The 56663-nt window shown below is 49.9% G+C and carries 61 protein-coding genes (2 of these 61 running past the window's edge); 36 read left to right on the forward strand and 25 right to left on the reverse strand.

Going from position 1 to position 56663, the window contains the following annotated elements:
* The 3 genes from AC566Q_RS03340 to AC566Q_RS03350 form a co-directional block, all read left to right on the forward strand.
* On the forward strand, positions 1–572 hold the final stretch of the coding sequence (locus AC566Q_RS03340; protein ID WP_499613667.1) for an Hsp70 family protein. Its footprint begins 949 nt before the window's first position; the window shows 572 of its 1521 coding nt (coding positions 950–1521); its start codon lies off the left edge, out of view; it ends in the stop codon at positions 570–572.
* Positions 573–734: 162 nt separating this feature from the next.
* Positions 735–2774 carry a TonB-dependent receptor gene (locus AC566Q_RS03345; protein WP_499613670.1) on the forward strand — a complete coding sequence of 680 codons (2040 nt, stop codon included), beginning with the start codon at positions 735–737 and terminating at the stop codon, positions 2772–2774.
* Positions 2775–2801: 27 nt separating this feature from the next.
* Positions 2802–3923: a PepSY-associated TM helix domain-containing protein gene (locus AC566Q_RS03350; RefSeq protein WP_499613673.1), complete on the forward strand. Its 1122-nt coding sequence runs from the start codon at positions 2802–2804 to the stop codon at positions 3921–3923.
* Here AC566Q_RS03350 and AC566Q_RS03355 read toward each other — a convergent pair.
* From AC566Q_RS03355 to AC566Q_RS03370, 4 genes are all read right to left on the reverse strand, one after another.
* Complete coding sequence (locus tag AC566Q_RS03355; protein WP_499613676.1) at positions 3920–5299, reverse strand: sensor histidine kinase; 1380 nt, start codon at positions 5297–5299, stop codon at positions 3920–3922. The two genes, AC566Q_RS03350 and AC566Q_RS03355, sit on opposite strands and share 4 nt — an antisense overlap.
* Entirely contained in the window at positions 5296–5985 is a 690-nt protein-coding gene (locus AC566Q_RS03360) for a response regulator transcription factor (protein WP_499613679.1), read from the reverse strand. The genes AC566Q_RS03355 and AC566Q_RS03360 overlap by 4 nt, the downstream gene beginning before the upstream one ends.
* A 486-nt stretch (positions 5986–6471) precedes the next feature.
* On the reverse strand, positions 6472–6663 hold the full coding sequence (locus AC566Q_RS03365; RefSeq protein WP_499613684.1) for a hypothetical protein: 192 nt from the start codon (positions 6661–6663) through the stop codon (positions 6472–6474).
* Positions 6664–6751: 88 nt separating this feature from the next.
* Complete coding sequence (locus AC566Q_RS03370) at positions 6752–7465, reverse strand: HNH endonuclease family protein (RefSeq protein ID WP_499613689.1); 714 nt, start codon at positions 7463–7465, stop codon at positions 6752–6754.
* Positions 7466–8044: 579 nt separating this feature from the next.
* On the opposite strand from AC566Q_RS03370, the gene AC566Q_RS03375 reads away from it, so the two are divergent.
* The 3 genes from AC566Q_RS03375 to AC566Q_RS03385 all read left to right on the forward strand — a co-directional run bounded on the left by AC566Q_RS03375 (position 8045) and on the right by AC566Q_RS03385 (position 11065).
* Entirely contained in the window at positions 8045–8866 is an 822-nt protein-coding gene (locus tag AC566Q_RS03375) for an MCP four helix bundle domain-containing protein (RefSeq protein WP_499613692.1), read from the forward strand.
* A 54-nt stretch (positions 8867–8920) separates the two neighbouring features.
* Entirely contained in the window at positions 8921–9688 is a 768-nt protein-coding gene (locus tag AC566Q_RS03380) for a methyl-accepting chemotaxis protein (protein WP_499613694.1), read from the forward strand.
* Between the two features lie 69 nt (positions 9689–9757).
* Positions 9758–11065, forward strand: a complete 1308-nt coding sequence (locus tag AC566Q_RS03385; protein WP_499613697.1) for an alginate export family protein — start codon at positions 9758–9760, stop codon at positions 11063–11065.
* Here AC566Q_RS03385 and nhaC read toward each other — a convergent pair.
* The 5 genes from nhaC to AC566Q_RS03410 all read right to left on the reverse strand — a co-directional run bounded on the left by nhaC (position 11062) and on the right by AC566Q_RS03410 (position 15860).
* Entirely contained in the window at positions 11062–12507 is a 1446-nt protein-coding gene (gene nhaC / locus AC566Q_RS03390; protein ID WP_499613699.1) for a Na+/H+ antiporter NhaC, read from the reverse strand. The genes AC566Q_RS03385 and nhaC overlap by 4 nt on opposite strands.
* Positions 12500–13669 (reverse strand): trans-sulfuration enzyme family protein, encoded by a 1170-nt coding sequence (locus AC566Q_RS03395; protein WP_499613701.1) that lies wholly within the window; start codon positions 13667–13669, stop codon positions 12500–12502. The genes nhaC and AC566Q_RS03395 overlap by 8 nt, the downstream gene beginning before the upstream one ends.
* A gap of 255 nt (positions 13670–13924) precedes the next feature.
* On the reverse strand, positions 13925–14113 hold the full coding sequence (locus AC566Q_RS03400) for a DUF885 family protein (protein WP_499617349.1): 189 nt from the start codon (positions 14111–14113) through the stop codon (positions 13925–13927).
* Between the two features lie 123 nt (positions 14114–14236).
* Positions 14237–15412 (reverse strand): pyridoxal phosphate-dependent aminotransferase, encoded by a 1176-nt coding sequence (locus AC566Q_RS03405; RefSeq protein ID WP_499613703.1) that lies wholly within the window; start codon positions 15410–15412, stop codon positions 14237–14239.
* A gap of 16 nt (positions 15413–15428) precedes the next feature.
* Positions 15429–15860 (reverse strand): hypothetical protein, encoded by a 432-nt coding sequence (locus AC566Q_RS03410; protein WP_499613708.1) that lies wholly within the window; start codon positions 15858–15860, stop codon positions 15429–15431.
* A gap of 373 nt (positions 15861–16233) precedes the next feature.
* Here AC566Q_RS03410 and AC566Q_RS03415 point away from each other — a divergent pair, with 373 nt between their 5' ends.
* Positions 16234–18576, forward strand: coding sequence for a TonB-dependent receptor (locus AC566Q_RS03415; RefSeq protein ID WP_499613710.1), 2343 nt, complete (start codon positions 16234–16236; stop codon positions 18574–18576).
* Positions 18576–19799, forward strand: coding sequence for a dipeptidase (locus AC566Q_RS03420; RefSeq protein WP_499613713.1), 1224 nt, complete (start codon positions 18576–18578; stop codon positions 19797–19799). The genes AC566Q_RS03415 and AC566Q_RS03420 overlap by 1 nt, the downstream gene beginning before the upstream one ends.
* Before the next feature lie 88 nt (positions 19800–19887).
* On the opposite strand, the gene AC566Q_RS03425 is transcribed toward AC566Q_RS03420, so the two are convergent.
* On the reverse strand, positions 19888–20061 hold the full coding sequence (locus AC566Q_RS03425) for a DUF6435 family protein (RefSeq protein WP_499613715.1): 174 nt from the start codon (positions 20059–20061) through the stop codon (positions 19888–19890).
* A gap of 209 nt (positions 20062–20270) precedes the next feature.
* Between AC566Q_RS03425 and AC566Q_RS03430 the strand changes: the two genes are divergently transcribed.
* From AC566Q_RS03430 to AC566Q_RS03470, 9 genes are all read left to right on the forward strand, one after another.
* On the forward strand, positions 20271–20747 hold the full coding sequence (locus tag AC566Q_RS03430; RefSeq protein WP_123323889.1) for a YHS domain-containing (seleno)protein: 477 nt from the start codon (positions 20271–20273) through the stop codon (positions 20745–20747).
* A gap of 5 nt (positions 20748–20752) precedes the next feature.
* The gene (locus AC566Q_RS03435; protein ID WP_499613718.1) at positions 20753–21079 is read left to right on the forward strand and encodes a thioredoxin family protein; all 327 of its coding nucleotides are present in this window, start codon (positions 20753–20755) and stop codon (positions 21077–21079) included.
* 13 nt (positions 21080–21092) lie between these two features.
* Positions 21093–21383, forward strand: a complete 291-nt coding sequence (locus AC566Q_RS03440; RefSeq protein WP_123323891.1) for a BufA1 family periplasmic bufferin-type metallophore — start codon at positions 21093–21095, stop codon at positions 21381–21383.
* 17 nt (positions 21384–21400) lie between these two features.
* The gene (locus AC566Q_RS03445) at positions 21401–22300 is read left to right on the forward strand and encodes an MbnB/TglH/ChrH family RiPP precursor modification enzyme (RefSeq protein WP_499613721.1); all 900 of its coding nucleotides are present in this window, start codon (positions 21401–21403) and stop codon (positions 22298–22300) included.
* Positions 22297–23049: an HvfC/BufC family peptide modification chaperone gene (locus AC566Q_RS03450; protein ID WP_499613724.1), complete on the forward strand. Its 753-nt coding sequence runs from the start codon at positions 22297–22299 to the stop codon at positions 23047–23049. Before AC566Q_RS03445 ends, AC566Q_RS03450 begins: the two co-directional genes overlap by 4 nt.
* Positions 23050–23251: 202 nt before the next feature.
* The gene (locus AC566Q_RS03455; protein WP_499613727.1) at positions 23252–23803 is read left to right on the forward strand and encodes an acyloxyacyl hydrolase; all 552 of its coding nucleotides are present in this window, start codon (positions 23252–23254) and stop codon (positions 23801–23803) included.
* Positions 23804–23883: 80 nt separating this feature from the next.
* Positions 23884–24375, forward strand: coding sequence for a TlpA family protein disulfide reductase (locus AC566Q_RS03460; protein ID WP_499613730.1), 492 nt, complete (start codon positions 23884–23886; stop codon positions 24373–24375).
* Complete coding sequence (gene nrtS / locus AC566Q_RS03465; RefSeq protein WP_499613733.1) at positions 24375–24584, forward strand: nitrate/nitrite transporter NrtS; 210 nt, start codon at positions 24375–24377, stop codon at positions 24582–24584. The genes AC566Q_RS03460 and nrtS overlap by 1 nt, the downstream gene beginning before the upstream one ends.
* A gap of 63 nt (positions 24585–24647) precedes the next feature.
* Positions 24648–25244 carry a TetR/AcrR family transcriptional regulator gene (locus AC566Q_RS03470; protein ID WP_123323896.1) on the forward strand — a complete coding sequence of 199 codons (597 nt, stop codon included), beginning with the start codon at positions 24648–24650 and terminating at the stop codon, positions 25242–25244.
* Positions 25245–25511: 267 nt separating this feature from the next.
* Here AC566Q_RS03470 and AC566Q_RS03475 read toward each other — a convergent pair whose 3' ends face one another.
* The 7 genes from AC566Q_RS03475 to AC566Q_RS03505 form a co-directional block, all read right to left on the reverse strand.
* Positions 25512–26186 carry a hypothetical protein gene (locus AC566Q_RS03475; RefSeq protein ID WP_499613736.1) on the reverse strand — a complete coding sequence of 225 codons (675 nt, stop codon included), beginning with the start codon at positions 26184–26186 and terminating at the stop codon, positions 25512–25514.
* A 10-nt stretch (positions 26187–26196) separates the two neighbouring features.
* Positions 26197–26676 (reverse strand): DoxX family protein, encoded by a 480-nt coding sequence (locus tag AC566Q_RS03480; RefSeq protein ID WP_499613739.1) that lies wholly within the window; start codon positions 26674–26676, stop codon positions 26197–26199.
* A gap of 111 nt (positions 26677–26787) precedes the next feature.
* Positions 26788–27663, reverse strand: coding sequence for an AraC family transcriptional regulator (locus tag AC566Q_RS03485; RefSeq protein ID WP_499613743.1), 876 nt, complete (start codon positions 27661–27663; stop codon positions 26788–26790).
* A 25-nt stretch (positions 27664–27688) separates the two neighbouring features.
* Positions 27689–28534 carry a helix-turn-helix domain-containing protein gene (locus tag AC566Q_RS03490; RefSeq protein WP_499613746.1) on the reverse strand — a complete coding sequence of 282 codons (846 nt, stop codon included), beginning with the start codon at positions 28532–28534 and terminating at the stop codon, positions 27689–27691.
* 222 nt (positions 28535–28756) lie between these two features.
* Positions 28757–29236 carry a nuclear transport factor 2 family protein gene (locus tag AC566Q_RS03495; RefSeq protein WP_499613748.1) on the reverse strand — a complete coding sequence of 160 codons (480 nt, stop codon included), beginning with the start codon at positions 29234–29236 and terminating at the stop codon, positions 28757–28759.
* A gap of 14 nt (positions 29237–29250) precedes the next feature.
* On the reverse strand, positions 29251–29799 hold the full coding sequence (locus tag AC566Q_RS03500; RefSeq protein ID WP_499613750.1) for a carboxymuconolactone decarboxylase family protein: 549 nt from the start codon (positions 29797–29799) through the stop codon (positions 29251–29253).
* A gap of 271 nt (positions 29800–30070) precedes the next feature.
* On the reverse strand, positions 30071–31033 hold the full coding sequence (locus AC566Q_RS03505) for an AraC family transcriptional regulator (protein WP_499613753.1): 963 nt from the start codon (positions 31031–31033) through the stop codon (positions 30071–30073).
* A 186-nt stretch (positions 31034–31219) separates the two neighbouring features.
* On the opposite strand from AC566Q_RS03505, the gene AC566Q_RS03510 reads away from it, so the two are divergent.
* Together AC566Q_RS03510 and AC566Q_RS03515 are read left to right on the forward strand one after the other, a co-directional pair.
* Entirely contained in the window at positions 31220–32104 is an 885-nt protein-coding gene (locus AC566Q_RS03510) for an SDR family oxidoreductase (protein ID WP_499613756.1), read from the forward strand.
* On the forward strand, positions 32101–32538 hold the full coding sequence (locus AC566Q_RS03515) for an anthrone oxygenase family protein (protein WP_499613759.1): 438 nt from the start codon (positions 32101–32103) through the stop codon (positions 32536–32538). Before AC566Q_RS03510 ends, AC566Q_RS03515 begins: the two co-directional genes overlap by 4 nt.
* Before the next feature lie 180 nt (positions 32539–32718).
* Here AC566Q_RS03515 and AC566Q_RS03520 read toward each other — a convergent pair whose 3' ends face one another.
* On the reverse strand, positions 32719–33831 hold the full coding sequence (locus AC566Q_RS03520) for an MBL fold metallo-hydrolase (protein ID WP_499613762.1): 1113 nt from the start codon (positions 33829–33831) through the stop codon (positions 32719–32721).
* 267 nt (positions 33832–34098) lie between these two features.
* Here AC566Q_RS03520 and AC566Q_RS03525 point away from each other — a divergent pair, with 267 nt between their 5' ends.
* The 6 genes from AC566Q_RS03525 to AC566Q_RS03550 all read left to right on the forward strand — a co-directional run bounded on the left by AC566Q_RS03525 (position 34099) and on the right by AC566Q_RS03550 (position 38605).
* Positions 34099–35658, forward strand: coding sequence for a methyl-accepting chemotaxis protein (locus tag AC566Q_RS03525; RefSeq protein WP_499613765.1), 1560 nt, complete (start codon positions 34099–34101; stop codon positions 35656–35658).
* 94 nt (positions 35659–35752) lie between these two features.
* The gene (locus tag AC566Q_RS03530; RefSeq protein ID WP_499613768.1) at positions 35753–36904 is read left to right on the forward strand and encodes an EAL domain-containing protein; all 1152 of its coding nucleotides are present in this window, start codon (positions 35753–35755) and stop codon (positions 36902–36904) included.
* Between the two features lie 115 nt (positions 36905–37019).
* Positions 37020–37436 (forward strand): hypothetical protein, encoded by a 417-nt coding sequence (locus tag AC566Q_RS03535; protein ID WP_499613770.1) that lies wholly within the window; start codon positions 37020–37022, stop codon positions 37434–37436.
* The gene (locus tag AC566Q_RS03540) at positions 37433–37624 is read left to right on the forward strand and encodes a helix-turn-helix transcriptional regulator (RefSeq protein WP_499613773.1); all 192 of its coding nucleotides are present in this window, start codon (positions 37433–37435) and stop codon (positions 37622–37624) included. The genes AC566Q_RS03535 and AC566Q_RS03540 overlap by 4 nt, the downstream gene beginning before the upstream one ends.
* 22 nt (positions 37625–37646) lie before the next feature.
* Entirely contained in the window at positions 37647–37832 is a 186-nt protein-coding gene (locus AC566Q_RS03545; protein ID WP_499613775.1) for a hypothetical protein, read from the forward strand.
* A 368-nt stretch (positions 37833–38200) separates the two neighbouring features.
* Positions 38201–38605, forward strand: coding sequence for an STAS domain-containing protein (locus AC566Q_RS03550; protein ID WP_499613778.1), 405 nt, complete (start codon positions 38201–38203; stop codon positions 38603–38605).
* Between the two features lie 12 nt (positions 38606–38617).
* Here the strand turns inward: AC566Q_RS03550 and AC566Q_RS03555 are convergent, their stop codons facing one another.
* Entirely contained in the window at positions 38618–39076 is a 459-nt protein-coding gene (locus tag AC566Q_RS03555) for a cupin domain-containing protein (RefSeq protein WP_499613781.1), read from the reverse strand.
* A gap of 340 nt (positions 39077–39416) precedes the next feature.
* Between AC566Q_RS03555 and acnA the strand changes: the two genes are divergently transcribed.
* Complete coding sequence (acnA, locus tag AC566Q_RS03560; RefSeq protein WP_499613783.1) at positions 39417–42128, forward strand: aconitate hydratase AcnA; 2712 nt, start codon at positions 39417–39419, stop codon at positions 42126–42128.
* Positions 42129–42182: 54 nt separating this feature from the next.
* Here the strand turns inward: acnA and AC566Q_RS03565 are convergent, their stop codons facing one another.
* Complete coding sequence (locus AC566Q_RS03565) at positions 42183–43094, reverse strand: sugar phosphate isomerase/epimerase family protein (protein ID WP_499613786.1); 912 nt, start codon at positions 43092–43094, stop codon at positions 42183–42185.
* A gap of 54 nt (positions 43095–43148) precedes the next feature.
* On the opposite strand from AC566Q_RS03565, the gene AC566Q_RS03570 reads away from it, so the two are divergent.
* The 4 genes from AC566Q_RS03570 (at position 43149) to AC566Q_RS03585 (ending at position 49959) form a co-directional block, all read left to right on the forward strand.
* Entirely contained in the window at positions 43149–43862 is a 714-nt protein-coding gene (locus tag AC566Q_RS03570) for a 3-keto-disaccharide hydrolase (RefSeq protein WP_499613788.1), read from the forward strand.
* A gap of 73 nt (positions 43863–43935) precedes the next feature.
* On the forward strand, positions 43936–44811 hold the full coding sequence (locus AC566Q_RS03575; RefSeq protein ID WP_338065258.1) for a solute carrier family 35 transporter: 876 nt from the start codon (positions 43936–43938) through the stop codon (positions 44809–44811).
* Positions 44812–44844: 33 nt separating this feature from the next.
* Positions 44845–45486, forward strand: a complete 642-nt coding sequence (locus AC566Q_RS03580; RefSeq protein ID WP_105934612.1) for a LysE family translocator — start codon at positions 44845–44847, stop codon at positions 45484–45486.
* Positions 45487–45642: 156 nt separating this feature from the next.
* On the forward strand, positions 45643–49959 hold the full coding sequence (locus AC566Q_RS03585; RefSeq protein WP_499613790.1) for a hypothetical protein: 4317 nt from the start codon (positions 45643–45645) through the stop codon (positions 49957–49959).
* A 2-nt stretch (positions 49960–49961) separates the two neighbouring features.
* Here AC566Q_RS03585 and AC566Q_RS03590 read toward each other — a convergent pair whose 3' ends face one another.
* Positions 49962–50621 (reverse strand): SDR family oxidoreductase, encoded by a 660-nt coding sequence (locus AC566Q_RS03590; protein WP_499613791.1) that lies wholly within the window; start codon positions 50619–50621, stop codon positions 49962–49964.
* A 261-nt stretch (positions 50622–50882) separates the two neighbouring features.
* Between AC566Q_RS03590 and rpsF the strand changes: the two genes are divergently transcribed.
* Genes rpsF through rplI form a run of 3 tightly spaced genes read left to right on the forward strand, consistent with a single transcriptional unit; the run spans position 50883 to position 51995 of the window.
* Positions 50883–51275: a 30S ribosomal protein S6 gene (gene rpsF / locus AC566Q_RS03595; RefSeq protein ID WP_123323922.1), complete on the forward strand. Its 393-nt coding sequence runs from the start codon at positions 50883–50885 to the stop codon at positions 51273–51275.
* A 12-nt stretch (positions 51276–51287) separates the two neighbouring features.
* On the forward strand, positions 51288–51515 hold the full coding sequence (gene rpsR, locus AC566Q_RS03600; protein ID WP_070178620.1) for a 30S ribosomal protein S18: 228 nt from the start codon (positions 51288–51290) through the stop codon (positions 51513–51515).
* A 27-nt stretch (positions 51516–51542) separates the two neighbouring features.
* A complete protein-coding gene (gene rplI / locus AC566Q_RS03605) occupies positions 51543–51995 on the forward strand; it encodes a 50S ribosomal protein L9 (RefSeq protein ID WP_499613794.1) in 453 nt (150 codons plus the stop codon).
* 64 nt (positions 51996–52059) lie between these two features.
* Here rplI and AC566Q_RS03610 read toward each other — a convergent pair whose 3' ends face one another.
* The 4 genes from AC566Q_RS03610 to AC566Q_RS03625 form a co-directional block, all read right to left on the reverse strand.
* Positions 52060–52785 carry a 3TM-type holin gene (locus AC566Q_RS03610; protein ID WP_499613795.1) on the reverse strand — a complete coding sequence of 242 codons (726 nt, stop codon included), beginning with the start codon at positions 52783–52785 and terminating at the stop codon, positions 52060–52062.
* 11 nt (positions 52786–52796) lie between these two features.
* Positions 52797–53336, reverse strand: coding sequence for a glycoside hydrolase family 108 protein (locus AC566Q_RS03615; protein ID WP_499613799.1), 540 nt, complete (start codon positions 53334–53336; stop codon positions 52797–52799).
* A 98-nt stretch (positions 53337–53434) separates the two neighbouring features.
* Complete coding sequence (locus AC566Q_RS03620) at positions 53435–53848, reverse strand: gamma-glutamylcyclotransferase family protein (protein WP_499613802.1); 414 nt, start codon at positions 53846–53848, stop codon at positions 53435–53437.
* 4 nt (positions 53849–53852) lie between these two features.
* A complete protein-coding gene (locus AC566Q_RS03625) occupies positions 53853–54494 on the reverse strand; it encodes an MOSC domain-containing protein (RefSeq protein WP_499613805.1) in 642 nt (213 codons plus the stop codon).
* 196 nt (positions 54495–54690) lie between these two features.
* On the opposite strand from AC566Q_RS03625, the gene AC566Q_RS03630 reads away from it, so the two are divergent.
* The 3 genes in view from AC566Q_RS03630 to AC566Q_RS03640 are tightly spaced (at most 37 nt apart) and all read left to right on the forward strand, a layout consistent with a single transcriptional unit that may run on beyond the window.
* On the forward strand, positions 54691–55266 hold the full coding sequence (locus AC566Q_RS03630) for an RNA polymerase sigma factor (protein WP_499613808.1): 576 nt from the start codon (positions 54691–54693) through the stop codon (positions 55264–55266).
* On the forward strand, positions 55259–55744 hold the full coding sequence (locus AC566Q_RS03635; protein ID WP_499613811.1) for a hypothetical protein: 486 nt from the start codon (positions 55259–55261) through the stop codon (positions 55742–55744). Before AC566Q_RS03630 ends, AC566Q_RS03635 begins: the two co-directional genes overlap by 8 nt.
* Positions 55745–55781: 37 nt before the next feature.
* Positions 55782–56663, forward strand: the 5' portion of a protein-coding gene (locus AC566Q_RS03640) for a DUF4097 family beta strand repeat-containing protein (RefSeq protein ID WP_499613814.1). The gene runs 87 nt beyond the window's last position; only the first 882 of its 969 coding nucleotides appear in the window; its start codon is at positions 55782–55784; its stop codon lies beyond the right edge, outside the window.

The raw sequence follows: 56663 nt of genomic DNA on the forward strand, positions 1-56663 counted from the left end.
ATCTGGGGCAGGGGCTGTCGATGCAAAACGGGCTGCCTGTGCCGCCCACCTATTTTTCTGATATGTGCGCCGTTGATGATATTCCCAAGCTCACTCGTTTCTTTTCAGATGAATACGGGCTGGAAATCATGCAAACCATGTCGATTGTTAAAGAGCCTAAACTGCTTGAGCGACTGCTGATTACTCAGGAAGAGAAGCTTTCGGCCAGAGTAGTTAACTCAGCGCGGATGGCGAAGGAGCTGCTGTCGTCGAAAGCACAAATTACTTTGCCGTTGCCCTATGTAGAGGCTGATTTTAGCATTAGTATCGACTATCAGATGTTAGCTCAGTCAATGAAATCCTGGCTGAGTAAGGTGATTCGTCTAATAGAAGAGTGTTTGGCTCAAACCGATATAAAGCCAGAGGTGGTTATGATCACAGGTGGTATGAGTTTGTCACCTGTTCTGCGCGACACACTGTCCAATGGGCTCCTGGCAGGGTTACCGCTGCTCGAAAATGACGCTTTTAACTCTGTGTGTGAAGGTCTGGCGATTCAGGCATACAGATTAAGTGGTACTCAAACGCCACGTTAAAAGCTTATGGGGGCGGATAAGTTACGCTACAGGTTTACGATTTCCTTTTCACTTAATGGTTTGGTGCACAGAATGTAACAGTTGTAAAAGTACTGTCCTTTGTTGGACATGAAGATGAGAATGCTTCTTATTTCTAAGTCGTAGAGTCAGAAGGACATTCCCTTGAAAAATTTAGTATTAGCTGGTGCTGTGTGTTCACTGGCGTCAGGTGTTGTTGCCGCAGAGTTGGATGCAAACGAGGAGCAAAAAGCCATTGAGCATATTGCTGTTGTGGGGGCATCTACCAATTTGAGTATTACTGCTCAGGATATCGAACAGTTTCAGGCCAATGATTTAGCCGATGTATTCCGAGAGTCTCCGTCTGTTAGCGTGGGTGGCTCTGTGGGCGTAGCCCAGAAAATCTATGTACGCGGTCTTGAAGATGCCTATCTGAATGTCACTGTTGATGGCGCACAGCAAACCTCCACACTGTTCCATCACATTGGTCGTGTAACCCTGGACCCAGACTTACTCAAGCAAATTGACGTGCAGGCCGGTGCTGGAGAAGCGACTAGCGGGCCAGGCGCAATAGGCGGCTCTATTCGGTTTAAAACCAAAGACGCGCAAGACTTACTGGCACAAGGCGAGCAGTTCGGCGGCAAAGTAAAAGCCAGCTACTTTTCCAATGACGGCACTCGTTACAGCGGCAGCCTTTACGGCAGCCTTTCAGACACCTGGGGACTATTGGGGTACTACAGCACTGTCGATCGCGATGACATGGAAGACGGCAATGGCGATAAAGTTTACGGCACCGCCGCTGATCAGGACCTGTTGTTTGTAAAGGCAAGCGGTGAACTAGCAAAGCGTCACTATTTGTCTCTCAGCGTTGAGCAACGTGAAGAAGAAGGCGCGTTTTCGGCCCGCCCTAACTGGGTTGTATTGGAAGGTGCACCGCTATACCCGAGCAAAGCATCACGTGACACCTATGTTGCGAATTACCGTTGGGATCACAGTGCTTTAGGGTACCTGGAAGCAACAGCTTACTCTACCAGTTCAGCATTTCGAGGCGGTCGGTTTGACTGGCTGGCTGATATCGACACTGTGGGTTTTGATATCCGAAATACCACAGAAACGACAGATCATACCTTTGTGTACGGGACCGACTATCGCAAAGATGAAGTTCAGAGTGGCCCGGCAGACGGCGCAGTAGAGAATACCGAAGAGAGCAGTGTGATTGGGATATATGCACAGGCACACAGCCAGATTACGCCAGCGCTATTGCTTAGCTACGGGCTGCGCTATGACAGCTATGACTTCCAACAGCGGATTTTATTAGACGAATACTACGGTGATCCTGTGACAGACACAGCCGCAGATCTGGATGACAACGAAATTAGCCTGAATGCCGGCTTATCCTATCAGTTATCTGATGCCTGGACACTTGGCCTTGGGTTTGCTCAGGCCGCCAGGGGCAAAGAAATTGGCGATGGCTTTACTATCGATGAGTACCTTTACGATGGCGAAGATATTCCGGTGGTGGCGGACGATCTTAAACCTGAAAAAGTGACCAATATTGAAGCTTCTGCCGCATACAGTGCGAACAACCTGGAAGCCCGGTTTAGTGTTTATCAGTCTGTTATCGACGATGTCATCTTCAGCGGTTATCCAGGCAATGCGGTTTACAATAATATTGGCGAACTGGAATCGTCGGGCGTTGAGGTTAACCTGGCATACCGTTGGGATTCGATTGATATTTATGCCGGTTTTTCCAGCGTCGATGTGGAACTTTCACCACGCAGCGACTTGTATAGCGTTCCCTACAAATCCATCGATATAAACGGGTATGAATTTGTTGGTCTTGGGAACAGTCGTGGCAACACCTGGGTGTTGGGGGCTGATTATCAAGCAACAGCAGCAATCAGCGTGGGTGTTAATTTAACTTACGTAGATGATATCAACATTGATACCCTGCATCAGGCATTGGAAAACGGTTGGACAGACGCCTTATACAAATTGAATAAAGCGGGTTATACCTTGTTTGATATCTACGGCAGTTGGGAAGTAAGCCAGTCGCTTCAGGTGAACCTGGCGGTAACGAACCTGTTTGACAAGCTCTATCTCGACCACTCCAGTGTGGGTGATTACAGTGAGGTCTTCACCAGCGTCAGAGGGCCTTACGAAGCCGGCAGAGATATTCGCCTGTCTGTTAGCTATGCGTTCTAATTCACAGCTACTTGCACAGTGAAAACCATGTCATTTAAAAAATGGGTCTTCTGGACCCACCTGACGGTAGGGGTGCTAAGTGCGATCTTTATTTTCATGATGTCGGCAACCGGCGTGTTATTAACTTATGAGCGTCAGTTTAAAGAACTCAGCGAAATGTCGTATCGCGTCGACCCTGATTCTAACGCAGTTCGCCTGAGTACGGATGAGGTGGTTGCTACGCTGCAACGTCTGCACCCTGATGAGCCTCATATATTTGTACGCTGGGTTAACCGTGAAGGGGCTGCGATTCCGGCCTGGGCGGGCATGCACAGTTATTTACTGCACCCTTACACCGGTGAGGTATTAAGAGAGGGGGAAGGGGTAGTCGGTGAATTCTTTCATTTCGTCACTGATTTACACCGGTATTTATTGCTCGAGGGCGAATATAAAGTCATTGGTAAAACATTGAATGGTTATGCCAATCTTGTGTTTCTGTTTTTACTGATTTCGGGCATTTATTTGTGGTTGCCCAAGCGCCTATCTTTTGTACACTTAAAAAAAGTAGCCTGGTTACCTAAGCAGTATCTGAGTCGCCCTCACAAACACCGCCAATGGCACCTGGTATTTGGCATTTGGAGCTTACCGGCACTGTTGGTGATTGCCTCTACCGCCACATTGTTTCATTTTAAGTGGGCAAATGTGGCGCTATACGGCGCGTTTGGTGAACAGGTACCAGCGAGAGAGCGGCATCCTGAGCCTGAGAGTCTGGCTGGTGATCTTGTGTCATACGAGCAATTATTCGCTCTGGCTAAAACACACGCAGACGAGCATGGCTATCAGGACTGGTACTCCATGTGGATGGAAATTGGTAAGCAATCCCATGTCGCGCGCTTCTATATCGACAAGAGTATTGGACACCGACAAGAGCTGGCTTATTCGCTGTACCTCGATACCCGCGATGCCAGCATTACCGGGGTACTGCGAAAATCAGACTGGTCTGCGGGCGGACAAGCATGGGGAACTGCGCGCTTTTTGCATACCGGTGAATACTTTGGTTTTGTTGGTCAGACAGTGGCGGGGTTGGTTTCACTACTGGCTTGTTTACTGGTGTACACCGGCAGCGTACTTGCCTACCGGCGCCTTATACCTTTAGCAAAAAAGCGCTAAGCGGGTAGCATAATTTGCATTTTCAGGCCTTGCTTGTTGTTGTTTGAATCTGTGATATTTGAGGCGTGAATTGTACCGCCAACCGCGGTGATTTGACGTTGTGCCAACGCCAGACCGAGCCCGAACCCCGTTCTTTTTTCGCCATGAGTCGATGGTGCGTTAGACGAGGAACGGGCTTTATCTACCCGGAAAAACGGTTTAAAAATATCCGTTAGCATGTCGTCAGGCACGCCTTTTCCTTCATCACTAACAACTATCGAATAATGATCCAAAGTGCGCTTTAGCAGCACGCGTACCTCGCCCTCTGCAGGCGTATACCTGAGCGCATTGCGAATAATGTTTTCAATTGCCTGACCCAAAGCCAATTGACTGCTATTCGTTATCGGTGCGGTGTCGGGTAACTGACAATTGAGGGTTTGATGGGGGTATTCAAAGCGGGCGTCATCGCAGATCACGTTTAATAGTTCTGTTAAATCGAAACTGTCTGTACGCAAGCTCGGCAATTCGGTGTCTAACCAGGCGTAGGTCAGCGTATCTTCTGCCAGCTCCCGCATAGTCGCAGCTTCGTAACGCAAACGCTCTAATGCTTGTTCAGGGCTGATCCCTTGCTCAACAAAGTCCAGAGCCATGTCGATTCGCGTCAGCGGTGTACGTAATTCATGGGATAAATCAGCCAGTAAGCTTCGTTGATTTACTATCAGGCTGCTGGTTCGCTCTGCCATTTGGTCGAAGGTATTCGCCAGCCTGGTGAGCTCATCATTTCGCCCGGATAGTGCCGGCGTCACCCTGACATCGAGTAAGCCTTTACTAAAATCATTGGTGGCTTTTTCAAGCTGCTTTAAGGGCCCCATTACATGCTGGTACAGTAAGTAGCTGAGTGCACTGAGCAGTATTAGGGGGAGCGCGATTTGCAGTAACAGGCGAACAGTTATAAGCATATCTCCTGGTCGCATTCGCTGCGGAAGCTGAATAAGGAAGTGAGTGGATTTGTCGACAAAAGGCACTTCCATTACCGGATTTTCGGCAAAATACAAATGAATTTTCCACTCCGGGCTACGGCCATATTGAAACCGCTCTATGAAAGCCGGTAGCATACTTGTACCGGCAAATGGCGTGATATCAGAGCGGACAACCGCGACCCAGGTCTGTTCGGTTGCTTGAAGTGTTGCTATATACTTCGCTAGCGCCTCTTCGCCTTCGTTTACGAGGATTTCTTCTGCTTTCTTTCCATAATCGAACAGCTGTTGCTGATAGTGCTGATCGATAAAACTCATGCTGGTTTCGGTGTGGTTGGTAAGCCAGTCGATTGCCCAGAACAGCAACACCGTGCCCAGGCAAATAAACGTGCATAAACGCCAGAACAGTTTATTTTTCATTGAAATCGATAGCCCTTGCCGTGCACAGTTGCTAATCGATCAGCCAGCATACCAGCGTCTACAAGCTTCTTGCGTACCCGACTCAAATGCATATCCAGACTGCGGTCGTAACGGCTAAACGGGCGGTCAAGGACGCTTTGATACAAGAACGCCTTGCTGAGTACTTCTTGCTGGTTCTCGACCAATACCCAGAGCAATTTAAATTGAATCGGTGTTAATTCCACTTGTTGTTCATTAAAGCTCACACTTTGTTGCACACGGTTCAGCAGTAATTGATCGACGTGCAATACCGCGTTTGATTGTGGTGGCGAAAGACTGGCTTTACTGCGTCGAAGCAACGCCTCAATGCGCAGCATCATTTCGGTAAAATTGAAGGGTTTCGGCAAGTAGTCATCAGCCCCTTTTCTGTACCCTTCTATACGTTCCTGCTCGGCGCCGGATGCAGTAATCATCATTACCGGTGTTTGCTTGATTTGTCGTAGCTGATTGAGCAAAGACAGGCCATTTAACGAGGGCAGCAGGATATCCAGGAGGATTAAGTCAAATCGTTCGCGAAGGGCAGTCAGCAAGCCTTTCTCACCGTCAAAACACTGTGCAGTGTGAAAACCTTTTTGGATGAGTAACCGGCAAACCTGATCACTAAGTGTCACGTCATCTTCGATTATCAGTATGCGAACTCCTGACATTTGAAAATCCTCTTCAATAATTGATTGTCCCGACAAATGCTTTAACACTATATGAGCGCTATGCGATACGGTCATATAGTAAAAGTCCAATGCCACAATAGGCTCTTATCAAAGCATAAAGGCTTCGTGTTTTTTTTCGGGTTTACAATGCACATGTAAATGATAATTATTATTGTTTGCTTTGGCTAGTCTATCACTCTCTACTTTTTATGTCGTCGGGCAATCTGCTGATTCAGATGTTGCCTGATGTTTTCTGATTTGCCGGTCAGTGTTTTTCTACGTGCGGTGGCAGCCGACGTACCGCGAATACCAGAGTATGGCCAGTTGATTGAGCATGCCTTCTGTGTGGATCAATTCGGGTGTATTGGTGGCTCATTATCCAGAGGGATTTAGTCACCGACAAAAGAGTAAGTATCCCTTAAAAGTCAGCGAAGTAGCACTTCGCGTGCGTCGGTCTCAGAGCATGAGCTTTCTTCAATGGGAGTTTTACTTATGTTGTGGGCCGCCAAATCGCCAGCCCAGACTGGACCGGTTATGATCTTGTTTCTGCCGGTTTTTTGCCTGATAGAGGGCGTTGTCGGTTTCAATTAATAATTGCTCCTGAGCACTGATTACCGCAGTTGTTACCGCCTCTTCTATAATACGCCATTGCATAATGATGATGAAAATTGCCTGCACCCCACATCACTTAAGATACTACCTGTGAGTTGAGGTTTCGTGACCTTTTGTGTTGTGGTCTGAGTGTTTATATGCCCTGTGCCCGGGTTCACCCCGGGCGTGAGCAGCTTGAAAACTGTCTCGACAGTACACGGCTCTCGCGGGCAGTAAATGCCAGCTGGTATTTTTGCGTCACTACCTGAAAACGCTGCAGGTACTGACAACGAAAGCTCTGATTGGCGGGCATCCATTCGGTGGGGCCTTTGGCGCCTTTTGAACGGTTGGCCGACAGGCTTACGGCAATAACGTTCAGAGTGTCGTTGGCGAAGGCGGCTCTGATGCGCTCAGGCCATTTATCGGCGCCATGTTCGTAGGCCCATTTGAGCGGCACGATGTGGTCGATATCAAGTTCGTCATCATCGGTAAAGGTACTGTTAGTGTACGGATCGTACCAACGTCCACTGGTAACCTGACATCCTGCGCCGCCGGCGAAGGCTACAGGTACTTGAGATTGGCGGATAAGTGTCTCGGCGCGGGTGTCACGGCAATTCCCATCCTCATCTAACCAGTGAGGAAACAGGTCTCTCTTGTAGCCTTCGGTAATGGTGGCTTGTGTGTGAGTAATATATCCCGAATAGGCTTTGCCACCGGCCGCCAGGCAATTTTGCATACTAGCGTACGCGGTAAATTTTCGGGGGCGTTCGTACCACTGACTGTTTTTGTCGTGACACAACCCCGACTCTGAACGTTTAATTACCTCAGCAGCAAAAGGCGCACTAAAAGGCAGGCTGATAAGCCAAAGAAAAACAACAAACTTAGCCATGAAAAAGAGATACTTCACTCAATACTACTTCATTGCGGCTAATGTAAATTCACGAGGGGTTGGATTCAAGTTTAAAATGTAGGTTTGGCAAGGGGTCAGTTAGAGCGGTCACATAACACTGATATCAGGCTCACTTAGCTGGATGACCTGAGGAAGTAATTAACCCTATGTTTAGCAGGGTTTTTTAATTGAAAGGTAGCAAGCTGTTTAGGTATGAAAAACTAACTGATACCTAATTTATCGCGTCATACATGTTGACTCAATCTCAATATGTATATATTTCCGAAAGTTTTCCTTTCCCTACCGTAATCCACATATTCCCATATAAATAAGTGCTTTAAAGCATTTTTTCGACTTCTTAGCACGCTATCTTTTCTTATACTAAAGGCTGAATTGTCCGAGTTGTGTGCAGTTTTTCGTTGACAATTCGCCAATAAATCCGATAATTCGTGCAGATGTGTATATTGTGACAAATGTGACATTAGGTACTTGGGTGTGAAAGTATGCTGTTTTTTTGCAAAAAAAAATAATGTGCCACGCTTTGAGCAAGTATAGCGTTTGTGTAGTTTGAGGCGGCCCATGATTGATTTCAGCCAGTTCTCCATAAGAAGTAAGTTTGCTTTTCCTCTCGTCGTCGTAACAGCATTATTGTGTGTTGTAGCGGTTATTTCTGTGTTTTCTCTTAGTAAGCTGAGTGATGATTCTGAGCAAATTGCGAAGCGTTATCTGAATGCTGTCAGCCTCACGCTTAATGCCGACAGGGATTTGTATCAGGCACAAACGGCCTTGCAGGACGCTATTATCCGGGCCGGCATGCGCGGTCAGGCCATTGATGCGGAAATTTCAGACTTCAGAGATAATGCCCAACAAGCCCTCGACCGTATGAACCAGGCACGTAATATGGTGCAGGAGGAAGCGGCGAATGTGGGCAGCAGTACTCAATTCAAGAGCGATTATGACAACTGGTTAAGAGATGCCAACGAAGTTGTGTCGCTGGTATCGGCAGGCGATATTGAAGCCGCCAATGCACTGCGTTCAGCCAGTTTGATTGATAATTTTGAGCAGGTCAGAAGTCATTACGATACCTTTGGCGAGGCAATGAAAAACGCTGCTGATGAGCTTGCGGCGGATATGCAGTCATCCTCACAAAGCAATCAGTTTATGTTGCTGGTAGTGCTGGTCATTGTGTTAATTGTAAGCGCGTTATCCATTATGTATGGCCCTCGTCTGGTGACTGATCGTTTGAATACGCTGATTGATGTAATGCGCGATATCAGTCAGGGCGATGGCGATTTACGTAGTCGTTTAGACAGCAGTGGCAAAGACGAGCTGGCAACCCTGGCGAAAACGTTTAACCGCTTTATGGAAAATCTCCAGGAACTGATTGTGGTGATCCAGTAGGATACCGAAAACCTGAAAAGCGCCGCAGCTAATCTAAATGATGCCTCTAATACTGTGAAGTCTGCATCTCATCAGCAAAATGATAACCTCGACCAGATCGCGACTGCGGTTAACGAACTAAGCCATGTGGTGGCAGATACGGCCAGTAACAGTCAGGGCGCCATGGAGAAAGTAAAGGTCGCCTCAGAAATCAGTACGTCATCCAGGCAAGTGGTTAGTGACTCAGTGAAAAATGTGTCTAACCTCTCAGACTCTATCAGTAACGCTAACGACGTTATCTCCAGTCTGGCCAAAGAGTCCCAGAACATTATTGCGGTACTGGATGTTATCCGCGGTATCGCAGAGCAAACCAACCTGCTGGCACTGAATGCAGCCATTGAGGCTGCGCGCGCCGGTGAGCAGGGAAGAGGGTTTGCCGTGGTGGCCGATGAGGTCAGAACCCTGGCGAGTCGCACCCAGCAATCAACAGAAAATATCAACGAAATGCTTGGTCGCCTGGAGCACAGCGTAAATGATGCAGTGAATGCAATTGAGCGCGGTGCCAGTGAGGTCGACTCTGTGGTAGCTGTTTCTGAGCAACTGGCACGGGCTTTTGATCAGGTCAATGAAGCCGTGAATGATGCCAACGAAACTATTTACCAGATAGCAGCAGCCACCGAAGAACAAAGCCAGGTGGTAACCGATATCAATACCAATGTCACCAACCTTAATACCCTGGGTCAGCAAAACCTCAAAACCATTGAGGATACCGGGGATATTGCAGGCAGTGTTAACGGCACCGTCCAACAACTGGGACAAAAAGTCAGTCGTTTTAAAACGTGATGTAACTGACGCCAATTCACATCAAAACCAACGTTATAAATTCCCAGGTGAGAGAAACTGGAGACACCTATGAAACAACTGTATGTAAAATTCGCCAGTATGCTCAGCGTGGCATGTGCTGCTTCACTCATGTCACCACTGGTGTTAGCCGAATCGCCCACTTTTGATGTGTCAGGGCAGTGGGCCTTACGCTATGAAAATATCACTAACCCGCTGTTTCCGACTACCGACGATCGTTTTCATCAGCACAATCAGCGCCTGTCCTCAAAGCTGCCGGTAAAAACCGTGATGAAATGGTCGCAGTTCGAACTACTCGGCGAATTAGCTGACTCCCGGGTTTACCTTGATAATGACGACCCCACTCTTGGTCGTTCCCAGGTTAATACGCTGGAGCCTGTACAGTTTAACTTCTCATGGCTGGGTGACAGCCAGAATGATGGGGGCCTGAACATGCAGAAGCTAAGCGTTGGCCGGTTTATTCTCGACTTTGGCAGCCGCCGGGTTATTTCCAGCGGGTATTTTAGAAATGCCATGAACACCTTCGATGGGGTAGTCAGTGAATGGCAATGGAACGACTGGAATGTTAACGCTGTTTATTTACTGCCGGTGACCCGTTTACCCGGCGATGCGGCAAGTATCGATGCTAATGAGCGAGGCTTTGATAAGTCGTATTCAGAACGGGCTATGTATGGTGTGTATGCCAGCTCTGCCGATAAAACCTGGCAACTGCAAACTTACTGGTTTGACGAAGAAGATGGTCCGGACCTGAATACTGCCAACCGTGAATTCCTAACGGTGAGTGCGCACTATACCTTACCTAAAGACACCAAATGGCGTGCGGATGCAGAGGTTATCGTGCAGTCTGGTACCCGTCATCAGTCTACCTCGCCCAGTGATGTTACCGAAATCGACCACCAGGCGTGGTTATTCCATGGTGCGTTTGGTCAGATGGTTACCGATACCACTTCGCTGCAGGCTATTGTCGACCTGATAAGTGGTGATAACGACAGCAATGACGGAAAAAATACCAACTTTGACGCACTTTACGCTGTACGCCGCTTTGACTTTGGGCCTACCGAAGTGTACCGCACCATGCCACGGCGCAACCTGGTATCACTGGGTCTTAAAATGGTGAGTAAATTTACCAAGAAAGATAACCTGCTGATCCGCTATTTAAATTTTAGTTACCAGAAAACCCCGGTGGGTGGTGAAAGTGAAATAGGTAATCAGATTGAGTTTCGCTGGCGTCACCAGTTGCTGCCTAAGTTCCGCCTTGAGTTTGGTGGTGCCTACATGGCTAAAGGCGATGCGTTTGCCCAGGGCGATTACCCGGACGATACCGTTTACGGCTATACCGCCTTTTTACTGAAATTCTAAGGCAGGTGTTTTATCGCCGCTGAGCGTGGTAATAGCCCGGCCCACAGTAATGAGAACACCGGGCCGCCCAGGCAAAACAATGCCCAGGGTAAATAATCCACGGTCGCCACACCCAGCGTGGCGGCCATAAATAAGCCGGAAACCGTCCAGGGCAATACCGGATCCATCAGGGTCACGGAATCTTCAATACTGCGGGATAAATTAACCGGTGCCAGCTTTCTGGCCCGATACCCGGGCTGATACAGATTACCGATAATTAAGCTGGTCACGCCGCCGTGACTGGTCAGTGACAGTAAAGTAATGCCGCTTACCATAGTGCTTAACACCAAACTAAAAATTCCTTTCACCCGCCGGAGCATCGCCTGGATTAACACATTTAGCGCGCCGCTGGCCTGAATGGCACCGGCCAGTAAAAATGCGGCAATAATGACTACCAGCGTGCCTACCATGGAATACAATCCGCCACGCTCAACCAGTTGCAGAAAGGCTTCATTAGCCATTGCCTCACTGCGCAGTGGCGCAGGTAACATTTCAAGACTAAAGCCATTCAGGTAAGCATTCACCGCATCCTCTAACCCAAAGGGTTGCACCAGTACTGCAAGCACTAAAGCCAGCAGGGTGGAGTAAGTAATGCCGATGACGGGTGGCCATTTTTTAACAATCGCATAGATCACCAGGGCCGGGGGCAACAATTGCCACCACGCCGGGGTGAAAGCGGCTTCGATGAGTTGTTGCATTGCTGCCGTTGCTAACAACGATTTGCTCTGATCGGCCGTGCTTGCGGCCGGGACCAGCATAAACACTATCAGAGCAATCAAAAAAGAAGGCAAGGCTGTGTATACCATGTGGCCGATGTGCTGATATAAGTCGGCTTTGGCCGCAATCGCAGAAATATTGGTTGAATCCGATAGGGGCGACATTTTGTCACCGAAGCAGGCGCCGGAAATCACTGCACCGGCAGTAACCGGCAAAGAGGCCCCCATCACGGTGGCCAGGCCCATTAAAGCAACGCCGATTGTGCCGGCCGACGCCCACGACGAGCCGGTAAATATGCTCATGACAGCAGCGGCCAGAAAAGCCGAAATATACAGATAATCCGGGTCAATAAGGTGGATGCCGGTCCATACAAAAAACGGGATGGTGCCGCACAGCATCCAGCTACCAATTAAGCCGCCAATGGACAGCAGGATAAGCACTACCGGAAAGACATCGCCAAACTTGGCTACGGCGGCTTGTTCCATTAACTGCCAGCTAATGCCCCGGCAAAAACCTATCAGCCCGGCAACCACCGCCGCCAGCAATATTGCTACCACCACCAGCGTGACACCGAGTTCGGTAAACAACGCGCCACCAGCGAAAACCGTTAACAGGACCACCAGCGGCAGCGCTGCTAACCAAAGCGGCAATGGCTCATTAGGTGATGCTGACACGGGTTCAGACATGCTGAAAAGCTTGTTCCAGATCGGCTATCAGCGTTTGCGCGGCTTCAAGCCCAACAGACAAACGAATAAGCCCTTGTGGTAGATTCATAGCGGCCAGCTGTTCTGCATTTTCCGGGCGCTGTAATGAGATAGCCAGACTTTCAAACCCGCCCCAGCTAACACCAAGGCGAAAGTGACTCAGGGCATTTAAAAAGCGGGTTACGTTATCGTAAGCCGGGTTCTTCAGAGTAAAGCTGATCAGGCCATTGTAGCCGGCCAGCGGGTTGGTCTCGACTGGCGGCGAATCTTCTTGCCAGGCCGGGTGATAGATCCGCGCTACTTTAGGGTGGTCCTGCAGAAACTCACCAATGGCCAGGGCGATGGCCTCCTGTTGCTGTAGCCGCACACTCAGGGTGCGCAGCCCCCTTTCTATTAACCAGGCATCCATGGGGCCTATTGCAGCGCCATTGAGCAAAAAGGTTCGGTAAAAAATCTGTTTAAGCAATGCGTGGCGGGTGATTATTGCCCCGGCAATCACATCACTGTGGCCGCCAATGTATTTGGTTAAGGAGTGGGCCACAATGTCGACGCCCATGGTAATGGGTTTCTGGAGCAGTGGCGTTGCCCAGGTGTTGTCGATACCAGTCAGAATGCCGTGTTCGTGGGCAATGGCCACCACCCGGGTAATATCAATGCGCTTAAAAGTCATGGTCGCCGGACTTTCAAACCAGATAAGCCGGGTTTCCGGACGTATTGCCGCCTGAAGCTGCTCCAGATCACCCGAGGTCAGGTAAGTAAATGTTACGCCAAACCGTGCCAGTTGCTCCGCCAGCTGAATGGTAGGACTGTACACCTGATTAATAAATATGATGTGGTCGCCCTGATTTACCAGCCCGGTAATCGCCGCACTAATAGCGCCCATGCCGGAAGCAAACAGTTTGCATGCTTCGCCCCGCTCAAGGGCAGCAAGTTTCTTTTCCACACTGGTCATTGTTGGATTTCGCCCACGCGTATAAACCGGTGTGCTGTATTCATTGGCCAGCGCGGCGCAGAGGTTTTCAAACTTGCTGTAGGAGAACAGCGAAGTCTGGTGAATGGGTTGTGTTACGGGTTGGATATCCGTTTGCGAGACAAAGGCTTCGGGCCCACAACAAATATCGAGGTCCTGCTGTGAAATTTTCATGTCGTTGTATTTTGAATATTTTATACCACCTTACCTGCAATTGTTGGTGGCGTACAAGCTCATGGTCTTAATATTTTGCTAATTTAGCGACGCCATCAAAAAAGGCGGCGAAGATGCCGATTTCGTCAGGTGATGATGAATTAAGCGGCTTTTCCGCAGCAATTCAGTTATCTAGCATGGGTTCTAAATTGGTCAAAGGGGCCGTGCCGCTGCCGAGGAGCACATCGTGGAAGGCCCGGATATCAAACTTATTGCTCAGCTCGGTGTTGGCTTCATTACGCCATCAGAAATGGGCGAGTTATCTCTAAAGAGCTGATGAGTCTGTTCTTCTGTCCAGCCATTGGCATGGATGCCGGGGTCTACCACCAGACGGATAGTGCGCCACATGTCGGAGGCTAAGCGGCCAAGCTCAGACTGTGAACTATGGTAGCCGATAGTCTCAATAACCGTTCGTTCTCACGCATGGTAGTTATATCTATCAGGTAAGCATAGAGCACACCACGTGCGCTGCTTTCTGACGAACCGGCGAAACAATGCTGCGGGGCTTATTTCAATTACTTGTGTGGGTCAGCGTTGTTGCAATTTGTCGGTAAATGCTTTGATCCTTGCCAGACCTTCATGCAACTGAGTTTCCGACGTGGCATAAGACAGCCTGACAAACTGATCGCCACCAACAACACCAAAGTCATTGCCGGGTGTCATGGCCACATGGGCTTCGCTGAGTAAGCGGTCACAAAAATCCATGGCAGACATGCCGGTTGGGCTAACATCGATATAGACATAAAACGCGCCGTCAGGCTCAACAGGAACTTCGAGGCCTGCGTCAGCCAGGCCTTGCAGAACAATTTTACGTCGTGACAACAAGGACTCACGCCGTTGTTCACAAAGCGCCAGGGTGGGTGGTGTAAAGCAGGCTAAAGCCGCAAGCTGGGCCGGTGTTGAGGGGCAAATATATAAGTTTTGCGCCAGGCGCTCGATAACAGCCACCATGTCGTCCGGCACGATCATCCAGCCTAACCGCCAGCCGGTCATACCAAAGTACTTTGAAAAACTGTTGATAATAATCGCGTCGTTATCAAACGACAGCGCCGACTGCGGCGGGCCGTTGATATCGTCACTCAGGTTTAAATAGATTTCATCGATTATCCGCCACGCGCCGCGGGCTTTGGCAAACTCGCACATTTTTTTCAGGTCGTCGGCAGAGACCGCTGTACCGGTGGGGTTTGACGGTGTGGCAACCATCAGTGCCCGGGTTGTTTCCTGCCAGTGTTGTTCTACCAGTGCAGGCGTTACCTGAAAACTGTCGGCAGCCGTGGTGGGGACCAGATTAACCTTACCGCCGAATGTGGTAACAAACTGGCGATTACAGGGATAGGAGGGATCGCCTACCATCACTTCATCACCCGGATTAACCAGTGCGGCGCACACCAGTAACAGTGCCGCAGACGCACCGGCAGTAACTACTACCCGTTGCGGATCGATCTCCAGCCCGTGCATAGTCTGGTAAAAGCCTGCAATGGCTACACGCAGACGGTAGTCACCCAGTGCCCCCGTGTAGGGTAACTGATTTTCTGCAACGGCCTGTTGCATGGCTTGCTGAACCGCTGGCGGCGCGCCAAAGTCGGGCTCACCAATGTTTAAACGAATAACGCTGTGTCCGGCGTTCTCTAGCGCCGTGGCTTTTTCGCCGAAGGCCATTGCATAGAATGGAGTAATGGCCCTGGCCCGGTCAGAATACTGCATGAAACTCTCTATTGTTTTAGTGTAACCAGCCTGAACGAACACCGCGCTGGCTGATTAACACCAGTAATAACGCGATGGTGGTGACGATAACAGGCATTACCACAATGCCCCAACCCATAATACCTATGGCATCAATCACCACAAAATTATAATACTGCTGCACAATCACGCCGGCGAGAGAGATCACCAACACCGGAAAAGCGAGCTTTTTGCCCAGAGCCAGTAAGATACTGCCTATTAAGCCGCCAAAAACGGCCAGAGCGTAAGCGCTGTAAGACCATACCGGAATGTCCCGATAGACCGCCTGTTGCGCCTCTGGAAGCTGGGCAATCATTTCCGGCGTCATCATTATCTGACTGAAAAATGCCGCCACGCCTATGCCATTCCAAAGCACCATTAGCCAGGCAAACACTTTAAGGCCGGTGGACATCCGTTTTGTGCTGTTCATTCTTATCCCCAATCAATACGCTAGCAAATCCCGATATCACTATACGTGAATTTTTTGCGATAGATAACGGATTATACCTTCTTATACTTTTGTCTAAAGTGGTGCAATTGGTCAGCTTTTCATCACAAAAAATGTGCAGCGCTGATTATTACTCAGGAATAGATTGTTAAGTAATTGTATTAAAGATACTGTATACGATATCTTTTATGCAGACTGTCGGTTGCTGCTGGTTATTTATCCCAAAACAGCCGTCGAATCAGTGAATTGGTACAGGGTTTGAAACGCTTGTGTGAATACCGTCTACGGAAGGGCGCAGAACAACAACACGGTCTCGAATTCAAACTCCCTGAAACAAGACTGAGAAAATAACGATATGGCACATAAATACACAAGCAAAACCTTTTCACTTTCCCTACTGGCTGGTGTTATTGGCCAGCTACTGATTGGTTCCCAGGCAGCTGCCCAAACCAGTGACGAAACCGAAGCTCAAAAAGAAGAGAAAATCGTTGTCGTCGGCCGTCGTATTTCACAAACCGACATCGCCATAGGCACTGATGAAGCAACTAATACACTGGCCGTTACCCGCGACGAACTACTTTCGGCACCGTCGGGGATCTCCGGATTAAAGATGCTCGAAAATCTCCCCGGCTTTAACGTACAGACTGATGGCGCGTTAGGGCTTTATGAGTTTGGTAACTCGGTGCAGGTTCGGGCTTTCCAGTTAAGCCAGATGGGCTTTGTACTGGATGGTATTCCTATGGGGCGATCCGACGCTTTTGGCGGCAGCCCTATTTTCCGTTATGTAGACAATGAAAACCTTGGTGCTGTTGTCGCCTCACCGGGCGCTGGTGATGTATCCGCGCCTACCTATGCTTCTTTGGGCCCGATTGCGTCTTACAGCACCATTCGTCCATCTGAGGATATGGGCGGTATGGTGGCCGTCACCGTGGGTGATTTCGACTTACAACGGACTTTCGTAAAACTGGAAACCGGCGATATCGACGGTTTCAGAGCCTACGTGAGCCGCTCTAAAACCGACAGTGACCTGTGGCGTGGCCCGGGTACCATCGATCGCGAACACATTGAAGCCAAAGCATTATACGAGTTTGGTGACAGCTATATCCAGGCCACCTATGTAGCGAACGATTTCTTCGATTATGATTCACCTTCTGCACCGGCCTCTACCTTCGCCAACGATTATTACTACAGCTATGCCGACAGTATCCCGGAAGGTTGTATCAGCTCAGCAGGCAACGTATACGACTATAATGGCGACGGCAGTATTAATGACGATGACTTTACGCCGGTATTCACCGGTTCAAACTGTACCAGCTATTACGAAGATCGCATCAATATCCGCGATGATAAGCTCTACTCATTAGGTTTCGGTACCTATTTCAGCGAAGATATTAAACTTGATGTCACCGCTTATTACGAAGATAAAGACGGTTACGGCGTCTCGCCAGACAGTTATTCGAATACCCTGGGGATTTATACCCGTCAGGCCGCAGCAGGTCTTGATGTAGTGCATCCACGCGGTGTCCAGTACGGTCTTTCTACCGTCGGAGGCGAGCGCGAGGGCATCGTTGCCGGTTTAACCTGGTTTATGGGTGACCATAAAATCGAATTTGGTGGCTGGATTGAAGACGATACCTATAACCGTACCCAAGCGCGCCTGAATAAAACTGGTGGCAGTGCAGATGGTGATGTGATTATGGATGAAGTGGCTTATTACCGACGTGATTACACCGCAGTACGTGATACCACCCAGCTGTATTTAAAAGACAACTTTAGCATGATGGATGACAATCTGATGCTGGAGGTGGGCTTTAAGTCGCTGTCCATCGACTATTCACTGGACGGCTACCGTGATTACGCGGATTACGAAATTGACAGTCAGCCAGGTTACGGTCCTCAGTCGGTTGAAGCTGAATACAGCGACAACTTCTTACCTATGGTTGGTGCGGTGTACCGCTTGAATGAAACCGATCAGATCTTCGCCTCATTCGCGCAAAACTATGCATTACCAGCCGGTACCGACGATATCTTCGATAACGCCGTAGGCTTTGATGCGCCGGATCCTAAGGGAGAAGAAGCCGATAACTATGAGTTTGGTTTCAGAACCAACCGCGAAACCTACAACGGTGCGATTGCCTTATTCTATACCCGCTTCGACAATCGCTTAATTGCCAGTAGTGTTATGAACCCGGCCACGGGGCAGCCAGAAGCATTTTATGTGAATGCAGGGGCTTCCAAGGCCTACGGGGTTGAATTGAGCGGTGTGTTCCAGCCAGAGGTCTTTGATCGTGAGCTCTATTTCAATGCCAACTTATCTTATAAAAAAGCAGAGTTGGTGGATGGATTTGGCAGTAACCCGGCGGGTAGCCAGTTGCCGGACAGCCCGGAATGGCTGATGACTGGTGGGGTAACCTACGAGCCAACCGAATGGCTGGTAGCCAATTTCTCGGCTAAATATACCGGCAAGCGCTACACCGACTTCTCCGAGTCTATTGAGCTGGACAGCTACCTGGTGGCACAGGCCTATGTAGATATCGGTGGTCCTAATAACTTTGGCATGCCCGAAAATATGCGCCTGCGCTTTAACATCGATAACGTGTTCGACAAAGAAGTGATGTCTTTTGCCTTTACCGGCTCAACATTTGGTCGTCCACTTAGCCCGCGTACCTTCCAGGCAACCCTGACGGTAGACTTTTAATGAAGATAAAAATTAAACAAACATTGTGCGCGTTAGCTGTGGCTGCTTCATGCAGCCCGGCTTTCGCCGCGGCCGATGCGGCTAAACTGCATGATTCGCTGGTGGTTATGGACACGCATCTCGATACGCCTGCGCTACTCGTGCAACCGGGCTTCGACATAATGCATTCGCACACTTTTGCCGACGATTTCTCCCAGGTGGATGTGCCGCGGATGAATAGTGGTGGTCTGGATGGTGGCTTTTGGGTGATTTACACGCCGCAGGGGCCGGTAACCGAAGCCGGATTTAAGTCGTCCCGCGATACCGCGTTACTGCGGGTGATGGCCATTCATAAAATGGTCGCGGCTAACCCCGACACGTTTGCGCTGGCAACTGAACCGGAAGACGCCAAAATGATTGCTGAGCAAGGCAAAAAGATTGTCTATGTCAGCATGGAAAATGCTTACCCGCTGGGTGAAGATCTCAGTCTGCTGGAGACTTTTTATAAAATGGGGCTGCGCATGGTGGGGCCAGTCCATTTTAAAAATAACCAGTTTGGTGACAGTTCTACGGACCCCGATGGCCAGCAATACGGTGGTCTCTCGCCGCTGGGGAAAGAGCTGGTGAAAAAGGCCAATGAGCTGGGGATTATTCTGGATGGCTCCCATGCCCACGATGACCTGTTGAAGGATATGATCGAGTTATCCAAAACGCCGGTGATCCTGTCGCATTCCGGCACCAAAACGATTTATGACCACCCGCGTAATGTGGATGACAGCCTGCTCAAGAAGCTGGTGGAGAGCGGTGGCGTGATTCATGTAAATGCCTATAGCTCTTATCTGAAAGAACTGCCTCAGGATCCGGAGCGTGGCAAAGCCTACGGCGAGTTGTTCCGGCAAATGGGGAATATAACCCAGATGAGCGAAGCCGAAATTGCAGCCCTTAAAGCTAAGCGCAAGCAAATTGATATGGAGCACCCTGCGGTCAGAGCGACCTTTGAGGATTATATGGAGCATTTCCTTCATATTCTTGAAGTCGCCGGGCCAAAGCATACCGGAGTCGGCGCCGACTGGGATGGCGGTGGTGGTGTAGAAACCATGATGGATGTGGCCGCACTGCCAAAAATCACCGAGCGCTTACTGGCTGAGGGTTATACCGAAGCAGACTTAGCTGATATCTGGGGGAATAACGTGCTGCGCCTGTTACAACAGGCGAAAGACTACGCACAATCCCTCAAGGAATAGTTTTTATTGCTTGTTCTCCGTAAAAACAGCAATGCGGGCACACTTCGGTGTGCCCTTTTTATTTTATCGCCCTGCCGCAAAAAGCACTTTAATTCGATTTCTCAGTTTCCTCTATCTTTTGCCACAGTGCTTCTGCATCAGCAGTGAGCATTGAATAGGTCTTTATATCGCCATTGCGCTGCGCATGCATAGCCTTCTCGAGCAGGGCCGAGTGCTGCTTTCGAAGTTTTGCAGTCGGGTCTTTTTTGAATAATCCAAACATTGTATTTGCCTGTTGGGTTTTCCCTGTTAACGAGTCTCAGGCCTTTTGGGATCAACTAAAAAATACCGGCTTGGACGAATAGCGCCAATTTGTGGCGCATCTGTTTCCTTCTGCCTGGTGAATTTTCTTACCTTATATCCACAGACAGCAAGCAACACATAAACGGCTTTGCTCTCTGCCTGTTTAACTTTTGGTTTAAGGAAATGTCTATGAAAATTTCACGATTTGTAAAAATGGCCGGCTTAGCTGGCTCTATTCTGTTTAGCAGCCTGAGCTTTGCGTCAGCGGTAAACATTGCTGAAAACGATGTGGCCATTCACGGCTACGACCCGGTGGCCTACTTTACCCAGCATAAGGCGGTTGAAGGTGCAGCTAAGTATACCGCGACTTACGAAGGGGCTATTTACCGCTTCAGCAGTGCTAAAAACCGCGACATGTTCAAAGCCAATGCGGCCAAATATGCTCCGCAGTTTGGTGGCTACTGCGCAATGGGTGTGGCTCTCAATAAGAAGCTGGATGTCGATCCTGATGCTTTCTACATCGAAGACGACAAGCTGTATCTCAACCTCAACAAGGCTGTTCAGAAAAAGTGGCTGGAAGATGTCCCGGCTAACCTGAAAACCGCTTACCGGGTTTGGGATGGCATTGAAACCTTATCGGTGGCCGATGCCAACGCGGAGGAGTAAGCGCAATGGATGTTGGTACTCAGGCCATTACGGCTAATGGCCATCAATACCCTGAACCATTAGTAATGCTGTGGTTCAGCGCCGAATGGTGTGGCCCGTGCAAACAGATTGCGCCGGTCATTAACATGATTGAGCAAGGCTACGCCGGCACCATCAGAGTGGTAAAGGTTGATGCTGAAGAGGATTTTGAGCTGGCCCACCGCCTCGGCGTGCGGGCGGTTCCTACCCTCATTCTGCTTGATCACGAAAAGCGCCTCGATACCAAAGTGGGGTCGGGAAGCTACGCTGAGCTTACTCAGTGGATTGATTCACATATTAACTTAGTTGCTTAACGAGGTAATGACTATGACTAACAAACGTACGATTGCAGCGGCAGCCCTGGCGATGGCTTTAACCTCCGTGGTTGCGGCACCGGCCCAGGCCGCTGGCAAAGAGAAGTGTTATGGCATCGCGGCCGCCGGTCAGAACGACTGCGGTAACCTGGCTGGCACCCATAGCTGTGCCGGACAGTCGACTATGGACAAAGACCCTGGTGAATGGAAACTGGTAGCTAAAGGCAGCTGTGAAGACCTCGGCGGTATGCTGAAAGCTGAAGCGAAAAAGCGTTACGAAGCTGAAAAGCGTCGTAACGGTTAACCTACCGCGGAGGAACAATGATGGCGGCTTTAAAACCACTTAGTCAGGCTCCAATCAGCTCTGCTCCGGTGGGGGTTGGTTTACGTCACGAGCATTATTCGGCGGCTTTATCGCAGCCATCACCTGCGCTTGATTTTGTTGAAATCCATGCCGAAAATTTCTTTGCCGAAGGCGGTGCGGCAAGTCGGTTACTGGATCAAATTACCGAACATTACGCGGTAAGCATTCATGGTACCGCGATGGGGTTAGGCTCTGCCAGCGGTATAAATCGTCAATACCTTAACAAGTTTGTCCAACTGGTAAACCGGGTGGCCCCGGTATTGGTTTCCGATCACGCCTGTTTTACCTGGGGCGAAGTAGCGCAGGAGCCGGTACATAGCGGCGATCTTCTGCCACTTACATTTGATAAAGCCACACTGGATATCCTGTGTACTAATATAGATACCGTACAGCAGGCGCTGGGCAGACAACTGCTGGTAGAGAACATCGTCACTTACCTGCCGTTTGACGCTGGCGATTTCAGTGAGGCGGAATTTCTGGCCCGGGTCGCCGAGAGAACCCAATGCGGCTTGCTGGTGGATTTAAATAATATTCTGGTGAATTACCGGAATTTTTCCCGCGGCAACCCGCTGTCACTAGCGTGCGACTGGCTGGCACAGCTGCCGGCCAGCGCGGTCAGAGAACTGCACCTAGCCGGTAGTTCTGCTGTCGGGCCTGGAATGCTGATAGTGGACGATCACGGTCAGCCGGTATCGGATGACTGCTGGGCATTGTTTCACGAAGCCCATGAGCGATTTCCCCATGCCGCTACCCTGATTGAATGGGATAACAATTTACCCTCCTGGCAAGAGTTGCTCGAAGAAGCGCATCAGGCGCGGTGGCGAATGGATATGGTGACATTAGAGGTTGCCAAATGAGCAGTCGCTTACAAGCTGTGGCAGATTATCAGGCAGAAATATTAGCCAACATCATGTCTTTTACTGACAGCGCTTATGGCTCGGGGCTTTGGGTGTATCAGCAAAACCTGCAGATGACCGCGGTGCGCAGTTTGAGTGTAACTTTTCCGGTGTTGGCGACCATGCTGGGTGAGGAGGCCCTATATGTGTTGGGCCATCGTTTGTTGAGGCACGAGAAGCCTTGCAGCGGTGACTGGGCCGACTGGGGTAAAACTCTGGCAGCATTGCTACGAGAAAGTGAACTGCACGCTGATCATCCTTATCTGGCTGATGTGGCGAGTTTTGAATGGGCTTTTCATCGAGCTTCGCGAAGCCGCTGTGCGGTGCTGAAAGCCGAAACATTGACTCGTCTTACACAGTGCGAACCGGATGATATCAGGATCCGCTTGCAACCTTCATTAAGGCTGGTCAGCAGTCGGTTTCCTGTGTTTGGCCTATGGCAATTACATCGTTCTCAACCGCCGGGGCGTGCCCCGGGTAAAGCCGAACTGGAGGCTGTTATGCATACTGAGGAAAGTGGTTTTTACGTCATTTCACAGACTAGCCGGACAACCCAGGTGAATGTGATTCATGCCGAAGAGTATCAGTGGCTCGAGGGGGTGCAGCAAGGTATGACGCTGGGGGCACTGATTGATGTTTATCCTGCGCTGGATTTTGCTCAATGGCTATCCTCAGCACTGAGTAATGAGTGGGTGACAGGCCTGAACTGACGCCTGTAAGACTCCTGTCGGGGGCAATCATTGTCTCCTGCTTTTGGCGGTGTGCTACTACACCGCCTTTTTTATGCCTGTCACAGGCACATTATTCTTCGCCTGATAAATGGATAACTTTTCCATACGGACGGGCAATTTTCACCGTTACCCTCGCTCTACACTTGCGGGCACTTATTAAACCGGATTAACGGAGTCTGACGTGACCCAATTAGAGCTAATATTTCGACGATATGGCCGCTATTTCGCAGCCTTTTTACTCACACTATGCATGTCTTATTATGCCCACGCGGCTTCACTGGCGGTGGATTATCTTCGTGGGGAAGGTGATGTGGAGGGCATTAAAGTGGCTTATCAGTATTACCACCAGGCGCTGACGGACTATAGCGATGACTTGTACTGGTATGTGGAAACCAGTGTCAATTTCTGGGAATACGGTGTGGAACGTCAGCATGACACTAACTTTATCGTGGCCTTGTCGCCTGTGCTACATAAAACCTTCTTTCATCGGCCTCAGGGACGCTTCTATGGTGAGTTCGGTATCGGTTTATCGCTGCTCGATGACACCACTTTTGCCGGGAAAAATGTCAGTACCCATTATCAGTTTGAAGACCGCTTAGGGCTCGGCTACGAGTTTGGTGAGGATCATAAGTACCGGCTCGCGCTGCGCTACTTTCATTATTCCAATGGCGGCGTAAAAAAGCCTAACCCCGGGCTGGATTTCATTAGCTTGTCATTTGCTATGCGGCTTTAACAACAAGGCCTGACAGAAAGAAAGTCGGGTTAACTACGGTCATATAAACCATCATCATGAGTAAAAGAAGTAGAGTTATCATGCAAAACATAACAAGCCGTGTAATTGGCATTATCCTATTACTGCTTGCTGTTAACTGGCCAGCAGTAGCACAGGAACAGAGGCCGGCAGTGCAGCAGGCGCCGTCTTTTCATTTTAGCGGACTGAACGGTGAATCTTTTGATTTTCCTGCGCAGCGCGCAGACAAGCCTACCTTACTGTACTTTTGGGCAACCTGGTGTCCGTATTGTAAAAAGGCGACGCCCAGAGTCGTTGAACTGCATGAGCAGTTTTCTGAGCAGATCAACGTACTGGCAGTGAATGTGGGGATTAATGATTCAGTTGCTAAAGCGCAGCAGTACCTGCGCGATTACGATATCCACTTCCCGGTGGCTTTTGATCACGAAAGCCAGATCAGTCAGGCTTACCATGTGTTTGGTACACCGGTGTTCGTAATTGTGTCGCAGAGCGGGCAAATACTCTATCGTGGCCACCGTTATCCGGATGGCATTGAACAGGCGCTGACAAACTAATGGCCACGCCGCGTAAAATGCCATCACGAAGTGAGTTAACCGGGGCGCTAAAAACGGCTGCCGTAGTGGGTAGCGTGCTGCTGCTGATTAATCAGTACGAAGCGGTGATAGGGCAGATGGAGTTTAATTTAACCAAAGCGATCCTGAGTTATTTTGTGCCTTTTTCGGTGTATTTGTATGGCCGCCTAAGCCTTGCTGGCAATCGCTAGAAAGGCCCTTTTGTTTGTCCGGGATTGATGTATACTGATCGGTGTACTTACTGAGGTGACAATATGACGCAGGGTCGTAAAAGCAAGCGCGAGCATCTGGTTGAAACCGCGCAGCAGCTGTTTTATCGAGAAGGCATTAAAGGCACGGGTATTGATACGGTGCTCGAGCATGCCGGTGTAGCGAAACGCACGCTGTATAATCATTTTAAATCCAAGGATGAGCTGGTTATTGCTACCTTGCAGCGACGCGATCAGGAATTTATGGCCATGCTGAAAGCCGGGGTTAAGAAGTTTGAGTCCAGGCAAACCGGCGAACCGGCATTTGCCCGGGTGCTGGCTTATTTTGATGCCATCGAAGAATGGACCACCTCAAAACAGTTTTCCGGCTGTATGTTTATTAATGCGTCGGCCGAATATCCGCGCCAGGATCATCCTGTGCATGTCATTTGTGCCATGCATAAGCGTCTGGTGATCCAGTACATTGAAGAGCTGATGTCAGGCTTAACCCTGGCCGACCCCCATGACCTGGCCGTACAGTTAGCCGTGCTAACCGATGGCGCAATTGTTAATGCCCATACCACAAGTAACCGCAATGCGGCTCAGGTAGCCAAGCAAATTGCCGTGTCATTACTCACCCTGCATACTCAGCCGGCGCATTAATATCAGGCGCCGCTTATGGCGAAGTAATTGATCAATTCCGGGTAAGTGGCCGGCAAGAGACTTTAGGTGGTGCTGCCGAACAATGGATGTTGCCCAATCTGCCCGGTAATGTAAGCGCGATAAGTAACGACTAAGTATCGTTGGCTGATGCCGGCATAAATCCCTCTATATCGCAGTGTCTGCTCAGGCGGGTCTCAACGTCGGCGTGAAGTTTACGACCAACAACCAGCGGTGCACGGTTGCGATCGATACATTCATTATGGGCAGCTAACCGGTGATAGAATTCAATGTGTTTGGCTTCTGTGTTTCCGCAAGTTCGGCAAGCGCTGTCGGGCGTAGCGCTATATCCACCAGTAACTGGCCGTTATAGCGTTGTTCGATATTAAGTATGGATAGCGCGGCATGGTCAAAACGCAATTGCCTGCACAGGGCGACGGCTTCCCTACGAAACTGACTCAGCGCCTGGCCGTTTTGCTGGTGGCGTAAAGCATCTGCCTGACGGACAAATAAAGGTAAATCCTGGTGGGTACTGAATGGCGCACTCAGCTGCCCGTTGATAGTGAGTTTAAATCGCTCCCTGACTTCATGTTCGCGGGCTTTTTTGACGGCCAGAAATATGGTTTGTATAAGTTCAGAAGTCGGAAAGTGGGGTTCGATTCGCCACCGTCGGCCATAGACCAGTTTACGTTTTGTTTGTTTGTGGCGCGGCCGGTAAGTATCGAACCCGATAACACCAATCTGAATGAATAGTCCCTGCTGATCCTCGCCGGCCATGATCAGGTAATCATCGTCAAAGTGGCAATCGCGGATAACCTGTTCGACGGTCTGGCGAGTATGGGCATAGGCCAGGTAGTGCTGTGGAATGCAGCGCTCTCCGCTGTCTAAAGTGACAGACGGAGCGCCGGGTAGGGGTGTTTCACCGGATAAATGCAGCTTGGTCACGGCATATGTCTCACGCTGTGGTAGGGGTAACTGCCAGTGGTCCGACTTTATGGCGGGTAATCACGTGATCCAGCGACAGTTTGCCAGCTCCCCAAACAGTGATATGCAGTAAAATGAGTCCCCAGATAACATGGCCATATAAGGCGGCAGGAGCAATCTCTTCCAGGCTTATCACGGCTACCCCATTCACAATACCCAGTCCCAGGGCACTTAACCGACTGACAATGCCAAGGCTGATTAAAACCGGTAGCAGCAGCTCGGCAATGGTTGCCAGACAAGCTGCCAGCGCGAAGGGGAGTAACGGCACGTGGTACTCGTATTCAAACAAAAAGAGGGTGGTTTCCCAGTCATTGGTTTTGGTCAGTCCTGAAGCAAAAAACACCCAGGAGACATAGAGTCGTCCGGCTACGGAGAGGACTGACTGTAAGGGCGTAAACAGGTTGGCAGCGATGGCACTTAAGCGGCCAAACATTAAGGCTAATGGTTTCACAATGGTCTTCCTACGTTAATAAACTAATCAATAAGTTCTGGCCTGTTGCCATTGAGATAACTGTAAGGGATCCAGGGTGGGCAAAAGCGACCAATCGTCTGCGCTTTGTATCTATTCGTTTTTATCCGTGGCGAACTGATGTGCCGTTTTAAGCGGCTCATTGTGACCGGATGCAGGCTGTTTGAGCCATTGCTTGGGCGAGATGCCGAGTTTCTTGCGAAATAGCCTGGCCAGCGCTGAGCCGTGCTCGTAACCTACCAGGTTGGCCACCAGATTTACCGGTTTGTTGTCCTGTAACATTTCCTGAGCCAGAGCAATGCGAATATCGGTTAAGTAATCGTTGGGGGTCAGACCCACCACACTTTTAAACGTGGCAGCAAAGCGGGAGCGCGACATCGCCGCAATGTCAGCCAGTGAATCTACTGTCCAGTTGACCTCGGGCTGGTTGTGCATCGTACTGATCACCTTTGCCATCATGGGATGACTCAAGGCTGCCAGTACCCCGCCCTTTGCCAGGTCGTTTTCCAGAATATAGCGCAGGACCTGAAGCAGAAAGATTTCGCTAAGCTTGTCGATCATCACGCCACGGGTCACCGAGCGACTAAAGGCTTCATCAAACAGCCATTGCGCGGTTTGTCCGATGTATTGCTCGGTATCCAGTGCCAGGGTAATTAGCGGCGGAAACGCCTCAAGCAGCAGCTTTTGATGCACTGATTCCATGCTGATAGTGGCACAAACCATTTCGGCACCGGCCGACTGTTCTGCCAGAATTCGATGTTCAACCGGGCCCGGAATAAAGATCACAGAGGGCTTGTCGATGACCCGTTTACTGCCATCTTTCATAACGATGGTTAAGCAACCGGACTTAAGCAGGTGCAGGTGGCCTTTTTCGTCGTGGCTGAACGACTGGATCCCGCACAGTTTTCCACTGAAAAATACTTCGGCTTTTAACGAAATCCGTCTAACGATATTTGCTATGTTGTCCATCTGTATCCTCTGATTCGACAGGCGGCTATACCATGGCCCCCACTACTGACGCCTGATTACCGCGACTTTGTTGTAACCACTGGCGTGGCGATACCCCCAGCTTTTTCTTAAAAATCCTGACCAGCGCCGAGCCGTGCTCGTAGCCCACTTCTCCGGCGACAAAATTTACCGGCTTGTTGTGCTTTAACAGCTGTTGGGCAACGGCCAGACGCAGATCGGTGATGTAGTCGTTGGGTGTTTGCCCCACCAGGGTTTTAAAACTCTCAGCAAACTTAGACCGGGACATCGCGGCAATACTTGCAAGCTCATTGAGCGTCCAGTGATGACCCGGTTGGTTATGGATAACTTCGATGACTTTGCGCATTTGCGGATGATTAAGAGCGGCAATAGCACCCTGGTGCAAACTGCCTTGTTCGGTGGCATGACGCAGTACCTGCAACATAAAAATTTCACCGAGCTTATTGATCATGATGTCTTTACCAAACCGCTGCTCAAAGACTTCGTTAAATAACCACTGCACTGTGCAGGACAAAGAACACTCAGGTGAAACCTGCAGATATACAATATCCGGTAACGCGTTGATCAGCAGTGACGAGCTGGCGATGGAGAAGGTAACGCTGGCACTGATCAGTCTGGCGGGTTTATCACCAATCGATTCCAGATAATGTGAGGCGCCTTTGGGCAGCAAAACGACTGAAGGGCGATCCATCAGGATTTCGCGCTGTCCCGGTCGGTTTAGCCGCACGGTGCCCGACTCAAGCAGATGTAACTGGCCATGCTGGCCAAAGTGCTTAATGCCGCTAAGCTGGCCGCTGTGATTAATGGTAGTCGCAAATGAATGTTGATTAAGAATGCCGCTTAAATTGTCCATGTGATATCTCTCTTTACCGGTTTACAGGTGTGTTGAGATAACCTCAGCGCTGGGAGACAGTAACGAATCACAGCGTGACAGCCGTTATCTTAAAAAGTAAACAGTTCTGTATAGAAAACGTTGTTTTTTGAGCGCCAAACTATGTTGAATGCCATACTTACAACGCTTGCTATAACGATTAAAATTAAAAAAAGCGGGGCAGTGGTGCCCCGCAACAGGGGGCTAGAGGCCCAGTTGAGACAAACCCGGATGGTCATCGGGACGTCGTCCCAGTGGCCATTTAAATAAACGCTCTTGCGACGTGATCGGCAGATCATTCAATGAGGCGTGGCGGTTAACCATCAAGCCCTGGTTGTTGAACTCCCAGTTTTCATTGCCGTAAGAGCGGAACCAGTTAGACGAATCATCACGCCATTCATAGGCATAACGCACTGCAATGCGGTTTTCAGTAAATGCCCATAGTTCTTTGATCAATCTGTACTCAAGTTCTTTGTCCCATTTGCGTGCCAGAAACTGAGCAGCCTGATCGCGACCGTGAATAAACTCAGCACGGTTACGCCATTGGGTGTCGATACTATAGGCCTGGGCAACTTTTACCGGATCACGGCTGTTCCAGCCATCTTCGGCGAGTCGCACTTTTTCTGTTGCTGTTGCCAGCGTAAATGGCGGCAGTGGCGGGCGAGGTTGTTCGGTGCTGTTCATGTGCTGGTCCTCGCTTACACAGGGTGAACCAGAGGAAAATCAACCTCTGCACGGCCGGCATTATTGAGATAATTAGTAAAGATATTCAGCGCAACATGTTGCACTACCTCTACAATTTCGGCGTCATTCAAACCGGCTTCACGAATTCTGGCCAGGCTGTCATGGCTGACCTTTCCCCGCTGTGAAACCACTTCGCCGGTAAACTGCAATATCGCCTGAGTTTGCCGATCCCGGGACAGTCCTTTGCGGTTGGCAGTAATTTCACTGTCTTCCACCTTCACCAGATTCGCGGCCAGAAAAGCGTGCGCGGATAGGCAATAATCACACTCGTTGAGCTGTGCAACCAGTAGCGCAATAGCTTCGCGGACGGAGGCCGGCAATACGCCTTTGCCCAGTGACTGAGACATTTCAAGGTAGCCGTTAAGAGCGGCCGGACTGTTGGCAATCATACGAAATAAATTAGGTACACTGCCGAGTTGCTTAAGTACACCCTGTAACGGGGTTTGCGAAGCAGCCGGAGCATCATTGATAGAAGCGGGTACATGTAAACCTGACACTGACATAACATTTCTCCAAATAGGAACTGTGAATAAACCTGAGGCGATTTTGAGCGACCGTTCAATTCGTGTTATTTAAAATACACAGATCTGTCTACTTTATGCAATGGCCAGGAGTAAGAAAAATCGCTTAAATTTGAGAAGCGATTGTTTTTTCGATAAATATACTTTTCTGTCTACTATTGAATTTGTAGGTATGTCCTTAAATGAATGGCTTTAAGGTGGAGGGGTGTACTATTTGGTCTAATATTGATTGTGATGCTGGAGAGGCTCGGATTTATATGGCTGTGCTTCGCTCTACCTGGCTGGGAGAGATGCCTATGACCCGTTTGAACGCTCTGGAAAAGGCGGCTTCAGACTCGTAGCCACAATTCAGGGCGAGTTCAATAAGCGGGACTTTAACGCTTTTAAGCTGGTAATAGGCCAGGGTTAAGCGCCATTCGGTGAGATAGTTTTTGGCACTGGTACCCACCAGTTCGGTAAATCGTGCCGCAAAGGCAGAGCGGGACATGCAGGCAATGGCGGCAAGACTATCTACCGTCCATTTTTCTTCTTGCTGCTGATGTATGGCTTTTAGCGCGGCGCCGATTCGGCTATCACGCATGGCCGCAAACCAGCCTTCATTTGCCAGTGGATCGTTGTTTAGCCAGTACCTGACCAACTGAATTAACATGATTTCGGCCAGCCGCGTAATGATGGTCTCACTGCCAGCGGCGAGGTCTGTGGCCTCGCGTTTGATTAACTCAAGGGTGGATGTCAGCCAGGCCAGATCCTGATAATCATCAGCCGCCAGGCAAATCACTTCGGGTAACTGATCAAGCAGGTAATGGCCAATCAGCGGATCAAAAGACACCACACCGCATATAAGCTTTGTGGTTTCACCCGAACCCGGAATATCCAGTACCTCAAGGTTAGGCGAAAGCTGCTTTACTCCGGAATCAAAAAACGGCACATCCCTGACGTTATCGGCAGATTTGAGACTGTGACCTTTGCCATGAGGGATTAACACCAGTGCACCGGCAGATAGGACTAATTGTGATGTTTCGGTGGTGATCAGACAGTTGCCGCTCATTACCACATGTAGCATCAGACGTCCCGGCATGGCGGGTAAGGCTAACCCCCAGGGGGCGGCAAGGGTTGAAAAACAGTAAAGGCTATTTTGCGGTTTCAATTGCTCAATGAACGGACCAAAAGGGTCGTTATTGGCCGGGAAGTCCGGTGAGCTTATCGGGTCAGTCATGGGTGCGCGTCTCTGCTGGGTCCTTGCAATCTGCCGGTTAACTATACGATTGATTGGTAGCTTAAGTCTAATCTGGCCATCGCTGGACGAACGGTAAGGTATTGTGGACCCCTGGCTATGTCCGCTTAAGGGCTCTGTTCATACTATAAGCGCTGCATAAATGGTAAAGCCGTAGCAGGAGCTCAGATGACAAAGTTAGTGAATTCCCCCAAACGTTTTCTGGTCCTTGGAGGCTCGGGTAAAACCGGCCGCCGGGTGGTTAAACAGTTGCGCCAAAAAGGTGAACAAGTCTGCGGGGCATCGAGAACTACCACGCCGTCTTTTAACTGGCACGACAGCACACAAAACTGGCAACGCCTACTCAGTGGCTTTGACGGTGTATATATTACTTACCAGCCAGATCTGGCGATTGAGCGTGCTGCCGATGACATTGCTCGCCTAGTGGTAGCTGCCCGACAAGCCGGTGTAAGCCATATGGTATTACTCTCCGGGCGGGGCGAAAAAGGTGCCGAAGATGCTGAGCAGGTAGTTGCTGGCAGTGGCCTGCATTATCACATTCTTCGCGCCAGCTGGTTTTATCAGAATTTCAGTGAAGGATTTATCCGCAGCATGATAGAGGCTGGCGAGGTGGCTTTGCCACGCAGCGACATGCCTGAGCCTTTTATCGATGTCGACGATATCGCTGCCGCGGCGGTACGCTGTTTTACCGACCCGGACATTCCCGCCGGGCTGTATGAGTTAACCGGGCCGCAGTTACTGACATTTAAACATTGTATAGAGCAGATAAGCACAATAACCGGCCTGCCACTGACATTCGTTGATCTAAGCGTCGACGCCATGGTGGACTCATTAACGTCGGCAGGCTTTGACCACGAGATGGTGTGGCTCATGGGGCACCTGTTCAGTGAGGTGCTCGATGGCCGTAACAGTCACACAACCGATACGCTGGAAAAATTGCTGGGCAGGGCTCCGGTCTCTTTTAGTGACTATGCAAAGCGCGCTTTTGCAGCAAGTTCGGCTGATGTGACCGCCAGCCAGCTATCACCTATTGAAGAAGGAACCGGCCAGTGATCTTTTATCTGACCATGCTCGCCGCCATAGTCTGTGCGCTGATGGCGGGGATTTACTTTGCTTTTTCTGTGGTGGTAATGCCCTCTCTGCAACGCCTTGGTGATGAACAGGGCGCCAGGGTTATGCAGCAAATTAATCGGGATATTTTGCGGTCGCTGTTCATGCCGCTGTTCTGGGCATCCAGTTTGTTATGTCTGGTTTTGCTGGTGAGTGGTCTGTCCGCTTTGATTATGTTCGCCGGCGCTATTTATCTTGTCGGCATGTTCGGCGTGACGGCATTGTTCAATGTGCCGTTAAACAAGCAGTTGGAACAGGCCAAAGATATCGAAATACCCACAACCTGGCGGCATTATCTTAGTCGCTGGCAATTGTTTAATCATATTCGAACGGTAAGTGCCACGCTGAGCGCCTCATTATTCGTCATAGTGGCCTAAACCGAACGGGAGGATAAATGGCTAACGCTATACAATTTTCAATTAACGTCAGTAAAGGAGTCGGGCATGGCTGATTTTTTATACTGGATAATGATGCTGGTGCAGCAGGCTCTGTTCTGGTTTAGGATCCTTACGGATTATGCCCCTACCGCGCTGCTCTATGCCTGACCAGTTTAGGTGTTAGTCAACGCTCTGCCACCATGGCTTGCTGGCAGGCGGCGATGCCAGGTTTATGAGCTGGCCAATCAACGGCGTGTGCAGCTCGTAGGGGGCCTCTTTGCTGAGAGCCCGAATTTCTTCGAAGGGCTCTTTCCATGGATGACGCGCCAATGCGAAGCGACCAATGTGAATGGGCAGCAGTGCCCTGGCTTTAACGTCTATCGCAGCCTGCTTTGACTCACTGGCGGTCATGTGAATATAGGGCCAGCGCGGATCATATTGCCCGGTATCAAGAGCCACCAGATCGAAGCCTCCGAAGCGTTCGCCAATGGCTTTAAAGTGCGGGCCGTATCCTGAATCGCCGCCCAGAAGGAGTCGCGATTGCGGGCTGGTAATAACAAACCCGCCCCACAAAGTTTGATTGCGGGTCAGGCTACGTCCTGAGTAGTGTCTGGCCGGGACCAGATGAATTTGTACATCATTGCCTAAATCGAGGCTATCATACCAGTCTGCTTCGTGCAGCTGCTCTGGTGTGTAGTCCCAGTGAGAAAAATGGGCGCCGATCCCCAGCGGAACAAACACCTTTTTTACCTTGTTTTTCAGCGCTACGGCGGTGTTGTAGTCGAGGTGGTCATAGTGGTCATGGGAGATCAGTAGTACATCAATCTCTGGTAAATCCTCCACTGTAAAGAGGGTCGTTCCCTTAAACGCTTTAACCATAAACGAAAACGGGGAAGCGTAGTCACTGAAAACCGGATCTACCAGAATGCGCTGGCCGTTAAGTTGCAGATAAAAGCCTGAGTGGCCAAGCCAGACGAGCAGATTTTCCTCGCGGGGCAGGCTTTTAAAGTCTACTTTGTTTACCGGTACCGCACCTTGCGGAGCAAGATTCTCGGCGGAGGAGGTCAGGTTACCCCACATCACCGACCACATGCTGACGCCTTCTTTGAGTACCGGAGTGGTTACCTGATTATGAAAAGCTTGTTCCTCGGCACGGTAGTTTGCCGACCCAGAATATGCCTTCTGCTGTTGAGCATCCGGCGCCGCGCCAAACCGGGCAAGGTTGAGTACCATACAACCACCGAGAATTAGGGTGGCCGCGATAATCAGTAATACTGTTATAACGCTTTTCATTTTGAGTCTTCTCTTTGCTGCTGCCGGGTCAGGTATTGCCATGGTACCTAATCATTATCACAGACCATTGCTGCCCCTGACAGCCACAAAAGGCGGTTTCTCTTGCCTGATACTCCTATTCAGGCAAATGGCAAAGGGGAAAGTAGGCATTGTGAATTGTCGATCCATATCTATGTTATTTCATTCATAGCCAAAGGGATAAGAGTGCTTAGGGGCTCCTTTGTGGTGAGATAAGCAGGTAGTTGTTGAGAGGTCACAGATAATCCCATGCACAGTAAATTCCCCCCTTCGGAAGTCCCCTTAAATGACACGGATGTGTTGCTTTCCACAACGGACATGGATAGCCGGATAACTTATGCGAACAGCGACTTTTGTCGTATCGCCGGATTCACTACAGACGACATGTATGGTCAGCCCCATAATCTGGTTCGTCACCCGGATATGCCAGCGCAGGCATTTGCCAACATGTGGCAAACCATCCGCGCCGGTCAGTCATGGATGGGACCGGTTAAAAACCGCTGTCGTAATGGCGATTACTACTGGGTTAATGCCTTTGTTACGCCCATTCGCGATAGCTCAGGCAACATTTGCGAATATCAGTCGGTGCGAACCAGGCCGGATCCGGAGGTGATAAAAAGAGCCGAACAGACATATCAGCAAATGAGCAACAATAAGGATAAGCGGCAATTGTCGCATCACTCCGATTCGCTTCCTCAGTTTAAATGGGGACTGATAGCACTGGCCGGAATAAGCTTTTTGTCTGTCTTTAATAGCGAGCTTTCTCTCTACGTGAATCTGATTGTAGGTCTGCTGGCGGTGGTAATGTTAGGCGTTTTCATGCGCTGGTCCGCCCGCCTGCAAGCACTGACTGAAAAGTCCCGCAGGATTTTTGATAATCCACTGATGAGCTTTCTTTACTCGGGTCACCGGGATAGTCTGGCGGCCATTAATCTGGCGCTTGAAATGCAGCAGGCACAGTTAAAAGCGGTGGTTGGCCGGGTGAATGATGCTTCACTTAACGTTTGTGAAAATTCCGCCAGCAGCCTGCAGTGCAGTGATGAAGTCAGTTTGCACTTACAGCATCAGATCGTTGAAGTCAGCCAGGTTGTTGCGGCAATGGAGCAACTGTCGCAGACCATCGGTGAAATATCGGGTAACGTTAACGGGGCCGCCGAAGTGGCCAATGAGTCTGAGGCCAGCACCTTTTTCGGCAAAGGCAATGTCGAGGCAACGATTCAGAATATTCAGAGTCTTAATCGCCACCTGCAGCTTGCCGATCAACAGGTTGCTGGCATGAGCAAAAGTGTGGCGGATATCAGTAAGGCCCTGATAGTCATAGAGGGGATTGCCGAGCAAACCAATCTGCTGGCGGTGAATGCCGCCATAGAGGCTGCGCACAGTGGTGAGTCAGGTAATGGTTTTGTGGTGGTGGCGACTGAAGTCAGAGAATTGGCAACCCGTACGCAGCAGGCCACAGATTCCATTAAGCAGGTGCTTGAAGCGCTTTCTGCCCATTCAGACAGTGCCCGCCATGGAATGCAACAGGCCCTTAACTCTTCCCTGGAGTGCGTGGGGCTGGCTGAAAGCTGCGGGTTGAGCCTGATGACGATTCAAAATGAGGTGAGTCGGCTGGCCAATCTTAACCGCAGTATCGCCGCGGCTATTGAGCAGCAGTCGGCAGTTGCCACCGAAGTCACTGGCAGTATCAACAATATCATGGCGCTGGCATCACAAAGTGGCGAAGTGAGTTCACAAGCCAAGGCGCTCAATGCCTCATTGATGGATAAAGTTGAAGAACAAAGCGCGTTAATAAGGCAGTTTGTGTAGACCAAACGGCTCACCTGCTCATTCAGGAAGGCAAACCCCGGCTCCGAAGTGAACCGTAGGGGCACTTTTGCGGTACTCATATCAGAATTAAGAAATGAGGCAGTTTATGTGGTGTGCAGAGTGTGAGTCGATTGACGAGTATTTTTATTCCAGTACGTACTTTTGGTTGTTTTTACCGACCAGCGAAGCCATCGATAAAGTCACTAAAATGGCTGAGTATGCGAAGTATCCGCTGGAAAGTGTGGAGCACCGGTGTTTGCGGGTGCAGGTGGAAAAGAGCCAGGCAGGAAGTTTTCTTAATCAACTCAATGGCTGTCTCGATGGGCCTGAATTTGGCGGTACCAAGGTAACAACTTCCGCCCAGCCATCACAGCTTAGCATTGAAGCGATAAGCCGAATGACTACGGCTGAGGTGCTTACCCGCCGCTATCAGGCTCAGTGGCTGTCTGAAGCCATGGACAAGCATGCTTACGAAAGCTGGTTTCAACCTATCGTCAGGGCCGGCAGCGATGTGGCAGACCCGTCGATCTTTGCCCATGAGTCATTGTTTCGTATCTTTGATGCCAACGAGTCTATCATTCCGCCTGGCTTCGCTTTCTCTTTGGCTGAGAAAAGTAACCTGTTGTTTGCGCTGGATCTCACTGCCCGGCGCTCGGCGGTTGAGTATTTCTCGAGGGCCAAGCTGAAGGGCAAGGTGTTCATTAACTTTAACCCCTCAAGTATTTATGATCCGGCTTACTGCTTGCGTGCCACGGCTTCTGCTATCAGCGAGCTGGGCTTAAAGCCCGCGGATGTGGTGTTTGAGATTGTTGAAACCCATCGGGCAAATGATATGAACCACTTAAAGGGCATTTTGTCGTTCTATCGCAGCTCAGGGTTTGGTGTGGCGCTCGATGACATTGGCTCAGGCTGGTCGGGGTTAAACCTGCTGGAGCAGCTAAGGCCGGACTACGTGAAAATTGATATGGAGCTAATCAGTGGCATTGACGAAAACGTTTATAAACAAAATATCGTGAAGCACCTGATTCAGATAGCCCGTAAAAATCGTACCGAAGTGATTGCCGAGGGTATTGAAACACATTCCGAGGCTGAAATGCTTACCGAGCTGGGAGCGGATTATCTGCAAGGGTATTACTTTGCTAAGCCTAAACGTTACAGCGATCGCATCAGCGCCGAAGAGCGTGAGGCGATTTATCAGTCGACTCGCCCTATTGAAGAGGCAAAGAAAGCACATCAACTCTCATAGTCTGCACTGGTTACGCTGTTTATTTGAGCAGAAAAAGACAAGTGTTGTTTACATTTGTCTTTTTTTAAACTACATTAAGTAAAGTTAGCTTTACTTAATGGAAGGTTTTATTGATATGAGCGACTCTCAGAAACTTAGCCGCCGGCAACGTAATCAGCGGAATCACCGCCGACTGGCCGGTTACACACTGGTATGGCTGGTGTCATTAGCGCTGGTATATTTTGGCCACCGCTACTTATGGGATGGTGCGGCTCTGGTGACCACAGTAATGGTCGTGCTCAATATTATTGCCGGTGTAGCCATGATGATGGCCAACAAAAAATTGCTCGCCGGACTGGATGAACTGGAGCAGAAAGTTCAGCTGGAAGCAATGGCCCTGGCGTTAGGTGCCGGTTTGGTAGGAGGGTTTGCCTATTCTGCGCTGAGCCAGACCGGGGTATTGCCATTCCATGCGGAAATTTCACACCTTGCTGTTTTCATTGCGTTGACCTATCTGGTTGCCATGGTTAAGGGAGTGAAGAAGTATCAATGAAAAACCGACTAAAAGTGCTCAGAGCAGAGCGAGACTGGACCCAGGCCGATTTGGCCGAGCGTCTGGATGTGTCCCGACAAACTATCAATGCTATCGAAAAAGGTAAATTTGATCCGAGTTTGCCGCTGGCGTTTAAGGCATCACGATTGTTTGGCTTAACCATCGAAGACATATTCCAGGATGAATGATTATTAACCAGCGGAGAAATGTATGTATAAACTGACATGTAACAGTAACAGCCATGTAATTGTCGCACTGATATTTGCTGCCGCGATGCTGATGAGCAGTTGGCTTATGAAAGGTCAAGAGAACTCAGCCGCGGTGTTTATTGGCCTAATCAGTGCCTATCCAATCCTGACACGTCTGCTTAAAGATAAACGTTCAAATGGATGTTAGTGATGAGTCGTGGTGTGCCTGGCATGGAGGGTATGGGCCTGTCATTCCTTCTTCGCCGGGCTTCACCTCAGGAGCGTGGCTCGAGTATCCGGTCAGTTGTTCAAGCAGCGTCAGACGTTCTACCGGCTTTCTGATGACATCGGTAAAACTAGTTTCACGGTAGGCGCGAACACCGTCCTGTATAAAATTCCCTGTATCGCCAATTAAATGATCAACCCAATCAACAGGCTCGACTGTAAGCGTAGGAAACTTTGCGCAGATTTTCTATTTTCTACTACTTTTAAGTTATACATGGCTGGTAATTGTAAGGTTTATGATTGATAGCGTTGACAGATAAAATGGATGGGCTGATGAATCAGAAGGAGAAAATGGCAAATCAACCGCTGCGAGAAGTAAGTAGTACTCAGCATTGCGGCGGCTGCTACCTGCGCCATGCCGATGTTAATAACGCTTCATCATCCTGTCGCTATTGTTTCAGCGGTAAGATTGTGGCGCCTGACACCCTTGTTCTGCCGCCAGTCTGGACGGGGTTGAACGCTCTGTCGGTCTTTTCTGCAATGCAAAAACTGCCCCTGAGTGCACTGCGAAACAAAACGCTTAAAATAGACTTCTCACAGGTTGAGTTTATTGATTCATCGGGGTTAGGAGCGCTGGTAGGGCTGCAAAAGCAACTGGCTGAAAACCAGACTGTTATTCAAATTACCGGTGCTGATGCCCATGCCCGCCGGTTACTTAAAACCGCCAACCTGCATCAGCTGTTCTTTATTAATTAACGGGCTGAAGGACTAGATAAATTTACTCAGGTGCGGATGTGCCAGCTCAATCCACTGCTTTAAACAGGGCTCATCAATAAAGCTAAAATCAGCAAAATCAAAGCCCGGTGCCACCGAACAACCTACCAGAGAGTAATCTCCGGTAGTCGTGGCAGCCTGATAATGACCCCCTGGCACAACAGTCGCCAAATCATCCTCAGGTCCGCCAATGCGTTTTTCGTGTAGCTGTTGCTGGTGTAACTGATACAACGTGAGTGGCGCGCCATCATAGTGATTCCAGATTTCATCGTGCAGGACTCTGTGAAAGCGGCTCACCTGACCTTTTAACAGCAAAAAGTAAATATGCGTAACAGCAGGACGGGGCAAACCGTGCTTAGGCGAACTGACCTCGGCTGCAGAGCGGTAGATTTGACGATAATAGCCGCCCTCCGGGTGAGGTTCCAGACCAAGTTTATTAACTAAAGGATGCATTTATTACTCCACTGGGAGACATGACCAATATTCCCGTTATTGGCAGAAAAGTCTTAAACACAGGCCGTAGCGGCTTGATTAAGATTTAAGCATACATAAGGGAAACGCAATGTGCATCTGTTTTATTAAATTATTGTTAATTTATTGCTGCAGAATAGGCGTTGGAATAAAGCTTTGAACTTATTACATACCCGGGTACGTATATATTTCATAAAGTCGTTCAGACGCAATGCTGTTAAATGTGTAAGTGTAAGAATTTAATCAGGTTATTGGCTGGTTAGGAAAATGCATGAACGGTTAGAGGCAAGTAATCACAGCAATGAAAAAGGAAGCGTAAAACATGAAATATCAAACCTATTCGCCGCTCAAGGTGAATGACCATTCCTATTCTGCGATCAATTTTGACAAGCTTTCCGAACAGTACGATCTGGCAAGACTACCCTTTTGCGTCAAAATTTTACTCGAAAACCTGCTGAGGCACGAGCACACCGATTTTGTCAGCGATTCCGACATAGAAACCATCGCCAGATGGGATACCAGCGACGGCGACGATCATGAAATTTCTTTTGTACCGGCAAGGGTGATCCTTCAGGACTTTACCGGCGTGCCTGCCATTGTTGATTTAGCCGCCATGCGCGATGCGATAAACCGTTTAGGCGGCGATGCGCAGGCGATCAATCCGCTCAATCCGGTTGAGTTGGTAATTGACCACTCGGTGATGGTGGATCACTTCGCCGAGGAAGACGCGCTTGAAAAAAACACTGCCATCGAGGTAGAGCGTAACAAAGAACGCTATCAGTTTTTAAAATGGGGACAGTCGTCTTTCAATAATTTTAAGGTGGTGCCACCGGGCCGCGGGATCGTGCACCAGGTTAACCTTGAGTACCTGGCACGGTGCGTATTTGCCAAAGAACAAGGCGATGAAACCCTGGTGTACCCCGATACGCTGGTAGGCACCGATTCGCACACCACCATGATTAACGGCCTGGGCGTTCTAGGCTGGGGTGTTGGGGGTATTGAAGCGGAAGCGGCGATGCTGGGCCAGCCGGTTACAATGTTACTGCCCCGCGTAGTGGGCTTCAGATTAACCGGGCAATTGCCCGCCGGCGTAACGGCCACCGATATGGTGCTTACCATTACTGAGCAACTGCGTAACCATGGCGTGGTGGGTAAATTTGTCGAATTTTATGGTCCGGGTCTCAGCTCACTGACTACGGCGGACCGCGCGACTATCGCCAATATGGCTCCTGAATATGGTGCCACCTGTGGTATTTTCCCGCTGGATGAAGTTGCGCTGGATTACCTGCGACTGACCGGCCGTGATGCACAGCAAATTGAACTGGTGGAGGCATATGCTAAACAAACCGGTTTATGGCACGACGACAACAGCAGAGATGCGCAATATCATGAAACCCTCGAACTGGATCTGGGTGAGGTGGTTCCATCAGTGGCCGGGCCAAAACGTCCGCAGGATCGCATAGCGCTGGATAACGCCGCCGCTGCATACGATGAATGGTTATCGCAGCAAATCGATGTTGCTGACGTTACCGAAGAGGCTGATTTTGTTGCCGAAGGCGGTGATGCGCCGGTGGTCGATGAAGATCACGCTTCTTATGTGAAACTTGGTGATAGCGCCTTTAACCTGGAAGATGGCGCAGTAGTGATCGCGGCTATCACCAGTTGTACTAATACTTCAAATCCATCAGTACTGATGGCGGCCGGTCTGGTGGCTAAAAAGGCGGTCGAACTTGGTCTTACCCGCAAACCCTGGGTGAAAACTTCACTGGCACCGGGCTCTCAGGTAGTAACTCAGTACCTGGAAGATGCGGGCCTGATGCCTTACCTGGAACAGCTTGGTTTTAATCTTGTTGGTTATGGTTGTACTACCTGTATCGGTAACTCAGGGCCATTGCCGGACGCTATTGAAACCGCCATTCGTAAAGCCAAACTGTCGGTGACCTCGGTACTGTCCGGCAACCGCAACTTTGAAGGGCGTATTCACCCGGATGTGGCGGCTAACTATCTTGCCTCACCACCGCTGGTAGTTGCTTACGCACTGGCAGGTAACATGAAAATGGATATCGCAAATAGCCCAATTGGTAAAGATCAGCAGGGCAGTGATGTATATCTTAAAGATCTGTGGCCAACGCCAGAAGAGGTTCAGCAATACATTAAAGACAATGTGTCCGGCGAATTGTTTAAGGCAAAATATGCCGATGTGTTTAAAGGCAGCGGTGTCTGGAACGAGCTTGAAGTGTCTGATACCTCGGTGTACGACTGGCCGGATTCGACCTACATTGAGCATCCGCCGTTTTTTGAGACCATGTCGACCACGCCGGACCCGATTGGCGCCATTAAAGACGCACGCTGCTTGGTAAAGGTGGGGGATTCCATCACTACCGACCATATTTCACCGGCAGGCGCCATTGCGCCGGACAGCCCGGCTGGAGAATACCTGCAGGAATTAGGGGTAACGCCTGAGCACTTTAACTCCTACGGCTCACGCCGGGGTAACCATGAAGTGATGATGCGCGGTACCTTTGCTAATGTGCGTCTTAAAAACCAGTTAGCGCCGGGCACCAGTGGCAGTGCTACCACGCACTTCCCAAGTGGTGATGCGATGTCTATTTATCACGCTGCCATGCGGTATAAGGAGGAAAAAGTGCCGGCCATTGTAATTGGCGGTAAGGAGTACGGTACTGGTTCCAGCCGTGACTGGGCAGCCAAGGGGCCGTCGTTGATGGGCGTGAAGGCAGTGATTGCCGAAAGCTTTGAGCGTATTCACCGTTCCAACCTGATTGGGATGGGTATTTTGCCGCTGCAGTTTAGTGAAGGTGACAGTGCCGAATCCTTAGGTATCGAGGGCAATGAACAGTTCTCTATTGAGCCGGTGGAACGCGGTCAGAAAAGCACGCAGATGACCGTTACAAAGGTTGATGGCAGCACTCTGACGGCAGATTTAACGGTGCGTATCGATACTGCCAATGAATTTACGTATTACGAGCACGGCGGCATTCTGCATTACGTGATCCGTGAGTACCTTAAGGCGTAAATGCTAACAACAAAAAAGGGGCCCTGGCCCCTTTTTTTACGGTTGCTAACAAGCTTAGTACTTATCGTTCAGACGACTGACCGTAAGGTAGCCTTGCTTGATAGTTTCGACCATATCATCAGTTTTATCACGCTCAACAAATTTATGCTCAATACCCGATAACTCACCGTGTGCAAAAATATCATCAAAGTTAATCGTGCCTTTACCTACGTCGGCAAATTCGCCCTGGGCATCCATGTCTTTTACGTGCCAGAGCTTAAAGCGGCCCGGGTTGCGCTTGAAATAATCTACCGGGTTCAGGCCCGCTTTCACTGTCCAGTATAAGTCCAGTTCCATGGCAAGCAGATCTGCATCACACTCATCCAGCAGCACGTCGTATGGCACCTGGCCATTCATGTTCTCAAACTCAAAATCATGGTTGTGGTAGGCGAGCTGAATACCATTGGCCTTAAAGGTTTCGCCAAGTTTGTTTAAACGCTCGGCAAGACGCTGATAACCGGCAATATCAGTACTGCGATCTTCAGGGAAAATGTATGGCACCACCACGTATTTGTGGCCCATGGTCTTAGCGATTTCGATCTGTTTTTCGACGTCAGCGTCGGTAGACATAAATTTAAGTAATACGTGAGAGGACGGAGCGGTTAAACCCAGTTCGTCCATTAACGCTTTAACGTCTTTAGGGGCGTTGTCGTAGAAACCGGCAAATTCCAGCTCTTTGTAGCCTACGCTAGCAACCAGTTTTAAGGTGTCAGTCACGCTTTTTTCCATCATGCTGCGCAGCGTGTAAAGTTGCAGACCAACGCGGTTTTCTTTGGCTACAGTGGTAACACTTGAGGCACCGCCACAGGCTGTGGCACCCAATAATGCACTAACCCCGGTGGCCGACATCTGCATAAAGCGACGGCGGCTAAGAGGGGCCGATGACATAGGCTGCGTGGCTGAACCTGATTTATGATTTTTCGACATTTATTTTCTCCCTTTCATTGACTGATTACAGTCTTACTGGGTTAGATTTACCGGTTGCTCGGGGGCTGGCCCTGTGCTGCCCCACAGGAAAATCTGGAGCCCTGGCAACAGGCACAAAAAACGGAAGTCTGGGAGCCCGTTCCCGAAGCGGTAGAAACGCCGGTAGGCAAAGCGCCGTCTGATGCGGTTGTGCTGTTTGACGGTACCGATCTTTCCGCCTGGGAATCGGTCAAAGGCGGTGAAGCGGCCTGGACATTAGGTGGTGACACAGTCACTGTGAAGCCTGGCACGGGTAACATCCGTACCAAGCAATCTTTCTGTGATGTGCAGCTGCACGTTGAATGGCGTGCACCACAGCCAGAGGAAGATATGGACGGGCAGAAACGCAACAACAGTGGCGTATTCTTCCAGGAACGTTATGAGATTCAGGTACTCGATTCTTATCAGAACAAAACCTATCCTAACGGACAGGCTGCATCGGTTTACAAGCAAACCATTCCATTGGTGAATGCCACCCGTCCGCCCAGTGAGTGGCAGGAATACGACATTATTTTTACCGCGCCAAAGTTCGACGGTGAAGCGTTGGAATCGCCTGGCTATGTTACGGTTATTCATAATGGTGTAGTGGTACAGAACCATGTGGAAATCCAGGGCACCACCGAATGGATTGGCGCGCCTAAGTACAAAGCCCATGGCTGTGCCCCTATCCAGTTACAGGATCACGACAATCTGGTGAGCTTCAGGAATATCTGGCTCCGCGAACTCTAAGCTGTCAAAATAGCGTTAATATATACCCGGCCTCGCCGGGTATTTTTTTGCGTTTAGTTACTGGGTACAACAAATGATGGGTGAATTTGCCGCGCTGTCGGCGGCACTTTGCTGGGCAGTATCAGCTCGTCTGTTTCAGACACTAGGCAAGTTTTTTAGCCCTTTGTCGCTTAACTTTTGGAAAGGTGTTGTTTCCGTTGGTTTACTCCTTAGCGTATCGCAGCTTTTAACGCCACCTGGCCAACTGCCAACCGCGGTGTGGGGCTGGTTGCTGCTTAGCGGAGTAATCGGTATTGGTCTCGGTGATACTTTTTTCTTTCAGGCGCTGAATAAAATCGGTGATGCGCAGTCTATCCTGATTGCAGAAACTCTGGCACCGGTATTAACCGCACTACTGGCCATGGCATGGATTGGTGAGTGGTTAAGCTGGCAGCAGTGGCTGGCGGTGGCGCTGGTGATCATCTCAGTGGACGTAATTGTAAAAATTCACAGGCGTGCGGCGTTAACTTTATTTTCGCCAACGGGGTATGTTTATGCAGCGCTGGCGGCACTTTGCCAGGCCGCCGGCGCGGTTATCAGCCGCGATGTGCTGACTTCCTTTGAGATTGATGCCTTCAATGCCAGTCTTATCCGGCTGCTCGGTGGCCTGCTGATTGTCTGTTTGCTGATGGTGTTTACCAGACAGCGCTGGCTGCCAACCACAACAGATAAAGGTAAAACCTGGCGGCTGTTTATCCTGGCGGTGTTTATCGGCACCTTTATGGCGCTGACCTTACAAATGCTGGCTTTTAGTTATACCAAAGCCGCCGTTGCACAAACACTGCTGGCAGCCAGCGTGCTACTTTCCCTGGGTATTGGCTGGTTGCTGGGTGACAGAGTAAATCGTAACGTCGCGGTCTGGTCTGCTCTGGCGGTTGCCGGGATTGCCATGTTGGTGTGGCTGGAGTAAGTTACTCTTATTACTGTTAGGCCAGAGTGCATCATGTTTGACGTTATCAATGTTATCCCGTTTATCTTCGCCTGCCTGTTACTAAACATTCTGCCCGGGCCGGATTCGTTATACATCATTGCCCGCAGCGCTACCCAGGGTGCTCGCGCCGGAGTGGTAGCATTACTGGGGATCATGGCGGGTGTGAGTGTGCATATTGTGGCTGCTGCGCTGGGGTTAAGCGCCTTACTTGCTACCTCAGCCTGGGCTTTTACAGTGGTAAAGGTGGCGGGTTGTGCTTATCTGCTGTACCTCGGCTTTTCCATGCTAATCGCAAAACAACAAACCCCGCCCGATGATGGCCAGAGCATTGAACTAGCCCGTACCACAAGCCTGCAACGGATATTTGCCGGCGGCTTTTTCACCAATGTGTTAAACCCCAAGGTAGCGCTTTTTTTCCTGGCCTTTGTGCCGCAGTTTATTCCCGCTGAAGTGGCCGACAAAACGCAGATGTTCCTGGCGCTGGGAGGAATCTTTACCCTCACCGGCACGTCCTGGTGCCTGCTCCTCGTAATCGGCACCGTGTGGTTGCGAAAGCGGCTGTCGGGTATAGGCCGCTTAAGCTTTTGGCTAAACAAAGCGGCTGGTGGCCTGTTTGTGTATTTTGCCGTGAAACTGGGGCTGGCCAGTGCCTGATAGCGTTGGTTAATCGCATAGTTTTGGTTGATCAAAAATGCCGCCGGCGCTATGCTCTGGCTAAATAATGTACAATCAATATCACTAAATTATAACGTTTGATGGTTACTGCAGTTCGCTAGCGATTGGGTGTAACGTTATATAAGCCGGACGCTTATGACGCCATTCAAACGCAACCTCTCCAAGCTTCTGTTTATCGCGCTGGTGCTGGCTCTGGGCACAATCATTTCCGGCGTTATTTATTATTTCAAAATGGATAGTAACGAGGACACCCTCAACACGTTGCTATTTCGCGAACTCAAGCAAATAGAAGGCACGCTCCACCGCAGTTTCGACAAGGTGAAAGTCACGTCTCAGTATATTCTTGCCGATGACAATGACCAGCAGCAGTGTGATGTTAACCAGGATGTGTTGAAAACAGCCATCGAAAAACTCTCGGTTTCAGACGACCTGGCCGCCATGCGGGTGGAAGAAAAAGTCAGGGTTTCCTTACCGCCGTCATCCTCCTATATATTGTCGTTTGAGCCGTTCGACCAGGCAAATTTTGTTAGTTACAAAGCCTGTAAAGCGCCGAATGCTATGAGCGCTTATTTTAAACTTCATTTGTCGGGTAAAGTCAGTGACTCTTTAGGCCAGCGGGTGGCACGTTTTCAGACCGTCGCGCTGGTTGATGAAAGTGGCAAGGTGCTCTCAGTGGTTAATCATGCATCGCAGTTAAGTGACGAAACCGAACTGCTGATCAAACGCATCACCCATTTACACCCACCCGCAGAGTCAGCTGCAGATGAGGCTGCCTCGCCCAATATGGTGATTGAGGGAACAAACTTTATAGATACGCAGGTGAGCGATATTGACTTCAGAGTGTACGTGCACCCGATAATGGAAACCGCCTTAACGGTGGCTGGTCAGGAGCTGTATTTGGTTGGGGTGATAGAAAAAAGCGCCATCAACCAACAGAAACTGAAGCTGTCTCCCACGCTGCTCATGTGGCTGATTTTAGGCCTGCTGTTTTTAATCGCTATTACTCCGCTTATTAAACTGCGCTATATCAGTACCACCCATGCCATCGCCAGGGGCGACAAAAGCCAGATAATGCTTGGTATGACGATAGCCATGGGTCTTGTCACCATAGGGTTAATTCAGGAGTTGTTCTTTAATTATTTTGAAGAGGTAAAAGCTCAGCAGCTGCATTTGATGCATCGCGAAATCAGTCATGACTTTGTGGAGGAAGTGAGCACTGTGCTCAACATTGTGGAACAGGCGACGGATGAAAAGTGTAAACGCCATCGTCCCGCCAGTGGCGAGTCTGGCGTGTATGATAATCAAATTTGTCAGGGAACCCTGACTGCTGAGAGTCATCCCTCACCAGGCGCGCTCGCGCACAAGCGAATTGTTGAAACGGTGGCGGTAATCGATGCAACTGGCACGGTGAGTACCGATTATCCAGTGCTGTATAGCTCGGAGCATCTGGTTTTCGAGCAAACCATCAACCTGGCTAAGCGAAACTATGTGAAAGCCGGTTTGGCTGGTCAGTTCTGGCAGTTGTCCCACTCAGAGGATGGCAGGATGTCGCAGTTTTTTATCCAGAGGGTGTTTAATATTGAAGATGGCCGTAAAAATGCCATGTTGTCGATCCCGTTTGCAGCAGGTAGGTTTGATGATGAACCGGCGCCTTATAGTGTAGAAGCGTACAGCCAGTTCCGGCTGGCCCAGACTTTCTCTAGTTACCAGAAAAAAGGTTTCCAGAAGCCACTCCAGCAAAGTGCTAATGCTGAGCCAAAGTTAATTATAGCCGGCACCCGGTTGGGTAGTCTGGTTGATCGGGTTATGCCTAATAACTTTGGCTTTGCAGTGATAGATGAAGACGGCAACGTGTTGTTTCACAGTGATGACTCACTCAGCCTGATTGAAAACTTCTTCACCGAAACCAACCGTAACCCGGAGCTGTTAGTCGCCTCTGAGCACAATCAGTTGCTTTCACCTACGTTAATAGAGCTGGACTATAAAGGCAGCCCGCATACGGTGCTTATTGGCCCGATGAAAGCTAATGGCTCCGGCGCAGCAGCGGTGAACAGCGTGCCCTGGCGACTGGCTGTGTTTTTTAACCCGGAAGCATTGCAAACCAATAACATGATCCTGGTTTTTCTGGCGGTCCTGCTATTTATGCTGGTAGTGATCCCGGCATTTATTGTACTGCGTTATGGCATATTGCAACGTTTCTGGCAGGAAGTGGGCTACTTCGATACTGCACATGTCACGCGTTATAAAACCTATGCGCTTATTTTGTTTGCTACCGGGCTTGGCATTCAGTATCAGACCGGAGTGATTCTGCCGTTTACCAGTCGTATGGTGATGTGGGCCGGCTGTTGCGCACTCATTGGTGTGTTTCTGGCGAACAGGTTTCGGGTAAATGCGGCTCACTATAGTTTGTGGAAACGCCCGATGACAGGCTTTGTGCTGATTACCGCGTTGTTATTTATGATTGATGTCATTAATCAGTCGGGAGTACAGCGCGAACTGCTTGCGGTGAACCAACTATTTGCGGTGGCCGGGTTAGTCATCATTGCCGCGGCGGTAGAAGCGTTTCGAATATGGGGCAGACAACCGATAGCGGAGCAACGTCCGCGCAATAACAGGTCAGCAGAGCAGCGCCGTTATACGTCAGGTTACGTGTGGTATCTGAGTGGATTATTTTATCTGGCCGCAGTGGTGCCATCTTCGTTAGTTGCTTTTACAGCCCATGACTATTTACTTCAACGCCAGGCGAGCTTTGAAGCCAGTCATATCAGGCAGAGCATGCTGACCCACCAATTTGGCTATGAAGATTATCTAAGCTTTCTTAACGCCCGGCCCTGTGCACCGTCAGACACTTCGTTTCCCTGTGGTATGGCTGCCGGATACCGGTTACCGGAGTTAACCAGTAGTTTTTATCCTGACGTCATACAAACCTCTTCAATCGCCGATTGTGATTTGCTGTGTAATAAATGGGTGATGATAAACCGATCTCCTGACCACGCTCCGGCAAGACCTGATAGCTTCTTTAATCAAATGTTTAGCATTACGCCGAGCCAGACCGAGTTTGTCAGCCATTTAACCTTTGCGGCGAAACAAGACCTTACCGGCGCCAGCGAAGCGATGCATGGTAACGATTTAGGTTACCGCGCCGATTTGCTTATGCTGGCTGCTGTCAGGGAGGGGAGTGGGCCGCTAATAGCGCTCATTATGTTCTTAGGATTGCCTTTTGGTATTTATTGGGCGGTGAGGCAAGTACTTGTCCAGCGATTGATGGGGGAGCATTTACAGGATCAATACCGGGTGCAGCCGGACTGTGCTGAGCTAACTGGCGCTACGGGGTGTTTCCCGGATATTGCAGGCGGGGTAGCACGGCCAACTGGTCAGTCGTATCTAATCCTGAATGCGACGCGGCTTCAGGCAGAGAAAGCCCTGAACCAACAAACTGACAACTTATTTCAAAACCGGGTATTCCGCCTGCCAGAATGCCTGAGGGGCAGTGATGGGGGGGATTACTTACTGGCCGAAATTGAGCAGGCCGTAAACAGTGTATCGCCTAGGCAACTGGTGGTGGCCATATCAGCGGTAGAGCAGGTCAGTGGCGACGATGCCTTACGCCAGCAGGCGCTGGGCTTTCTATACGCGCTGCATAATCAAGCAGGCGTGACGCTGGTGATGGTAGCGGAAACCGCTCCGCTTTATCGCTTACTCAATCCAGGCGCCTATGACAATGAAGCGTCTGAAAAGACCCTTTCCAGCGATGAAAAAAGTGGCTGGAGTAAGCTATTTTCAGAAATGACCAAGCGTTATGCCTGGTCTCCCGTCCAAAAGCAGCGCCTGAGTAACCCCTTTGATGTGAATTTACTTATCACATCTGAATGTCAGGCCTGGCCGGAAATTCATCATTTAGCCACTGCGCTCGACCAGCAAACCTGGTGCTTTAAAGAGATGGCTGGCGATAACATCAACGAAGCTCAGAGAGGCGATTACTGGGTGCCAGAACAGGTCATCGAGTTTATGCTTGAACACGCTGGCGCTCTTTACCGGCGCAAGTGGGAAGAGTGTACGCGCCAGGAGAAGCTAATCTTATGGACGCTGGCGAATGGAGCCAGCATTAACCCCGCTAATGCTGTTATTATTGAACGGCTGGTGCGGCGGGGATATCTGTTCCGTGATAAAGGCTGGCACATTGTTAACGAAAGCTTCAGGCAATTTATACTCACGGCCGAGAACGAAGCGGTGATTGGCCATTGGCTCGACAATGCAAATAGTGGCGCCTGGAGCGTATTACGCATCCCTGTTTTTGTATTGTTGCTGGTACTGCTGGTGATTTTTGTTTATTCCAGCGGCAGCTCCCTGAATACGCTATTGAGCCTGGCAACTGCCGCTCTGGGTCTTATACCTTTATTGCTGAAAAATCTCTCTCTGCTCAAAGGTGGTGTCACTACCGACATTGAGTAAGGCTAAACGGCAGTAATCAGGCGCTCTATTGCTTCGCTTAAGAGCTCATCGCCATCGGTAAGCTCGATGATCTGCCGGCGGAGGGTGGGTTTAGCAATGAGTGCCGCCAGGGTATTGGCTACGTTACCCCGTTTTACCGAACCGTAGGGGAGGGCATAGTCGAGACTCACCTTATCATCACCGTCTTCATCAAGCAGCGTGCCCGGGCGCAGGATAACCCAATCCAGCGATGATTTTACCAGGCGGGCGTCGGCTGCTTTCTTCACCTGCATGTAATGCTCAAACCCTTCGCCAAGCCCTTTAGTGCGCCCGGCCTCTGGAAAGGCCGAGACTAAATAAAAACGTTGAATACCCATTTCCTCGGCCAGTTCGGCCAGCAGTGCCGGGGTCTCGCCGTCGATTTTGCTGGTTCTCTCCTTACCGCTGCCCGCAGCGCCGGCGGAAAAAACAATAATCTCCTGGTCTTGTAACAGCGCTTTATAGTCGTCGCGGGTAAGGCTCATCATATCGCCTTCAACCGGTTTCGCACCTTGCTGTTTTAGACAATCAGCCTGTTCAGGCTTGCGGTGTAATGCTGTTACCTCGTGCCCCTGGGCAATCAGTTGCGGCAGAAGACGATGACCCACACCGCCGGTAGCACCAATAAAAAATACCCGACTCATAACACCTCCTCGGTTGAAAATTTCATAGTTCACAATGGGAGTGGGGATAACATTAAGTGTTTTCTACCCGGTAATGGCAAATCTGGATTAGCAGGCAAGGGTTACAGAGGATTACTCAAACAAAGGATATTCGTTGAATAAAGCTTGTGCAGTCATAAGAAGCTCTATATAATGCGCGCCCTTACAGCCACCCAAATTAAGTTCCTTGTCTCCATGCAGATGGCTGTACTGCGCGAGGCTACAACCGTAAGGAGCGTTTTAATGCGTCATTACGAAATCGTTTTTATGGTTCACCCTGACCAGAGTGAACAAGTACCAGGTATGATCGAGCGTTATACCACAATCCTGAAAGCAGATGGCGGACAAATCCATCGCTTGGAAGACTGGGGCCGTCGTCAACTGGCTTACCCAATCGAAAAACTGCATAAAGCACACTACGTTCTGATCAACGCTGAAGCGACTGCTGAAGCTGTTGCTGAACTGGAAACTGCTTTCCGTTTCAACGATGTTATCCTGCGTAACATGGTTATGCGTACCAAAGGTGCGGTAACTGAAGCTTCTCCTATGATGAAGGAAGAGCGTCGCGAACGTCGTGAAGATTCTGCACCTCGTGGCGAGCGCGCAGAAAAACCTGCAGCATCAAGCGAAGAATAAGGAGAATTAATCATGGCTCGTTTTTTCAGACGTCGTAAATTCTGCCGTTTCTCTGCAGAAGGTGTTGTTGAGATTGATTACAAAGATATCGCTACGTTGAAAAACTACGTAACAGAAAGCGGTAAAATTGTACCTAGCCGTATTACCGGCACCAGCGCTAAATACCAGCGCCAACTGTCTAGTGCTATCAAGCGTGCACGTTTTCTTGCACTGCTTCCGTACACTGACTCTCATAAGTAATCTGGCGAAGAATAAGGGGTAGCATCGATGGAAATCATTCTACTGGATAAAATCGCCAACTTAGGCGGTCTGGGTGACACTGTCACAGTTAAAGCTGGCTTTGCACGTAACTTCCTTTTCCCACAGGGTAAAGCAGTGCCTGCAACCAAAGCAAACGTTGAAAAATTTGAAGCGCGTCGCGCAGAGCTGGAAGCGAAAATCGCTGAACAGCTGGCTGCTGCTCAGGCGCGTGCCGACAAGGTTGCTGAGCTTGGCGAAGTAACTATTGCTGCACCAGCGGGTGAAGAAGGCAAACTGTTCGGTTCTGTTGGTACTCAGGACATCGCTGATGCGATTACTGCAGCTGGCGTAGAAGTAGCGAAAGCAGAAGTTAAACTGCCTACCGGTACCCTGCGTGAAACTGGCGAGTACGACATCGACCTGCAATTACACTCTGACGTAATGGCAACTGCTAAAGTAGTTATCATCGCTCAGGCGTAAGCGCTAAGTGATTTACAAAAAACCGCGCTCCGGCGCGGTTTTTTTATGATTGTAATAATACTTTCTAGCGACGGCCCAGTTTACGAGGGCCAAAGCGGCGCCGCGATATCACCTGCTGTTCATCTTCCTGTTGCATCTCGGCGATTTTCGCCTGCAAAGCCTTTCTGCTCTGGCTATCTTCTGCATTCGGGGCACCATCTTCCTTCATGTTTATCAGCGCTGCCTCCACCACAGGGTTAACCTGATTAGCCCGTGAGGTATCAAAGTCGGACTCTTTGGCCAGCGTATCGCCAAACACTTTGTCGGGCTCATCGTTATTCATTTCCAGCTTTCTGAATTCTGCTTTGGTTTCTATCAGTGCCTTAACTGCCTGTGCCTGAGTCTCACTAAACTTAAACTGCTGGCTTTTTAGCTGCATTCTACCACCGAAGTAAAAGGCAATAATCACGCTTAGTAGTGTCCAGTAGCCGTCGGGGATTGAACTTAAGGCCAGGGTTATTTCGGCAAGGTGGGTGGGCGAAAAATAAGCGATCACAAAGATGAACAGGATCAGTGACACTATCATGGGCCGGATAAGGCGGTTAAATGCATCGGCCAGTGAATCTGCCCAGGTGCGGTTTTGGCGCGCATTAAACTCGGCCTGATAGGTTTTTAACAGCGCCATTTGTTCGTCGGCGGAACGTTGTGCGTCTTTTTCTTTGTTGGAAGTAAATACGCCAGCCACAGTTTCTACGCCTTTAGAGACGGAATCGGTAATTGCCGAGATGGGGTTTTCAAAGAGTTTGCTCATAACCGTTTCTCCTAGGCCACGCGGTAGTCAGGTAAGAAGCTTCTGGCTCTGGCCAGCCAGCCTTTCAGAAAGACATTCTGGCTGGCGTCATTGGTTACAATATCGGAGTAGAACATCTGGCGTTCTTCAACCAGTGCTACAACCATCCAGTCGCCCAGTTCCTGTAAACACGCATAGGCCTGGGCTTTACTTTTAGGTCCCATAAGGCCATCTACCACTAACGGGCCATAACCTGCGTCATTACAGACTTCCTGTAAAAATTTGATGGCTCGCCGCGGCCCGTGATTTACTGCACTGTCGAACAGGAAAGGCTGAATAGGCGGCGGAAGTTTATCGATGCGTGGCACGCGGTAATAATTGAGCTCGTAGATGTCTCTGGCGGTTTCCACATCCAGGGCTTTTACCATATCAGCTGTAACGGCCACTTCCAGATAGCGGGAGAGGGTTTTTTGGGTAATGCCGAAATTAGTGGGGCCGCCACGGTCTGCCGGATGGTTCACATAGCCGCCTTCTTTAACCAGTATCTCGTCTATCATCGTTTCTACATCCATGTTGCCTCCTGCTATTAGGGTCGCCTGGTTAATAATTAAACACTCAAACCCGGTGATTTGCCACCTTTGTGGTTAATTAATGTGCAGCTGGTGGGGCGTTACGCCTGGAATAGATGGCGGTAAGAACGAAGCATCAGGCGGGCACTGCTGTGGGCAGTAAAGCGTCGCTCCGGGCAGGAGCGGCCTTTGCCTTGCCGGCGGGTGTAAACCCAGGCCTGGATGGCTTTATTACGTAAACGCAGACAAACCCTTTCCCGTTGGTAATAAGGGACGTCCTCCCAGTGGTCTGCCGCTTTTAGTTGTTCAGGCGTTAGCCAGAGGAGTGAGCCGCGCACGCTTTGGTGCGGCGAAGGCTGGATAAACCGATAGCCGTCGTAGCCCATGCGCAAGCGCCATCCGCGTAAAACTGCGGGTGCGGCGGTGACAGTACGGCCAAATAAGCGGCGCTGATAGCGCGGCAGCAGCAATGTACCGTAACAGAATACCGCAGCCGATTTGGGCGGCAGGGTCAAATGGTCAGCGCCTGGACTTAGCGATGGCTTTCTCACACTTGCCCCGCCACTCATCATCCAGTACCTCAAGGTCAACATAATGACTGGCTCTGGCAAAATAGTCGGGGTTGTAAACGCTGCGCATCAGCTCACCAACGCTAACAGTGTGCTCCGGTCTGCTTTCAAGAGAAACACCATCGCCAGTATGGATAATGCCGGTTTGCAATACCCGGTAATACCAGCCGGTAATGCCGTGATTGCCGGTAAAACGGTCGAGATTAGGTGTATTAAATCGCTGGTTAATTTTATTACAGGGCGCGCGTGGGGCGCCTACTTGCACAACCACTTCACCAAAGGTGTAGACATCACCAATCATCACATTTTCATCGGTCATGCCCTCAACAGTGAGGTTTTCGCCAATGCTGCCGGCTATGGCTTGCTCAGCCAGGGCCGGATAATGTTGCTTTATTAACTCGTAACCTGCGAGACTGTACTGATGAAGCACTTTTTCCGGGCCGCCATGCAAGCGCTTATTGGCCTGGGTGTCTTCGTCGGTTCTGTCCTGATGAACGGTAAGAAAATAAGCCGGCTGTTTACAGATGGCTGATAGCGCTTTTCTTGGTCCGAGCGGCGCGGGTTTTCCGGCATATAACGCGGCTACTTGCATAATCGTTCCTCTTTAACGGCTGGGAGGAGTATCCCGGTGCCAACCAGTATAGCGAAATTGGTAGTAATACTTCAGCCAGCAAAACCGTTTCGTGCAAAAAAATGCTGAAATTTATGTTTGCCATTTAAACCTTTCAGCACAGCCGGACGACAAAGCTTTTGACAACACTAAAGAAAAGTAAGCAGACACACTCAGTATGACGGTAGAACAGGGAAATGTAGTAAATGCCGAAGCAGCATTTACCCAACATCAACTGCAGCAGCAAATAGAAGCGGCACAGCAGGGCGATATGGTTGCCTACCGGCAATTGTACGACCGGTTTGTAGGCAAGGTGTATGCGTTGAGCTACCGGTTAACCGGCGATGCAGCGATGGCAGAAGATGCCACCCAGGAAGTGTTTGTTCAGGTATGGAAGAAGTTAGGCAATTTTTCCGGAAAGAGCCAGTTTGCCACCTGGCTACACAGCGTGACAGCCAACATCACCATTAGCTATCTGCGTAAGCAAAGAGGGTGGTTAAAACGGATGTTTTCTATGGAGCCGGAAACGGAACAACAATTACTGGCTGAACCGGCAACAGACCTTACGCAACTGGACAAATGTATTGTGAGATTACCGGAGCGGGCGAGGCTGGTGTTTGTGCTGCATGCGGTGGAAGGATATCGGCACGAGGAGATTGGCCGCATGCTCAATATGGCAACCGGTACCAGTAAGGCCCAGTATCACCGGGCCAGAGCATTTTTAGAGGAATGGTTGGGAGAAGGCAGTGAATAATCATCCGGACAATTTAAAGCGACAGCTCGACAAGCTGCCCGAGGATATTAAGCCATCACGGGATTTATGGCTGGGCATCGAACTGGCCATTACCCATGATGCGCCTGCCCAGCCAGCGCGCTCGCGGTGGCCGTTGGCGGCTGCAGCTGGCTTAGTTTTACCGGCAGTACTGGTGTGGCTGTTTATGAGTGGTAGCCAGCCACCGGTGGGTTCTACCAATCCCACCGTGGTTGCCCAGATGAGTAAACAATTTGAATCGCAGAAGGCTTCATTACTGGTGGCTTACCGCGACCAGAACGCCGTGGCTGATAACTGGCAGGGGCAGCTGGCTGAACTTGAGTCAGCGGCCGATGCAATTAAGGCCGCTTTGAAAAACGATCCGAATAACATGGCGCTCTTGCGAATGCTGCAAAGCGTGTATCAACAACAAATTGACCTGATTGAGCGAGTGCACGCGCCCAAATGGCAACAAATTTAATAGGTGAATTATGCAATCTTTAACGACTACACATTTTATGAAAAAACCTTTTATTAAGAGAATATGCTGGGGCGCGGCAGTGGCAGGCGCACTGCTGTCTGCGAGCGCGCTGGCTCAGGAAAAGGTCGACCGGGTGCTCGATACCGACAGCAAGCCCTTTGTGGAAATGGAACACGTGTATGGCAAAGCCGACATTAAAACCTGGGATAAAAATCAGGTAAGAATCACCGGTACCCTGGGGGAACTCACTGAGGAGTTTACCTTTGAAAAACGCGGTAACTCAGTAGTGATTGATGTAGAGGTTAAAAATAATCACTATCGCTGGGAAGATAAAGACGAAGCGAAGGACAATCTAACCGTCTATGTGCCGGTAGGCAGCCGCTTTGCCTATGAAACGGTTAATGCCAATGTAAAAATAGAAGGGCCACAGGGCGGTACATCCATTGAAGTGGTCAACGGTGATATTGAGGGCCGTAATCTGGGCGGCAAGGTTAACGTTGAATCAGTAAACGGTGATATCGAACTAAAAGGGATTACCAGCATGCTGACTGTTGAAGCGGTTAACGGCGATATTGAAGTGGAGCACGACAGCACAGAACCGCTCGAGGTAGTGAGTGTTAACGGTAAAATTGACGTGCGCAGCAATAGCCGCGAAGTGAGCGTAGAAACGGTGAACGGTGATTCATCCCTGGAGCTGGTTGAGGTAGACGATCTGGAGATGACCTCAGTGAACGGCGACGCGCGGGTATCGATGAGCCTGGCGGAAAATGCCGATGTAGAAGTTGATACCGTGGGTGGTAGCATTACATTGAACTTCAGTGGCGATGTGTCGGCCCGTTTTGAACTGGAAGCGCACGCAGGCGGCAGCATTCGTAACAACATCAACGATAGCAAAGTCAGCAAGGCCAAATACGGCCCG

The sequence above is a fragment of the Alteromonas sp. H02 genome (genome assembly GCF_059682525.1).

Bases quoted from the DNA above. Each gene is read 5' to 3' on its own strand.
- AC566Q_RS03590 (WP_499613791.1), bottom strand. From the start codon at position 50,621: ATGAGTCGGGTATTTTTTATTGGTGCTACCGGCGGTGTGGGTCATCGT.
- AC566Q_RS03445 (WP_499613721.1), top strand. From the start codon at position 21,401: ATGATGGCGGCTTTAAAACCACTTAGTCAGGCTCCAATCAGCTCTGCT.
- AC566Q_RS03395 (WP_499613701.1), bottom strand. From the start codon at position 13,669: ATGAAAATTTCACAGCAGGACCTCGATATTTGTTGTGGGCCCGAAGCC.
- AC566Q_RS03550 (WP_499613778.1), top strand. From the start codon at position 38,201: ATGGCAAATCAACCGCTGCGAGAAGTAAGTAGTACTCAGCATTGCGGC.
- AC566Q_RS03535 (WP_499613770.1), top strand. From the start codon at position 37,020: ATGAGCGACTCTCAGAAACTTAGCCGCCGGCAACGTAATCAGCGGAAT.
- AC566Q_RS03350 (WP_499613673.1), top strand. From the start codon at position 2,802: ATGTCATTTAAAAAATGGGTCTTCTGGACCCACCTGACGGTAGGGGTG.
- AC566Q_RS03545 (WP_499613775.1), top strand. From the start codon at position 37,647: ATGTATAAACTGACATGTAACAGTAACAGCCATGTAATTGTCGCACTG.
- AC566Q_RS03430 (WP_123323889.1), top strand. From the start codon at position 20,271: ATGAAAATTTCACGATTTGTAAAAATGGCCGGCTTAGCTGGCTCTATT.
- AC566Q_RS03565 (WP_499613786.1), bottom strand. From the start codon at position 43,094: ATGTCGAAAAATCATAAATCAGGTTCAGCCACGCAGCCTATGTCATCG.
- AC566Q_RS03575 (WP_338065258.1), top strand. From the start codon at position 43,936: ATGATGGGTGAATTTGCCGCGCTGTCGGCGGCACTTTGCTGGGCAGTA.
- AC566Q_RS03615 (WP_499613799.1), bottom strand. From the start codon at position 53,336: ATGGATGTAGAAACGATGATAGACGAGATACTGGTTAAAGAAGGCGGC.
- AC566Q_RS03435 (WP_499613718.1), top strand. From the start codon at position 20,753: ATGGATGTTGGTACTCAGGCCATTACGGCTAATGGCCATCAATACCCT.
- AC566Q_RS03415 (WP_499613710.1), top strand. From the start codon at position 16,234: ATGGCACATAAATACACAAGCAAAACCTTTTCACTTTCCCTACTGGCT.
- AC566Q_RS03540 (WP_499613773.1), top strand. From the start codon at position 37,433: ATGAAAAACCGACTAAAAGTGCTCAGAGCAGAGCGAGACTGGACCCAG.
- rpsR (WP_070178620.1), top strand. From the start codon at position 51,288: ATGGCTCGTTTTTTCAGACGTCGTAAATTCTGCCGTTTCTCTGCAGAA.
- AC566Q_RS03505 (WP_499613753.1), bottom strand. From the start codon at position 31,033: ATGACTGACCCGATAAGCTCACCGGACTTCCCGGCCAATAACGACCCT.
- nrtS (WP_499613733.1), top strand. From the start codon at position 24,375: ATGGCCACGCCGCGTAAAATGCCATCACGAAGTGAGTTAACCGGGGCG.
- AC566Q_RS03630 (WP_499613808.1), top strand. From the start codon at position 54,691: ATGACGGTAGAACAGGGAAATGTAGTAAATGCCGAAGCAGCATTTACC.
- AC566Q_RS03520 (WP_499613762.1), bottom strand. From the start codon at position 33,831: ATGAAAAGCGTTATAACAGTATTACTGATTATCGCGGCCACCCTAATT.
- AC566Q_RS03555 (WP_499613781.1), bottom strand. From the start codon at position 39,076: ATGCATCCTTTAGTTAATAAACTTGGTCTGGAACCTCACCCGGAGGGC.
- AC566Q_RS03375 (WP_499613692.1), top strand. From the start codon at position 8,045: ATGATTGATTTCAGCCAGTTCTCCATAAGAAGTAAGTTTGCTTTTCCT.
- AC566Q_RS03355 (WP_499613676.1), bottom strand. From the start codon at position 5,299: ATGAAAAATAAACTGTTCTGGCGTTTATGCACGTTTATTTGCCTGGGC.
- AC566Q_RS03490 (WP_499613746.1), bottom strand. From the start codon at position 28,534: ATGGACAATTTAAGCGGCATTCTTAATCAACATTCATTTGCGACTACC.
- AC566Q_RS03410 (WP_499613708.1), bottom strand. From the start codon at position 15,860: ATGAACAGCACAAAACGGATGTCCACCGGCCTTAAAGTGTTTGCCTGG.
- AC566Q_RS03525 (WP_499613765.1), top strand. From the start codon at position 34,099: ATGCACAGTAAATTCCCCCCTTCGGAAGTCCCCTTAAATGACACGGAT.
- AC566Q_RS03360 (WP_499613679.1), bottom strand. From the start codon at position 5,985: ATGTCAGGAGTTCGCATACTGATAATCGAAGATGACGTGACACTTAGT.
- AC566Q_RS03510 (WP_499613756.1), top strand. From the start codon at position 31,220: ATGACAAAGTTAGTGAATTCCCCCAAACGTTTTCTGGTCCTTGGAGGC.
- rplI (WP_499613794.1), top strand. From the start codon at position 51,543: ATGGAAATCATTCTACTGGATAAAATCGCCAACTTAGGCGGTCTGGGT.
- rpsF (WP_123323922.1), top strand. From the start codon at position 50,883: ATGCGTCATTACGAAATCGTTTTTATGGTTCACCCTGACCAGAGTGAA.
- nhaC (WP_499613699.1), bottom strand. From the start codon at position 12,507: ATGTCTGAACCCGTGTCAGCATCACCTAATGAGCCATTGCCGCTTTGG.
- AC566Q_RS03470 (WP_123323896.1), top strand. From the start codon at position 24,648: ATGACGCAGGGTCGTAAAAGCAAGCGCGAGCATCTGGTTGAAACCGCG.
- AC566Q_RS03530 (WP_499613768.1), top strand. From the start codon at position 35,753: ATGAGGCAGTTTATGTGGTGTGCAGAGTGTGAGTCGATTGACGAGTAT.
- AC566Q_RS03625 (WP_499613805.1), bottom strand. From the start codon at position 54,494: ATGCAAGTAGCCGCGTTATATGCCGGAAAACCCGCGCCGCTCGGACCA.
- AC566Q_RS03425 (WP_499613715.1), bottom strand. From the start codon at position 20,061: ATGTTTGGATTATTCAAAAAAGACCCGACTGCAAAACTTCGAAAGCAG.
- AC566Q_RS03450 (WP_499613724.1), top strand. From the start codon at position 22,297: ATGAGCAGTCGCTTACAAGCTGTGGCAGATTATCAGGCAGAAATATTA.
- AC566Q_RS03440 (WP_123323891.1), top strand. From the start codon at position 21,093: ATGACTAACAAACGTACGATTGCAGCGGCAGCCCTGGCGATGGCTTTA.
- AC566Q_RS03420 (WP_499613713.1), top strand. From the start codon at position 18,576: ATGAAGATAAAAATTAAACAAACATTGTGCGCGTTAGCTGTGGCTGCT.
- AC566Q_RS03405 (WP_499613703.1), bottom strand. From the start codon at position 15,412: ATGCAGTATTCTGACCGGGCCAGGGCCATTACTCCATTCTATGCAATG.
- AC566Q_RS03460 (WP_499613730.1), top strand. From the start codon at position 23,884: ATGCAAAACATAACAAGCCGTGTAATTGGCATTATCCTATTACTGCTT.
- AC566Q_RS03385 (WP_499613697.1), top strand. From the start codon at position 9,758: ATGAAACAACTGTATGTAAAATTCGCCAGTATGCTCAGCGTGGCATGT.
- acnA (WP_499613783.1), top strand. From the start codon at position 39,417: ATGAAATATCAAACCTATTCGCCGCTCAAGGTGAATGACCATTCCTAT.
- AC566Q_RS03580 (WP_105934612.1), top strand. From the start codon at position 44,845: ATGTTTGACGTTATCAATGTTATCCCGTTTATCTTCGCCTGCCTGTTA.
- AC566Q_RS03610 (WP_499613795.1), bottom strand. From the start codon at position 52,785: ATGAGCAAACTCTTTGAAAACCCCATCTCGGCAATTACCGATTCCGTC.
- AC566Q_RS03585 (WP_499613790.1), top strand. From the start codon at position 45,643: ATGACGCCATTCAAACGCAACCTCTCCAAGCTTCTGTTTATCGCGCTG.
- AC566Q_RS03370 (WP_499613689.1), bottom strand. From the start codon at position 7,465: ATGGCTAAGTTTGTTGTTTTTCTTTGGCTTATCAGCCTGCCTTTTAGT.
- AC566Q_RS03485 (WP_499613743.1), bottom strand. From the start codon at position 27,663: ATGGACAACATAGCAAATATCGTTAGACGGATTTCGTTAAAAGCCGAA.
- AC566Q_RS03495 (WP_499613748.1), bottom strand. From the start codon at position 29,236: ATGAACAGCACCGAACAACCTCGCCCGCCACTGCCGCCATTTACGCTG.
- AC566Q_RS03500 (WP_499613750.1), bottom strand. From the start codon at position 29,799: ATGTCAGTGTCAGGTTTACATGTACCCGCTTCTATCAATGATGCTCCG.